51 protein-coding genes, 1 riboswitch and 1 other annotated feature are annotated in these 57,671 nt (G+C 36.7%); of the genes, 10 read left to right on the forward strand and 41 right to left on the reverse strand.

What is annotated here, in order from left to right:
- Positions 1-977: 977 nt before the first annotated feature.
- The 25 genes from WQ54_RS05310 to WQ54_RS05425 all read right to left on the reverse strand — a co-directional run bounded on the left by WQ54_RS05310 (position 978) and on the right by WQ54_RS05425 (position 27,169).
- Positions 978-2,042, reverse strand: a complete 1,065-nt coding sequence (locus WQ54_RS05310; protein WP_046513090.1) for a glycosyltransferase family protein — start codon at positions 2,040-2,042, stop codon at positions 978-980.
- Between the two features lie 411 nt (positions 2,043-2,453).
- Positions 2,454-4,241, reverse strand: coding sequence for a DUF4962 domain-containing protein (locus tag WQ54_RS05315; RefSeq protein ID WP_046513092.1), 1,788 nt, complete (start codon positions 4,239-4,241; stop codon positions 2,454-2,456).
- Positions 4,210-4,449 carry a hypothetical protein gene (locus tag WQ54_RS05320; RefSeq protein ID WP_046513095.1) on the reverse strand — a complete coding sequence of 80 codons (240 nt, stop codon included), beginning with the start codon at positions 4,447-4,449 and terminating at the stop codon, positions 4,210-4,212. The genes WQ54_RS05315 and WQ54_RS05320 overlap by 32 nt, the downstream gene beginning before the upstream one ends.
- A 904-nt stretch (positions 4,450-5,353) precedes the next feature.
- Positions 5,354-6,739, reverse strand: coding sequence for a sugar phosphate nucleotidyltransferase (locus WQ54_RS05325; protein WP_046513098.1), 1,386 nt, complete (start codon positions 6,737-6,739; stop codon positions 5,354-5,356).
- Positions 6,740-7,072: 333 nt separating this feature from the next.
- Positions 7,073-8,050: a hypothetical protein gene (locus tag WQ54_RS05330; RefSeq protein ID WP_156177736.1), complete on the reverse strand. Its 978-nt coding sequence runs from the start codon at positions 8,048-8,050 to the stop codon at positions 7,073-7,075.
- A gap of 235 nt (positions 8,051-8,285) precedes the next feature.
- The gene (locus WQ54_RS05335) at positions 8,286-9,728 is read right to left on the reverse strand and encodes a lipopolysaccharide biosynthesis protein (protein ID WP_046513102.1); all 1,443 of its coding nucleotides are present in this window, start codon (positions 9,726-9,728) and stop codon (positions 8,286-8,288) included.
- 26 nt (positions 9,729-9,754) lie between these two features.
- Complete coding sequence (locus tag WQ54_RS05340; RefSeq protein ID WP_046513104.1) at positions 9,755-10,891, reverse strand: glycosyltransferase; 1,137 nt, start codon at positions 10,889-10,891, stop codon at positions 9,755-9,757.
- A 491-nt stretch (positions 10,892-11,382) separates the two neighbouring features.
- On the reverse strand, positions 11,383-11,955 hold the full coding sequence (locus WQ54_RS34575; protein WP_046513266.1) for an acyltransferase: 573 nt from the start codon (positions 11,953-11,955) through the stop codon (positions 11,383-11,385).
- 68 nt (positions 11,956-12,023) lie between these two features.
- Positions 12,024-12,677, reverse strand: a complete 654-nt coding sequence (locus WQ54_RS05350; RefSeq protein WP_052737676.1) for an acyltransferase — start codon at positions 12,675-12,677, stop codon at positions 12,024-12,026.
- Positions 12,678-12,697: 20 nt separating this feature from the next.
- Positions 12,698-13,564, reverse strand: coding sequence for a glycosyltransferase family 2 protein (locus WQ54_RS05355; protein ID WP_231597457.1), 867 nt, complete (start codon positions 13,562-13,564; stop codon positions 12,698-12,700).
- 2 nt (positions 13,565-13,566) lie between these two features.
- Positions 13,567-14,151, reverse strand: a complete 585-nt coding sequence (locus WQ54_RS35190; RefSeq protein WP_046513109.1) for a serine O-acetyltransferase — start codon at positions 14,149-14,151, stop codon at positions 13,567-13,569.
- Between the two features lie 40 nt (positions 14,152-14,191).
- Positions 14,192-15,091 carry a glycosyltransferase family 2 protein gene (locus tag WQ54_RS05365; protein ID WP_052737677.1) on the reverse strand — a complete coding sequence of 300 codons (900 nt, stop codon included), beginning with the start codon at positions 15,089-15,091 and terminating at the stop codon, positions 14,192-14,194.
- Between the two features lie 47 nt (positions 15,092-15,138).
- A complete protein-coding gene (locus WQ54_RS05370; RefSeq protein ID WP_197089547.1) occupies positions 15,139-16,218 on the reverse strand; it encodes a glycosyltransferase family 4 protein in 1,080 nt (359 codons plus the stop codon).
- A gap of 597 nt (positions 16,219-16,815) precedes the next feature.
- Positions 16,816-17,619, reverse strand: coding sequence for a WecB/TagA/CpsF family glycosyltransferase (locus tag WQ54_RS05375; RefSeq protein WP_084821840.1), 804 nt, complete (start codon positions 17,617-17,619; stop codon positions 16,816-16,818).
- Positions 17,620-17,750: 131 nt separating this feature from the next.
- A complete protein-coding gene (locus tag WQ54_RS31775; RefSeq protein WP_156177739.1) occupies positions 17,751-18,155 on the reverse strand; it encodes a hypothetical protein in 405 nt (134 codons plus the stop codon).
- Between the two features lies 1 nt (position 18,156).
- Complete coding sequence (locus WQ54_RS35195; RefSeq protein WP_269431547.1) at positions 18,157-18,279, reverse strand: hypothetical protein; 123 nt, start codon at positions 18,277-18,279, stop codon at positions 18,157-18,159.
- Positions 18,280-18,553: 274 nt separating this feature from the next.
- Positions 18,554-19,633: a GDP-mannose 4,6-dehydratase gene (gmd, locus tag WQ54_RS05385; protein WP_046513113.1), complete on the reverse strand. Its 1,080-nt coding sequence runs from the start codon at positions 19,631-19,633 to the stop codon at positions 18,554-18,556.
- A 36-nt stretch (positions 19,634-19,669) separates the two neighbouring features.
- A complete protein-coding gene (locus tag WQ54_RS05390) occupies positions 19,670-20,611 on the reverse strand; it encodes a GDP-L-fucose synthase (RefSeq protein WP_046513116.1) in 942 nt (313 codons plus the stop codon).
- Positions 20,612-20,627: 16 nt separating this feature from the next.
- Complete coding sequence (locus WQ54_RS05395; RefSeq protein WP_046513117.1) at positions 20,628-21,311, reverse strand: sugar transferase; 684 nt, start codon at positions 21,309-21,311, stop codon at positions 20,628-20,630.
- 18 nt (positions 21,312-21,329) lie between these two features.
- Entirely contained in the window at positions 21,330-22,211 is an 882-nt protein-coding gene (galU, locus tag WQ54_RS05400; RefSeq protein WP_046513120.1) for a UTP--glucose-1-phosphate uridylyltransferase GalU, read from the reverse strand.
- 18 nt (positions 22,212-22,229) lie between these two features.
- Positions 22,230-23,558, reverse strand: a complete 1,329-nt coding sequence (locus WQ54_RS05405; RefSeq protein ID WP_046513123.1) for a UDP-glucose/GDP-mannose dehydrogenase family protein — start codon at positions 23,556-23,558, stop codon at positions 22,230-22,232.
- Positions 23,559-23,796: 238 nt separating this feature from the next.
- Positions 23,797-24,561 (reverse strand): tyrosine-protein phosphatase, encoded by a 765-nt coding sequence (locus WQ54_RS05410; RefSeq protein WP_046513125.1) that lies wholly within the window; start codon positions 24,559-24,561, stop codon positions 23,797-23,799.
- Between the two features lie 123 nt (positions 24,562-24,684).
- Complete coding sequence (locus WQ54_RS05415) at positions 24,685-25,386, reverse strand: CpsD/CapB family tyrosine-protein kinase (protein WP_046513127.1); 702 nt, start codon at positions 25,384-25,386, stop codon at positions 24,685-24,687.
- Positions 25,376-26,122, reverse strand: a complete 747-nt coding sequence (locus WQ54_RS05420) for a YveK family protein (RefSeq protein ID WP_046513129.1) — start codon at positions 26,120-26,122, stop codon at positions 25,376-25,378. Before WQ54_RS05420 ends, WQ54_RS05415 begins: the two co-directional genes overlap by 11 nt.
- Before the next feature lie 537 nt (positions 26,123-26,659).
- Positions 26,660-27,169, reverse strand: coding sequence for a DUF3221 domain-containing protein (locus WQ54_RS05425; protein ID WP_046513132.1), 510 nt, complete (start codon positions 27,167-27,169; stop codon positions 26,660-26,662).
- A 481-nt stretch (positions 27,170-27,650) separates the two neighbouring features.
- Here WQ54_RS05425 and WQ54_RS35200 point away from each other — a divergent pair, with 481 nt between their 5' ends.
- On the forward strand, positions 27,651-27,782 hold the full coding sequence (locus WQ54_RS35200) for a hypothetical protein (RefSeq protein WP_269431548.1): 132 nt from the start codon (positions 27,651-27,653) through the stop codon (positions 27,780-27,782).
- A 184-nt stretch (positions 27,783-27,966) separates the two neighbouring features.
- Here the strand turns inward: WQ54_RS35200 and WQ54_RS35205 are convergent, their stop codons facing one another.
- The 6 genes from WQ54_RS35205 to WQ54_RS05450 all read right to left on the reverse strand — a co-directional run bounded on the left by WQ54_RS35205 (position 27,967) and on the right by WQ54_RS05450 (position 31,735).
- On the reverse strand, positions 27,967-28,101 hold the full coding sequence (locus WQ54_RS35205; protein WP_269431549.1) for a hypothetical protein: 135 nt from the start codon (positions 28,099-28,101) through the stop codon (positions 27,967-27,969).
- Positions 28,102-28,178: 77 nt separating this feature from the next.
- The gene (locus WQ54_RS05430; RefSeq protein ID WP_046513135.1) at positions 28,179-28,394 is read right to left on the reverse strand and encodes an IDEAL domain-containing protein; all 216 of its coding nucleotides are present in this window, start codon (positions 28,392-28,394) and stop codon (positions 28,179-28,181) included.
- A gap of 463 nt (positions 28,395-28,857) precedes the next feature.
- Positions 28,858-29,058 carry a hypothetical protein gene (locus WQ54_RS05435; protein ID WP_046513138.1) on the reverse strand — a complete coding sequence of 67 codons (201 nt, stop codon included), beginning with the start codon at positions 29,056-29,058 and terminating at the stop codon, positions 28,858-28,860.
- Between the two features lie 232 nt (positions 29,059-29,290).
- Positions 29,291-30,118 (reverse strand): STAS domain-containing protein, encoded by an 828-nt coding sequence (locus tag WQ54_RS05440; protein ID WP_084821841.1) that lies wholly within the window; start codon positions 30,116-30,118, stop codon positions 29,291-29,293.
- Positions 30,119-30,368: 250 nt separating this feature from the next.
- Positions 30,369-30,578: a hypothetical protein gene (locus WQ54_RS05445; RefSeq protein ID WP_046513140.1), complete on the reverse strand. Its 210-nt coding sequence runs from the start codon at positions 30,576-30,578 to the stop codon at positions 30,369-30,371.
- 434 nt (positions 30,579-31,012) lie between these two features.
- Positions 31,013-31,735, reverse strand: coding sequence for a PIG-L deacetylase family protein (locus WQ54_RS05450; protein ID WP_046513143.1), 723 nt, complete (start codon positions 31,733-31,735; stop codon positions 31,013-31,015).
- Between the two features lie 126 nt (positions 31,736-31,861).
- Between WQ54_RS05450 and WQ54_RS05455 the strand changes: the two genes are divergently transcribed.
- The 4 genes from WQ54_RS05455 to WQ54_RS31780 all read left to right on the forward strand — a co-directional run bounded on the left by WQ54_RS05455 (position 31,862) and on the right by WQ54_RS31780 (position 37,971).
- On the forward strand, positions 31,862-32,986 hold the full coding sequence (locus WQ54_RS05455; RefSeq protein ID WP_046513146.1) for a heparan-alpha-glucosaminide N-acetyltransferase domain-containing protein: 1,125 nt from the start codon (positions 31,862-31,864) through the stop codon (positions 32,984-32,986).
- A 336-nt stretch (positions 32,987-33,322) separates the two neighbouring features.
- The gene (locus WQ54_RS05460) at positions 33,323-34,219 is read left to right on the forward strand and encodes a macrolide 2'-phosphotransferase (RefSeq protein ID WP_046513148.1); all 897 of its coding nucleotides are present in this window, start codon (positions 33,323-33,325) and stop codon (positions 34,217-34,219) included.
- A 145-nt stretch (positions 34,220-34,364) separates the two neighbouring features.
- Positions 34,365-35,273 carry a hypothetical protein gene (locus WQ54_RS05465; RefSeq protein WP_046513152.1) on the forward strand — a complete coding sequence of 303 codons (909 nt, stop codon included), beginning with the start codon at positions 34,365-34,367 and terminating at the stop codon, positions 35,271-35,273.
- A 424-nt stretch (positions 35,274-35,697) separates the two neighbouring features.
- Complete coding sequence (locus WQ54_RS31780) at positions 35,698-37,971, forward strand: SpoIID/LytB domain-containing protein (protein ID WP_052737679.1); 2,274 nt, start codon at positions 35,698-35,700, stop codon at positions 37,969-37,971.
- Positions 37,972-38,048: 77 nt separating this feature from the next.
- Here the strand turns inward: WQ54_RS31780 and WQ54_RS05475 are convergent, their stop codons facing one another.
- The 3 genes from WQ54_RS05475 to WQ54_RS05485 all read right to left on the reverse strand — a co-directional run bounded on the left by WQ54_RS05475 (position 38,049) and on the right by WQ54_RS05485 (position 42,671).
- A complete protein-coding gene (locus tag WQ54_RS05475) occupies positions 38,049-39,017 on the reverse strand; it encodes a cell wall-binding repeat-containing protein (RefSeq protein WP_052737680.1) in 969 nt (322 codons plus the stop codon).
- A gap of 178 nt (positions 39,018-39,195) precedes the next feature.
- Positions 39,196-40,521: a short-chain fatty acid transporter gene (locus WQ54_RS05480; protein WP_046513154.1), complete on the reverse strand. Its 1,326-nt coding sequence runs from the start codon at positions 40,519-40,521 to the stop codon at positions 39,196-39,198.
- Between the two features lie 854 nt (positions 40,522-41,375).
- Positions 41,376-42,671: a Gfo/Idh/MocA family protein gene (locus WQ54_RS05485; RefSeq protein WP_046513286.1), complete on the reverse strand. Its 1,296-nt coding sequence runs from the start codon at positions 42,669-42,671 to the stop codon at positions 41,376-41,378.
- Positions 42,672-43,393: 722 nt separating this feature from the next.
- Here WQ54_RS05485 and WQ54_RS05490 point away from each other — a divergent pair.
- Positions 43,394-45,442, forward strand: coding sequence for an alkaline phosphatase family protein (locus tag WQ54_RS05490; protein WP_046513156.1), 2,049 nt, complete (start codon positions 43,394-43,396; stop codon positions 45,440-45,442).
- Between the two features lie 221 nt (positions 45,443-45,663).
- Here WQ54_RS05490 and WQ54_RS05495 read toward each other — a convergent pair whose 3' ends face one another.
- Positions 45,664-46,560 carry an ROK family protein gene (locus WQ54_RS05495; protein WP_046513161.1) on the reverse strand — a complete coding sequence of 299 codons (897 nt, stop codon included), beginning with the start codon at positions 46,558-46,560 and terminating at the stop codon, positions 45,664-45,666.
- Positions 46,561-46,850: 290 nt separating this feature from the next.
- Here WQ54_RS05495 and WQ54_RS05500 point away from each other — a divergent pair, with 290 nt between their 5' ends.
- On the forward strand, positions 46,851-47,345 hold the full coding sequence (locus WQ54_RS05500) for a hypothetical protein (protein WP_046513164.1): 495 nt from the start codon (positions 46,851-46,853) through the stop codon (positions 47,343-47,345).
- Between the two features lie 143 nt (positions 47,346-47,488).
- Here WQ54_RS05500 and WQ54_RS05505 read toward each other — a convergent pair whose 3' ends face one another.
- The gene (locus WQ54_RS05505; protein ID WP_046513166.1) at positions 47,489-49,036 is read right to left on the reverse strand and encodes an MFS transporter; all 1,548 of its coding nucleotides are present in this window, start codon (positions 49,034-49,036) and stop codon (positions 47,489-47,491) included.
- An 838-nt stretch (positions 49,037-49,874) separates the two neighbouring features.
- Here WQ54_RS05505 and WQ54_RS33420 point away from each other — a divergent pair.
- Entirely contained in the window at positions 49,875-50,222 is a 348-nt protein-coding gene (locus tag WQ54_RS33420) for a hypothetical protein (RefSeq protein ID WP_046513169.1), read from the forward strand.
- Between the two features lie 103 nt (positions 50,223-50,325).
- Here the strand turns inward: WQ54_RS33420 and tyrS are convergent, their stop codons facing one another.
- Positions 50,326-51,570, reverse strand: a complete 1,245-nt coding sequence (tyrS, locus tag WQ54_RS05515; protein ID WP_046513171.1) for a tyrosine--tRNA ligase — start codon at positions 51,568-51,570, stop codon at positions 50,326-50,328.
- A gap of 43 nt (positions 51,571-51,613) precedes the next feature.
- Positions 51,614-51,830 (reverse strand) — a binding site (T-box leader).
- A 10-nt stretch (positions 51,831-51,840) separates the two neighbouring features.
- The gene (locus WQ54_RS05520) at positions 51,841-52,377 is read right to left on the reverse strand and encodes a MarR family transcriptional regulator (protein ID WP_269431550.1); all 537 of its coding nucleotides are present in this window, start codon (positions 52,375-52,377) and stop codon (positions 51,841-51,843) included.
- Positions 52,378-52,540: 163 nt separating this feature from the next.
- Here WQ54_RS05520 and WQ54_RS05525 point away from each other — a divergent pair, with 163 nt between their 5' ends.
- Positions 52,541-53,446: a nuclease-related domain-containing protein gene (locus WQ54_RS05525; protein ID WP_046513177.1), complete on the forward strand. Its 906-nt coding sequence runs from the start codon at positions 52,541-52,543 to the stop codon at positions 53,444-53,446.
- Positions 53,447-53,887: 441 nt separating this feature from the next.
- On the opposite strand, the gene WQ54_RS05530 is transcribed toward WQ54_RS05525, so the two are convergent.
- Entirely contained in the window at positions 53,888-54,922 is a 1,035-nt protein-coding gene (locus tag WQ54_RS05530) for a DUF3231 family protein (RefSeq protein ID WP_046513179.1), read from the reverse strand.
- 160 nt (positions 54,923-55,082) lie between these two features.
- Positions 55,083-55,166, forward strand: a riboswitch (cyclic di-GMP riboswitch).
- A gap of 23 nt (positions 55,167-55,189) precedes the next feature.
- Here WQ54_RS05530 and WQ54_RS35210 point away from each other — a divergent pair.
- Positions 55,190-55,321: a hypothetical protein gene (locus tag WQ54_RS35210; protein ID WP_269431551.1), complete on the forward strand. Its 132-nt coding sequence runs from the start codon at positions 55,190-55,192 to the stop codon at positions 55,319-55,321.
- 70 nt (positions 55,322-55,391) lie between these two features.
- Here WQ54_RS35210 and WQ54_RS05535 read toward each other — a convergent pair whose 3' ends face one another.
- Both WQ54_RS05535 and WQ54_RS05540 read right to left on the reverse strand, forming a co-directional pair.
- On the reverse strand, positions 55,392-56,492 hold the full coding sequence (locus WQ54_RS05535) for a GNAT family N-acetyltransferase (RefSeq protein ID WP_046513182.1): 1,101 nt from the start codon (positions 56,490-56,492) through the stop codon (positions 55,392-55,394).
- A gap of 2 nt (positions 56,493-56,494) precedes the next feature.
- On the reverse strand, positions 56,495-57,652 hold the full coding sequence (locus tag WQ54_RS05540; protein ID WP_046513186.1) for an MFS transporter: 1,158 nt from the start codon (positions 57,650-57,652) through the stop codon (positions 56,495-56,497).
- Positions 57,653-57,671 lie beyond the last annotated feature (19 nt).

Below are 57,671 nucleotides of genomic sequence, written 5' to 3' on the forward strand. Positions count from 1 at the left end.
CTAAAAATATTATATTTTCAATATGTATAGTTACTATCCTTCATAGAGATTGGATTTTTCTCTTACATTTCTTAAATGATACTACTCTTTGTATGTATTAAAACAGCTTAGAAATACCGTATATAATTATAATCCATAAGATTAATGATACACCTACTCCCCATAATACACCCTTTATGAAATTACCTCTCACGCTAATGATACCTCCTAAAAGGTTTGTTTTAAATTTAAGAACAAAGCAAAAATACAGATCAATAGACAGACTTTTGAACTAATTTACCATCCTTACCATATTCCGTTGCTACTCTATTTTACCATGCTCTTAATCAGATAAAAAACCTAATAATTATATCTTCCTAATAAACTTTATATCCAAATGCCTGTTATCTTTTAAAATTAAATGATTTAATAGGTGCATTGTACTTTCAAACTGCTAAGCTTATTATAAAAATAGATTGATTTTCTCATCCTACTATGGAATCTGCAAGAATACATTTTTAAATAGAATACTTCCATCTAAAAAGATGCAAAATCCTATAACTATTTATTAATTTGAACAATGATTTAGAATAATAAAAGGAAGTTAGGTATTTTAAAATATGCGTTATAACAATTCAGGAGTATTGTATACGGGATGTTTCATTAAGATATTTAATAAAGATAAGGTGGATAACATATCTTAAATATATTCTTGTATATACTTGGTACTTTTTATAGAAAGAAATAAACTAAAAAAGTCTATGAGGGAGTTTTGGACTTTGAAAAGAAAAGTAAATATAATTTTACATATCTTTATCAATTTTTCCTTTTTAAAGTATGTGGTACTCGACATTATTTTACGAAGGAGAAAAGGTGAAAAGATTTCTGCTGCCTTTTCTTCTTCGTACACTATTTGCCTGATTTCTTGATTAGATATATTTATTTTAGGATCATCATCGTCCTTAGCATTTCTTAATATAAGCTGTAATCAATAAAATTTAATGAATTAATCTTAAGATATCTTCAGCAATTTCTTTAATAACATTACTTTGATTTTTTTGATATTTTGTATTTAGGAATTTATTATTATCATTCAATACTAAATCTTTAAAGTCACTTCCACTAATTGTCTTAGCAAGATTTTTTGCCTTTAAATAATCAATTGTATTCTGATCCTCTCTCATTCCTTCTCTTTCAATAATTAACAATGGCACATCTGCTGCGACAGCTTCACCTACTGTCCCCCACCCAGCCTTGGTTATAACTAAATCACAGGCAGCTATGTAGTTTTGGGTTTCTAAATAATCGTTTGGTATTTTTGAAACATTTGGATGCTCGATGTTTAAATTGGAAGAAATGATAAAATGAGTATTTGAACTTTTCCATATTGGTAGGTTTTGTAGTTCATTAAGCTCCATTTTCATACCTAGCCCTAAAAATACTATTCTTTTTTCCCATCCAATTTTTGAACGAATATGATTTATTTCCTTAATGTTTATTTCTCTAGAGTAAAAACCATAATTTTTAGTTGTTTTGTTTGTCCATTTCATTTCATTACTTCCTGCTAGAGCAAAGAAAAAATCCATTTTGTGATAGGAGGCTTTAAGAGGAGCAAGGATTTCTAAAGGTACTAAATCTAAAAAAGCAGTATGCCAGGTGAAATTTGAAATACCTAATGAAGGTACTTCTATTTGTTCAGCCACTTCAAAAGCTAGTGGTGAGATATCAGAGATGATAAGATCTATTTTTTCTTTTTCTAACCTATTAATTTCTGAATTAATTAAATTTGGTAATGCCTCTAAATACCTTTCGACTTCTACTACTTGTTTATTTTGATCAGGTTCAATCGATCCTTCTTTTAAAAAATATCCGATATCAGTGGATAATTCAAAAAAGGTGACATTTTTATGTGAAAGAGACTTTTTTAGAAAATCCAGTGCAAACTGGTTTACAACTTCAATTTCAACATAAGGGTTTTGCCTAAGTAATTCCCTAATAACGGCTATACTCCTTGCAGCATGGCCGTACCCATATTCTGAGATATAATAAACAATCTTTTTCATATTTTCCTCACCTATGTAAAAGAGGAGAGCAATTGCTCCCCTTATAAAATTACTTTCGAATTCGTTTCTTTGAAATGGTTTAAGACTTCATCCCAAGTATAATACAAACGAGTAAAGTCTTCATCACTAATTCCTATACCGTTGTATATTTAAAAATGCTCTTATGCGGTCTGTAGCAAATTGTGTCCTCTCTATCCTTACTACTTCGAGAAGGATGGTTTTTATATTGCCCAGTTAACAAAAGGAAAAATCAATGTAACAACTCTCTCGGAAAAATATGGTCTAAACAAATATTTTAGCCCCATCAAACAAAGGAGGAGGTACGCTAAAGATGCCTCCTTACTATATAAATACTTAAATTACTCTCTTAATTCTGTTCAAAACACTAATCCTAGTTTACAAATTCGCCATCTAGTTAGAATTCATAACTCCTGATCTACTCCATTTACTTAAAGGAAGAGGTTTTGTCCAACCTTTTCCCTCCTCAATCTTTCCTTTATCTGTCGTAAATACAAGGGATAAAGTATTATCTTTTACACCATTTAGATGTATTGCTAATTTCTTAATATCATTATTATCACCTTGGCCTATTGGATTTGGGGAACCTGGCAATGGCTTAGCATTCATTATATTAAAATACCCCTGTGCCGGCGAAAAGATATGAGCATACAGCCTTTTTCCTGACTGGAGCAATGTTGCAGTTTTTTTATCCTTACTTATCTCTATTTTTGATTTTGTATGCATAAACCAGTACACTTCGGAAGGTGCCTTAAGTTTTAGTTCATCCTGTATTACTACTATCGTACGGCCCTCTGTTAAAGCCATCCCTCTCCTAACAGAAACGGCATCTCTTTCATAAGCACTACTCATATCTATTATTGTAAACCCCTGTTGGGCAGTAGAGCTAAAATCCGTAATTGTTGCGCTCGCCTTAATATTTTGATCTGGTCCATTTTTAGGATTCACAACAAGAGTGTTCTGTCCCTCTGCCCTCTTGCGGTAATAATTCCACCTACCAGAATTCATATCAAAATAACCAGGTAAATTGTAGTTATCTGCTCCAAGTTCATCTGCCCATTGTACTCCTGATGATCCAATCACAAAATCTCCAATATCAAGATCACCATGATTTGCTTGATTATTCCCTGCGTGGATCCCAACAAAGGTTGTATCACTTTTCCAATCACTACGCATCGTTACTATACCAGTTTCAGAATTCATAAAAACCCTATCCAAAGGAAGACTAGGTATATCTGATTCAGTCTTATTTTGCTTTCTATACCAAATTAAGTTCATTGGATGATTACCTTTTAAAGCAAAATAAAAAAAATCTAAATTTTTATATTTATTGGCAAACCAAAACATCTGTGGCTCTGTTGATGCAATATTTGATCCTGCATCCCCTATTTTGAAAGAGTTTTTCATCCCTCGCAAATAAATCGGGTAATAACCCGTCTCTGAAATTCCTTCCATACTAGATAGTCCATAATCAGTACCAATTGCAGAATCTAGTGAAGATAAAAAGTAAGCCATATAAATAGTTGCATAGCTCCAATATGAAATTCCTTCCGGCACCCCCCCATCTGGTGTATATACCGATAAGGATTTTCTAATAGATTCTATCGCATATTGTAAAACCTCGCCTGAAAGAGCTTCTGTTTCAGATGACTCGTCAGCAATAGCTAGTGCACCCATACCTATACCTGCATTACAAACTGTATTCCAATTATTTGATTCATACTTCCAAAACGTAGAAATTTTTAAAGGATTCGCAGTTCCTCTATATACCTCAAGTGCAGGTTGAAGTCCTTTCTTAATCATAGCTGTACGCAATATTTCCTTTTGTTTAATTGACAAAAAATCATAAAGCCAATCATAACCAATAGCCACAGCAGTCGTCATCTCTGCTGTATCTAAAAAATGTGTCGGATTCCAGTTTGGAAATTGCTTATCGTCAGTAACCGTACTTAGTTCTTTCCACGCACGTTTCGCATACCTGTAATCACCAGTTAATCTATACATCATTGCTAAACTAATCGTTCTCTTTAGAACTTTTTTGCTAATAGGTAGTAATCGTTTACCATTTGTAATTTCATACTTCACAGTAGGTTCTTGTAATATTCTATCTGTTTCAAGTTGGAGGCTAATATACCATCTTTCTAAGTTCTTATCTGTTTTTAATCCGTTTAAAGTCTGCATCAGTTGCCATTAAGCGAGGATGTTCTTTATTAGGGGAATTCTTTTTTAATCCTTTAATAATTTCTTGACCAATTGGGAATATTTTGTGTGATACTTTATGCTTGGATTGTGGTATTTTCTCTTCTGATCGCAAGCATCCACTAAGGATTAAACACAAAGAAATAATTAAATAAAGATTCTTTTTAAAAAATCTTAATTCAAAGTGCATCTTAATCCCCCTATATGTACTTGATAATTAAAAATATCATTATTACTTACACATACAGCACCAATTTGATGACAGGACTTTGCTTTATTTAGTAATTAACTCATGCATGAAATAGCAACATATTTTTAGTTTTATACTAACATTATAAATTTGCTTTTTAACATTAAGCCACTACGGCTGTGTTGCTCCTCTAAAGGCATAGATATAGCTCTTATATTTACAAATCAGCCTATAAACTCTCCTCTATATCAAACTGTAGTATACAAAATACACGGACAAAAAATGTACTTTTTAGGTTATTACTCATATTTGGAGAAACTACGAAAGGGGTTTAAAATAGTAAATTAATCTTTCACTATTTATTAAAATTCAGGACAAAAGTGAGTATGGGAACCACTCTAACTTTTCCTTGATTTGTACATTTTTTGAGTTTTCACCAAAAAATGCGTAAGAATTATTTTATAGTAAATAAATACATTCTTAGAATAGCACTTATAACATTGACAAAATCATTATATTTAACAATGTACTTTTATCTGTTGTAGCACCATCGAGTACTATCTAAACAGGTTCTTTTAATTGATAAACATGTCTTTTAACACTAATAAGGCAGGCACCTCTATGCGTGCATGAATGCCTGCCTGTTTTATTATTGTGTTGGTAATTCAAAATGTTCATGTAAATCCTTAAATAACTTTTTAATTTATTTCATTAGAACTGCTTTTCAGTTTATTAATCAATAATATACCTCATATATAACCTAATTCCTTTTCTACCCAGTCTCGTTCCTGACTACTAACAAGAGAAAAAAGTAATCCATTCTACTAGAAAAGTTAGCAAACCGAGTTGCATGACCATAGCCATAATCTGAAATATAATTTTCATAATTACGACTCTTTAACTATTAAACAATAACTTGTGCTTGAGAGTTATAGTAATGCTGTAAAATTTCATTCCAATTCGTATATAAACGTACAAAATCAGTATCTACCACTTCACGCCCTGTTTGTACTTCAATAAATTCTAGCTCTGAAATTGCACGAATTGCATGCTTTCTGCCAACTGAAATATGAATAATATCTCCTGCTTTTACTCGACGTATATTATCATCGAGGATAAGTTCTCCCTCTCCACGTACAATTGTCCACACTTCATTGCGTAGATTATGATAATGATAGGTAGAGTTTTTCGCTTCATGGATGCAAATACGTCTAGTTACCATCTCTTCATTTTCATATTTTGCATAATCAAGTACCTTTGACCAACCCCAAATCCGCTCTTCATACATAGGCGGTTGATCAAATCCTCCGATTAAATCTTTAATCTTCGGACTAGAGGCTTTGTCCGCTACAAGAATACCATCAGGACTAGCAGCTACCACTACATCAGATAAACCTACTACTGTAACAGGAATTTCTAACTCATTTACTAAGTGTGTGTTGTTAGAATTTTCACAAATGATCCCTTTTCCCATTTGGGAAGTAGCCATCTCCTCTGTAAGGGTGTTCCAAGTCCCTAAATCTTTCCAATATCCTTCGTATGGCAATGCCACAATACGTTTTGCTTTCTCTACTACTTCATAATCAAAGCTAATTTTTGGAAGAGAACTATAGTTGTAGGAAAGTGCATTATACGTAATAGGGAGATTCTTTCCCTCTAAAATATCTATTATATATCGAAGTTTAAACGCAAATACCCCACAGTTCCACAGAGCATTCTGTTCAATTAGAGTTACCGCTTTCTCTTCACTAGGTTTTTCCGTAAAGCGGTCAACAAGGAAATATTCATTAATGTTAGCTTCAGTTGTAGGTACAATATATCCATACTTAGAAGAAGGATAGGTTGGCGTTACACCCATAAGAGCTAAATCAGCGTTTGAGTAGGTGAGTACCTCGTCTAGAAGTTTCACTCTCTCAAAGAAACTATCATGTACATATGGATCAACTGGCAGCACAATTACAGTCTCATCTAGGTTCGCATTTTGTTCAGAAAATAGAAAAGAACTTGCAAGTGCAATCGCCGGAAATGTATCTCTTCTTTCAGGTTCTACAATTAACGGGACTTCACTTCCTAATTGGTTATGGATCATCTCTGTTTGTGTTTTAGATGTAGCAATTACAGAGGAATCTGCTAACCCTACAGATTCTAATTGACTCCACACTCGCTGTACCATAGATTGACGTGCTCCTTCTTCATTTTCCAAAACCTTTAGAAATTGTTTAGAGCGTGTGTCATTGGATAACGGCCAAAGGCGTTTACCGGAACCCCCAGAAAGTAATACAAGTTTCATAAAATACCTCCATAAAAAAATCAGGACACTTAGCCCTGATTTAATTTTTATATAAATGTTAGGACCTCTAGCATAATATTTACACTTACGGCCTATTATAATGATATTATTTGAGAAATCCTATATCATAAACAATATGTTTACCTATTCCCAACTACTACGACCTTTATTTTTCCACCTTTACTATATTTATAACTATTTGATTAATAATATTTTTTTATAACTATTAAACAGAACGAAACTCTTCGTTCTTCAATCTTCTACCATTTTTAAACAGGATTTCTGTTTTTATCTATGCCCCATCTTCACATCTTCACATACTATTAATTATTACTACCAGGAAATCCTTATCTTCTTTTTAGAAGGCTCATCAGTCACTTCCAACGAATCATAGGTTGCATTTCTTGTAAATACATAGACCATAGTTAGCAAGAAAATATTGTATTCTATTCTATAAAATGAAGATTCCATTAACCCAACAACAAAATATGCGCTTAAACATGATACTATTGCAAACTTTCTTTTTTTCAGCAACTGAAAACTTAATTTTATATATAGTCCTAAAAAGATAGCTGTAATAATTAATCCAAACCGAAGTAATAATCTCATATAGCCATTGTCCAACACTTGTGGAGGAACCCCTAATTGTTGAGCTGCTGTAGTGGATATCATTTCAATAGGTTTGCCAAATAAACTTATTCCATATTGATTATAAAAACTATTCATACTCGAGACTCGGCCTGTAGTCAATTCATTGAGTGCCACCAAAGTAGGATTTAATGTCGAATAATTAATTGCAAGAAATAATGAGAGTGAAAAAACAGTAGGTATTATCAAAGTCAAAAATACACTTAACGGTATATACCCAATATTCAATCTTTTTACCAAGCGAGCCAACAAATTAAAAGTTAACAGAAAAGATATTCCAATAATACTTGTAAGCGAATTAGTGGTAAAGTACAATCCATAAACAACCAAACATAATATTATATATTCAAACCACTTTAATTTATAAAACCTTAAGTACATCCAATTAATACATAAACTCAAAATAATCAAACTTAATATATTTGCATGCGTAAATCCTAATGACGTTCTTAAAATCCCCCTGCTACTATACGATATCTGACTATCAATGACTCCCATTAGAGCTAGCATAACAACTAAAGCACATGCTACACCTTTAACTAATATATCCGCTTTTACGATTTTATCAAATGATACTCTTTTCATTGAAAACGCAAAAACAAAAACTGTTATTAAATCCAAAACACCGTTATTTGACTTGAACACTAATAACAATACTACCACTATTATGTTAACCCAAAATAACATTCTCTTATTGAAAACATTTCTAACCATCAAAACAATCAATATCAAAAGACACGCACGTTGTATTAACATATGCATATTAATTAATACATTTATATGTGTCAATTGACTACAGAAGATGGTTACAAAAGAAAAAATGTATAAGGAATATATCATTATTAAAATTTTGCTTACACTTATCTTCATGACTTTCTCCTCAAAATCTTAAGATCTACTAACGTTTTTTAAATTCTAATAACTGATCCTTTATCTGCTTACGTTTCCGAAAAACAATCACCATTATAAGTAAAGCGAACCCATATCGTATGACAGTTTCTTCATAAAAGAAATTAATAACTATTGAAAATGGAACTAAGATTAATGATAAAATAATCGGGAACTTTTTTTCTATAAGTTTAGGAAAAATCTGGTTATCCTTCTGTATTCTATCAGCAAATATATAATGCAGAAAAGTCATAAAAATATAGCTTCCCAAAGTTGTGTAACCTGCTGCAAAATATCCAAAACGTGGTATAAAGTAAATATTTAGAACAATATTAATTACCGCTCCGAAAAGCGAAGCTATCATTACTAATTTTGTCTTTTCAAAATAAAATTCGATAAGACATACCACATTGTAAAGTAATATAAAATAGACACTTGCAGCAACTGGTGGAATTACATAAATTGCCTCATAATAATCTTTCGATGCTAATATTTTAATTGCTTCCGGTGCAAATAATATTAAGGCAACAATAATCAAAAACATCATAAAGAGAATAGCATTAATTTTTTTTGCTACTCCCTCATATCTTTTCAATTTAATCAGTTCATAAATCCATGGTGTGATAGAACCGATTAATGCACTGTTGAATAAGGTCAATAACATACCGGCAGAATATGCTACACTGTATATTCCAGCTTCAGCGCTCCCAATAAATGTATCAATCATAATTCTATCTGATTGATTCAAAGCTGATTGTGATAAATAATGTGGAATTAATGGAATGTTAAATACTAACGCAAACTTCCATATTTCCTTATTATAAAAATGTTTCCCTTTAAAAAAGCTTCTTGCGTATATAAACCCACATATTATAAATATAACAAGAGCGTATGCAGATAATCGAGCCTCTGCCTTATAAACATCAGTACTAAGCACAGCAATGACACCTATAAGTGCATTTAACACAGTCATTAAAGCTGTAACGATAACCAATTTTATATATTTATACTCAAACCTTTGCCGTGCTGACCAAAACCCTAATGCTGGATATAATAACATTTCGACAAACATTATAAACATTAAAAAGGTTGACAGTCCAGTATAGGCATTTACAACTTTTTGAAAAATAAAATAAGCCCCAATTAATATTAGGGACACTGTGGTTGAAAGACCTTGAATTGAAGATGTAAAGCGATCTCTGCTATCTTCATATTTTATTAAGCCCTTATTAAATACACCGTAAGAAAGATTTAAAGTAAAAAATATCGTTAACAAACTACTCCAAGAATGAAATACATTGACAACCCCATATTGTTCGGTTGTTAAGATTCTTGTAAAAATGGGTATTGTAATAATTGTGATTCCCTTTTGGAAAACATTACAAAAAACAAACCACAAAGATGCTTTTGCCTGTATTGAAAGGTTTTTATATGTTGATAGTAAGTGATTCACAAATCTTCTCCCAATTTCATCATAATTTATATGCTATCATAAAAATCCATAATTTGTTTGGCATTAATAATTGAATTGAAATTTTCTAAAGCATATTGCTCTGCCTTTGCACCCATTTCTTCCCTGAGTTTACGGTTTTCTCCAAAAGATTTTATTGCCCACTCCAACTCTTCGGTATTATTGTATAGAATTCCTGTTTCATTATTACGTATTAGTTCATTAACGCCACCAATATTAGATCCTATCGCCGGTTTTCTCATGGCTGCTCCTTCTACAATAGCACGTGCAAAATGAGGTTCCGTAAATGGACAAATCAAAACATCCGATGAAGCAATTACGTCAGGTATATCACTTCTAAATGGTAATAGGTAACAATTGTCAATCTCTCGAACTAAATTTCGTACATTACGAGTATATTTAGAATTATCGTCGTTCTTGTCTCCTACAAAAACAAACTTATAATTTGGATTTGATTTTATATAATTTTTACAGACATTTATTAGCTCAAATGCACCATTGGATTTTATTATTCTCGCTAGAAATAAAAAGATAATATCATTTTCAAACAACCCCAATTCTTGTCTCAAGCACTGGGATTTTATTTGAGAATTATAAATATCAATGTTTACAAAATTATAAACAACCTTGCTCTTAGCTTTCTTAACACACATATTATCTAAATCAAATTGATCAATCGAAATAAAGCCGTCTACATACTTGTTACTAAAATAACGAAGAATATTCCCAAAGTAGTTATCCAATAATGGTTCACGAATATGACAAATCACTTTACAATCCGGATTTATTATCTTTGATGCATACGCATATACAAACAAGCAAGAAGAATTCAAGTGCACCATATCTGGTTTAATTTCCATAAAATATTTCTTTGCCTTTTTAAATGAAGGTAAAGCATATAGTAGATTATTAAAAAGTAATCTTGAATTCATTCCTGATACTACACTTCCATGAAATGGATACAATGATTCATCAAAAATTACATCCGCTCCAACTGACTTAAAAAAATCGATGTTTTTTCTGTCTTTCATACATAAAACGATCGGAGAATATTTAGTTTTATCAAGTTTTTCAATCAGAAACGCAAGACTTCTAGGTGCCCCTCCTTTGCTTGTACCATGATGTATATACAGTATTTTCTTCATTTTCTCACCTTTACTTTCGATTTACAATGGATTTAAACCACTTAAACATTATCTTAATTCTTTTTGAATAGTTTTTATGTCTGTCCATCACTGTACAATTCCCTCAAACAAAACACCATTTCCAATTTTCGCCTGTTATCCATCTATATAAAAAATTTGTTATTTTTTATAGAATTGTTGTTCAAAACACATATTTAAGAACTTACATTTAAAACTATTTCTATTGTAATGTTTGTTTTTCCTGTAAATTGCACCGTTTGCCAGATAACGATATTAATGAATCCATAACTACTTCTTCCCACTTACAAAGAGACCAATATTGATTGCGATTTTTATTGTAAAAAATTATTTGGAATCTTAATGTAAGTTTTAAAATATATTTTTATAGAATGCTAGAATGGGTAAACAAATTCCTTTATGTCAAAGCAATCTAAGATTAAAGTGCAAACTATTGCATTCACAATCTTTTTCGTTGTCATATTAATTAACTATTAAACTTCACGAATAAACCTTGCTGGATTACCACCCCATATTTGTCCCGATGGTATTGACTTGGTCACAACTGATCCAGCTCCAACTACGCTAAATTTTCCGATTGTCACTCCTTTGAGGATAATGGAATGGGCTCCAATAAAAGCACCTTCTTCAATTTTAACTTGCGCACTAGCTATATCTGTATCCGGCTTTTTCATACGTTCAGAAAAGCGCACGGAATGAAAGTCATTATCATAAATCTTCACATTACCGCCTATCATCACCTTAGATTCAATTACAATTTCTTTTTTGGCTACCAAAGTAACGTTGGACATTCCTGTATCTTCGCCAATTTTAATTACTGCATCAGTTAGGGCAATTAGATTTGTCCGATCCCCTCCGCCAATTACGTTTTCATTTTTTCCAGAGTTGATTCTTACATTGTTGGCCAAATGTATACTGCCTTTATTATCAATATATATTCTTCCGTTAATTGTTAAGTTTCCCTCAATAGCAACTTTTTGATTCCAAAGTACCAATCTATTAAAAATTTTATTATATATTTTCTTAATCTTCGAAATAGGATTCATATTCTCTAAGAGCGCACATTCCATTTTCTATGCTCTCTTTCCTCCTTACTATGCCTTTTTACAATTTTTTACTTTTCCCAATTACAATCCTCTTTCAGCACTGTAGCCGGACTGCCTCCTATTATACAGCGGTACTTGTTTTCAAAGTTCTTTGAAACAATGGTTCCGTAACCAACAACACAATCATCTCCAATTCTAGCGCCCTTTAGAATGGAAGATTCAGAGCACAACCATACATGGTTGCCAATGACCACTTTTTTTGGTTGGTTAATCTTTAGTCCATCTTTTATAATACTATGTCCATCACTGTCAATGATTGATACATTCCATCCTACTAACACGTTATCACCGGCCTCAAAGCTGTTTTCACAACTAAGCTTAAAGCCGTAATTTGTACTAAAATTAGCACCCAATACTACTGTACCTCCAATATTGATTACAGAACCTGTTCCAAAATCCGCTCTTCCTTTGACTATCATTTTTCCGTCTTTTGAGAAATTCAAATATCCTGAATCATTACGTAAAAATGAGCCTTCGTACATCCCAAATGTAACCTTTTTTATTTCTCCATCTAAACAAATACATCCCTTATGCAATGAACCGATTTTCGTTTTATAGGAAACCCATACAGGCAGCTTAATAGCCGTCGTCAAATCAAACATTTTCAAATTTACATATAAGCTTTTAGGCAGAGATAAAACATACCTAAATATTTTTTTCATAGCGACCCATTCCCTGCGTTTTAATTTTTTGTACGAAGCAACGATGTCTTAGCAATATAAAGGTATGGCCAAAGCACCCTATAAACACATCCAGCACCATAGAATTTTCTATAATAATGCCAGCTCGATTTAATAGGCATACCCGTTCTCTTATGAAGAGCCTTGATTCTTTTCATAAAAGGTAATGAATTATCTTGCCAAGTGTTTTTAATTGAGTTTCTGGAACAGTAACCAATAAAGTTATACGCCACATAGACATTATATCCTTTTCTCACTATTCTCAGAGAATAATCATAGTCCGCACGGGAATGCTCGTAGTAACTATCAATTTCTCCCACTTTTTCATAAAGGGAACGAGGAATCAAAAAACAATTCCAATTGCTTAAATTGCATTTAGCACAAGGGTATTTTGGTTCAACCATTACAGTTTTCTCTTTGAATGCTTTTCCATTCCACATTGCTCCACCATAAGTAAGTTTTACTGAGTTACTATCTTTTGTCGAACCAACTACAGCGCACATAGTATCTCCTATGCTATCATAGCTTTTTAGCATTACTTCTAGCATTTTGTCCTGAAACTCCACATCATCATTGATCATCAAATAGAAATCTGGCATGTGTTTTTCAGCTGCTCTTGTTGCACGCGCCATGCCCCGAGCCCAAAATAAATCTCCAGTTCCCTTTACAAATTCCACATCTGGATACTGCTTAAGTATTGTTTCTTGAGTTCCGTCTGTCGAACAGTCATCACAGATGACAATTTTCAAATCAATTATTTTATCCTTAGGTAAAACCTGTTCATTTAACGACTTTATACATTTAAGAGTTTTTTCCCTACGGTTAAAACAAGTCAGAACCGCTACAATCTTAACTTTATTTATTAACATGTTCAATTGCTCTCTTCCTTAATTTTAATGATTCTGGCCGGATTTCCAACCACAATAGCATTATCTGGAACATCCTTTATACAGACTGCTCCTGCGCCAATTTCGGCATTATTTCCGATAGTAATATTACCTAATACGATTGCTCCAGAATAGATACATACATTATCCCCAATTGTTGGTTTATCAACTTCCAGACCAGGCTGCGGCTTTCTTCCAATAGTCACCTGTTGCCAAATAGAACAATTGTTACCAATTTTATGAGGTTCGATTACAGAGCCGTTCCCATGATAAATTGTAAGTCCTTCTCCTATCTTCCCTCCTATTTCCAAACTTTCCATAGGGGGTAATGTGAATTTTCCGATTAAGCAAAGAATAAAACTTTGCTTATATCTGTAATAAAAAACATTCCTAAATGGAAGATTCCAGATCAAAACATATAATAAAGCAAACGTCTTGCTTTCATTCGTTACATCATAAACATACCCCATGCGCATTAAGTCTTTTTCAATCGCTTTTTTATTTCCCATATATAACAGTAAATGCGGCCATAACCGCCAGATGTTCAATATTGTAAATAGTTTTTTCATTTTATCCTCCGATACCCGCGGTATAACCAATCCTTAGTAATCAATACTTCTTTCTTACAATTCTTCCTACAGAATATTTAAAGGATTTTATAAAGCACTCAACCGGTTTCTTACATTTTTTTGAATAGTGCCAATATCTCTTAAAATTTCTTTCCCAAAAGAAAACTTTGGCCCATTCGATATAATAGTGGCTATAAACCGTGGCTGCAATTTCTTTTCCTAATCCCTCTATGATAGGCTTCATCTTTTGGATAAAATACAGACCATTCTCTTCCACTTTCCTTGCAGAATTAGGTACATTTCTATCTAGTAGTACTTTTTCAACACCCACTTCCGCTACAGCACCGCATTTGTATCTATCAAGGATTCTCACAAGTAGCTCCCAATCTTGATGTCGTCTAAAACTTTCATCAAAACCATTCACTTCTTCAAAAACAGATCGACGAATCATTATGTTAGAGGAACACAATCTAGTCTTCCAGAGGAGCATTGGAAGCAGGATGTCCCCTTCAATATGGGCCTCCAACTTATGCTTTTCATGTTTTGAATAAATTTCCAATATTGAGCAATAGACAATTCCAAAATCTTCAGAAAGGGTTTCAAATTTCTCTACCTGCTTCAAAACTTTGTCAGGCAGATATGAATCATCATCATCTAAAAAGCAGAGATACTCGCCCTTAGAATGCCTAAAACCGGTATTTCTTGCTGCAGAACCGTTTCTATTTTTATCGTGGGAAACATAAGTCACATTAGATAGAGAACTATATTTTTCCATCGCCTGTTCAGTTTTAATTTGATCTACCGTGTCCTTACCATTATCATCAACTACAATAATCTCAATTTTTTTATATAACTGTTTTAATACACTGTCTACGGACTTACAAACAATATCACTACCTTTATAGGTCGGTATTATAACAGAAACTAAACCCTGTTCCATCTTAATTTCTCCTCATCAGAATTGTTTTTTGGCTTTCGTACCTACTTCTAACATTTTGAATTAGAATACTTTTCATAAATCGATTCCAATTTCGAAATATGTGTTTCTAACGAATAGCCATCTATCACAATCTGGAAACTAGCTTTTCCCATGCTTATTCTCTTTGATTCGTCAGTCAGGATAGACCTAATTGCCTCTGCAAAGCCCTCTTTATCACCTGCTTCACAAAGATAACCATTATAATTATTCTTTACAATTTTAGGTATGCCACCAACATTTGTACTTACAATAGGCAATCCATATCCCATGGCATCCAAAATTGACATTGGCATGCCTTCGTTATAGGAAGGTAGAAAAAAAATGTCGCTTTCTCTCAGTAATCTGTCTTTCTCGTCACCACGAACCCATCCTGGAAATGCAACCTTTGCTTCAACCTTTCTAGATTTCAGTAATTCAGTAACTTGCTGGACATCGCCGGCGCCACCTAAAACGAATTTAGCATCTGGTACAGATTGTGCCAAACTTTCCACAACGGCCGGAATATCATATCCCCCTTTTCTATGACCTATCTCACCTAAAAACAATATCTGATTATTGCACTTTCGATTTAAACGATCCGCTAAAGAGTTCTCACAAATAGTGCTATAGTTTTCAATAACAACAACTTTTTCTGAAGGAACAATCATTCTTAACCGTGCCTTCCATTCTTCCGAGAGTGCTATCATAACACTACACTTGTTATAAACTTTTTCTACTAGTCTCTTTTTCTTCTCGCTTGCATCAAGATAGAAACTATCAAAATCTGCTCCATGGCAATGGTTTATAATCGGCTTTTTCGCCCAACTTGCCATATAAATAAACGGTATTTTACGATAGAAGCTGGGACCAAATGAGGAATGAATGTGTACAAGCTCTGGTTTATCAACCAATAAAACCTTAGCAAAATGGAAATATCCACTGATGGCTTTTAATAATTTCTTAAATTTCCCCCCATCTTTATATGATTCAACATATTGTATATTATAATCTGTCTCTAATTTAGATCCTCTGTATCCGTTTATTACAGCAGCAATGCCACCCTTAACCATACGGTCTTGGACAACCATGCATATTTTTGTTTTATTCAAGCACATTTACACTCCTCTAATCAATCCTGCCGTTTCGATTCGACAGAACAATTCTAAGTCTATTGCAAACAATATACTGGTTGATACATTAGGTATAACATTCTTTTATTAAAATCATTCAATTTATACAAAAGGTATATAGTAAAAATTACTAATTCATTACACAAGTCATTGGACGTTAGCAGTTTTTAAAACATATACACACAAATCCTTCTATATAAAAGCACACAAAATAAAGCAAAAATTGGCGTTCAAGTAACTTATTTATTATTTTTTGACCTGCTTTCCTAACTAACTTCTAAAAACAATAATATCCCACAATAACAATGAACAATTGCTAATGCCCTTATTGGATCAATTTACATTTCCTTTGAGAAGCTCTTTAAGAAATTCAGTTTTCACTAATTCTAAGACCTGTTTTATAATTCATGTATTGTCTCTTGTCCAAAACTCGTGAACAATTACCATTAAAATAGTAAATTTAAATATCCTCTTAGGCTACAATTAAATAAAAAGTTATCAGTGCTTTTCCTTTAAATATTCCTTTAATTTACTTTTTCAAACGATGCTACAATAAAAAACCACTTATTAAGAATATTATTTACCTCTCGTTACTAACCACAAAAACTTTGTGTTTGTTTTGAAGTACCTACTATACAATCTCTTTGGGTCCTGAAGCAGTCTGTAAACCCATTCCAGATTACTTTTCTGCATCCATTTCGGTGCTCTCTGAATATTTTCTGCATAGTAGTCAAAACCTGCCCCAACGCCAACCATGAGTCCATTTACTTTCCCCTGATGCTCGGCCATCCATTTTTCCTGTTTCGGTGCTCCCAGGCCTACCCATATAAAGTCAGGTTTTGTATCGTTAATTACTCTAATAATAGTTTCATCTTCCTCATTAGTCATTGGGCGGAAAGGAGGGCTATACATTCCTGCTATCTTTAATCCCGGAAATTTTTCTATTAATTTTCCATTAAGCTTCTGCAGAGTTTCCTCTGTAGAACCATAAAAATAATGACTATATCCTTTTTCAGGAGAGATTTTGAATATTTCTCCCATCAAGTCTGGTCCAGTAGTTCTACACATTTTTTTATATCCACGTTTTTTTCCTACTGTGGATAATGGACCTCCATCCGGAATTGCCATAATACCACCGTTCTGAACAGTACAATAATCCGATTCTTCATAGCTAATCACTGTGGTATGCACATTGGAAACACAGATGTAATCACCGGCTAAACTCTTTATATTTTTATTTATATAATCAACCAACCACTCCATGTTAATAGCAGCTATATTCACCCCTAAGATATTGCATGTAGGGATCTTTGATTTATCAATTGTTCGAACAAAACCATCAACAGGTTTATTTGTGGCCTTTCTCAATACATTTGACATATTTGTATTCCCCCAATTGGATAACAAAATACTCTATTGCAAAGTCCTTCCTAATTCTTTCGGCTTCATAATAGTCTCAATGATATTTACTGGAACAGCCTGATAGTTAGCCGACAACTACTTTGTATCTTTCAGCAAGTAATAACCTCCTTAACCAAAGGCAGATTATTGTAATGAGCGCCGATACGAGAATCCAGTTCATTACTATAAATAATGCGCTTCGTATTTAAGCCAAGAACTTCTGTAGAAGTATGTGCAGGTTCCACAAGTCTATCGTCTTCCAGAGGAACACCAACATTGATTCTGATAAGATACAAATTGTTATACAACAGTTTTCCACTTTCACAGTTATATTTTTCTCTCACAGACTCTGTACTAATAGGAACATTAGATTTCACAACCATAATTACATTGGGGTTAATCCTCATCATCTGCTCAATAACTGCTTCTACAGAATTTGTTATCCAAATAATTTTTTCCCGATCGTAATTAGTCAGTGTGGAAATAATGACAAAATCCGCAGTGCTGATCACCACTTTAGCATCTGCGGTAGTTATTAAATCCAGTACCTAATAAAGCAAGATATTGTTCAATCTCTTCATCTAAGATTGGAAATTCTTTATTTTTTATCAGTCCCAGCTTTTCTGGAATAACTATCATAGTAATGACTACATAGCCTGTTCCTGCTTAGCAATTACATAGGATCTATTTTCCAATTCCAACAACTTATCCCTAAAGCGCAAGAATACATAAAAAAAGGAGTACTCCCCGAATTCTTGTATACTGTAAGTTACGAAAAAAACAATTCAAGAATAGGAAGAAGTTAACTCCTAATGACTATTATATTAATGCTTGATTCTATAGGACAGAAACAATATTAAATGTGACTTGTAATCACCTAAATATATAAATGTACTCTAATTTATACTAAAACTTAATCAAACATTTTCTTAACTTTATCTTCCTTCTCAACCTTCTTCATATCCGCTTCAACCATGATACGCACTAACTCTTGGAATGAAGTTTTTGTTGGATTCCATCCTAATAAGGTTCTTGCTTTTGTGGGATCTCCCAATAATTGATCTACTTCTGCAGGGCGGAAGAATTTCGGATCAACTTCAACAATCACTTCACCTGTTGCCTTGTTAACACCTTTTTCTTCCACACTTTTGCCTTTCCATTCAATTTCAATACCAACATTCTTAAATGCTAGTTCTACATACTCACGAACTGTATGCATTTCACCTGTTGCAATTACGAAATCTTCAGGCTTATCATGTTGAAGAATCAACCACATACACTCAACATAATCTTTCGCATATCCCCAATCACGTAATGAATCTAAGTTACCTAGTGTTAGACTCTTTTGTTTCCCCTGTGCAATCCGTGCTGCTGCGAGTGAAATTTTTCTAGTTACGAATGTTTCTCCACGACGTTCTGATTCATGATTAAATAGAATACCATTTACTGCAAACATGTTGTAAGATTCACGATAGTTTTTCGTAATCCAGAAACCATAAATTTTTGCAACACCATATGGAGAACGAGGGTAGAAAGGTGTTGTTTCTTTTTGTGGAACTTCTTGAACTTTTCCATAAAGTTCAGATGTTGAAGCCTGATAAATACGAGTTTTTTCTGTTAAACCTAAGATACGTACCGCTTCAAGGATATTTAATGTACCTTTAGAATCAACGTCCAGTGTATATCCTGGCATATCAAAGGAAACCCGTACATGTGATTGGGCTGCTAAGTTATAGATTTCATCAGGTTGTGTATCTCCTATAATTTTCGTTATATTTAAAGCGTCTGTCACATCACCATAATGAAGGTGAAAGTTTTTGTTATTTAGTAACGCTTTCGCTTCTTCTTCACTAAGCAGATCCTCTAAACGCTCTTGGTTATAGGAAGAGGCTCTTCGAATAATACCGTGTACCTCATACCCTTTTTCTAATAAAAATTCAGCTAAGTAAGAACCATCTTGTCCTGTTATACCAGTAATTAATGCTTTTTTCATAATGTCCTCCGATACCTCATTTATCTATTATTTTAATTAGTTAACTTTTACTGTTACGTTATCTAAAAACCATTGGTAAGCTTTTTCTAAACCGTCTTCTAAAGTTGTATTTGCTTTCCATCCTAAAGAATTCAATTTTGTTACATCAACAAGCTTACGTGGAGTTCCATCAGGTTTGCTTGTATCAAATTGAATTTCCCCTTTATAGCCAACGACTGCTTTTACTTTTTGAGCTAGTTCCTTAATAGAGATGTCTTCACCAACACCAATATTTACGATTTCATTTCCCTCATAATGATTAATTAAATAAACACAAGCGTCAGCTAGATCATCTGAATATAAGAATTCACGTTTAGGAGATCCAGTACCCCAAACTTCAACAAATGGAGCATTCGATTCCTTTGCTTCATGAAACTTGCGTATAAGTGCAGGTAATACATGTGATGTATGCAAATCAAAATTGTCATTTGGACCATATAGGTTTGTTGGCATGACTGAAATATATTTAGTTCCATACTGACGATTATAGGACTCACACATTTTAATTCCTGCAATTTTAGCAATCGCATATGGTTCATTTGTAGGCTCTAATTCACCTGTAAGCAAGTATTCTTCCTTCAATGGCTGTTGTGCAAGTTTTGGGTAAATGCATGTACTTCCTAAAAATAGTAGCTTTTCAACACTATTTCGATAGGCAGCATCAATGATGTTTGTTTGAATTAATAAATTATCTCTTATAAAATCCGCTGGATATTCATTGTTCGCTACAATACCGCCAACCTTAGCAGCTGCTAAGAATACATAATCAGGTTTTTCTGTTTCAAAAAATTGATCAACTTGACCTTTATCACGTAAATCTAATTCTTTGCTAGTTTTATATACTAAGTTCGTATACCCTTCATTTTCCAATCTTCTTACAATAGCTGATCCAACCAGCCCTCTGTGGCCAGCAACATAAATCTTTGAATCTTTTTTCATCTATTTTCACCCTATCCTAAAAAGCATTTTTTGATCCGAATAACACAATCACGGTTTTAAAAATAATTTTCATATCAAACAAAAAGCTGCGATTTTCAATATAATATAAGTCCATTTCGACCATTTCTTCAAAACCAACACTGTTTCTTGCACTAGCTTGCCAAACACCCGTACATCCAGGAGTTACCAGTAATCTTTGCATATGATATGGAGTGTATTCTTCGACTTCCCTCGGTAATGGTGGTCTCGGTCCTACTAAACTCATATCACCCTTTAATACATTGAATAATTGTGGTAATTCATCAATACTCGTTTTTCTGATAAACCTGCCAACCTTTGTTACTCTAGGGTCATCCTTCATCTTAAACATGGCGCCCTCTATTTCATTAAATTTCAGCAATTCTTCAAGCTTTGCCTCCGCATCAGTCACCATTGAGCGGAATTTATACATTTTAAACTCTTTTCCGTTTTTACCGATTCTTTTTTGAGAAAAAAAGATCGGCCCTTTTGGATCTTCAAATTTTATGAGTAATGCAACGATGAATAATATGAGACTTAAAAGGACTAAACCAACTAGTGCACCAACAATATCTAAAGATCGCTTGGAAAAGGTATAGATGATACTTTGCTTTGCGAATTCTGCGGTGAGTGCTTCCTTTGAAGATGTATGAACTGAATCATGTTTTACTAGGTTAGACATCTCATTCGCTCTCCTCACCTACAGTTTTACTTTTTCGTTAGCTACTAGTTTCTCCATCAGCTCGAGAAGCTGCTCTTTTAGGTCGTCATGTTTTAATGCAAATTCAATCGTTGTTTGAATAAAGCCAAACTTCTCACCTACGTCATAACGAACTCCTTCAAAGTCGTAAGCATAGACAGATTGTTCTTCATTTAAATGTTGAATGGCATCTGTTAGCTGAATTTCCCCGCCGGCACCTGTTTCTTGATTTTCTAATAGATCGAAGATTTCAGGAGTCAATATGTATCGACCCATAATTGCCAAATTCGATGGTGCTGTCCCTTTAGCAGGTTTTTCAACAAACCGATTTACTTTATGAAGCTTTCCGTCCTTCTCTAATGGATCAATGATCCCATAACGGTGTGTTTGATCATCTGCAACATTTTGAACACCAATGACCGAAGAACTTGTTTTTTCATATTCATTAATAAGCTGTTTTAAGCAAGGTATATCTCCTTCAACAATGTCATCACCAAGTAAGACAGCAAACGGCTCATCCCCAATAAACTTTCTCGCACACCAAACTGCATGTCCAAGTCCTTTTGGTTCTTTTTGGCGAATATAATGAAGATTTATTTCTGATGAGTGCTTTACCTTTTCTAAAAGGTCGAATTTCTCTTTATCAATCAGATTCTGTTCGAGCTCAAAGTTATGATCAAAATGATCTTCGATAGCCCGCTTTCCTTTACCCGTTACTATAATGATATCTTCAATTCCAGAAGCTATGGCTTCTTCGATAATGTATTGAATTGTTGGCTTGTCTACAATGGGCAGCATTTCCTTTGGCATTGCCTTTGTTGCAGGTAAAAATCGTGTTCCCAGTCCTGCTGCTGGTATAATTGCTTTTTTAACCTTCTTCACACTATATCCCCCTTGAACTTATCTAACATTAACTAATTTCTTATTTTTTACTGATGGTCTGCCCATTGAGTGATATTCAATAGCATAGTTTTCAACTACCGTTGGATCATAGCAATTTCGACCATCAAAGATTAATGGCTGCTTCATATATTTTTCAAATGTTACTAAGTCTAAATCTTTGAATTCATTCCACTCTGTTAAAATTAACGCAACATCTGCTTCTTTTAATGCTTCAATAGTACTCGTTGTATATTGAACCTTCGAATCTAGTATTCTCTTAGCATTTCCAATCGCAACCGGGTCATACGCAACAACAGTTGCTCCTTTTTCTATTAACTGTTTCGTGATAACAATCGATGCAGCTTCTCTCATATCATCCGTATTCGGCTTGAAAGCTAAACCTAAAACGGCAACCTTCTTACCTTCTAGGCTTTCAAACCTTTCATCTAACTTACTTAACAGCATTTCTTGCTGCTTTTGATTGACATGTATTACGCCTTTTAACAGCTCAAACTCATAATCAACATTGCCGGCAATTTGTACAAGTGCCTTTGTATCCTTCGGGAAACAAGAACCGCCATAACCAATTCCAGCATTTAAGAATTGAGATCCAATTCGATTATCCTGTCCCATACCATTTGCTACATCCTCTACATTCGCTCCAACCTTTTCGCAAATGTTTGAAATTTCGTTAATAAAGCTTATCTTTGTTGCAAGAAAGGCATTTGCCGCATATTTAATCATCTCTGCACTACGAATATCTGTTTTAAACACAGGAATACCAAAAGGCTTATTAATTTCCTCTAGCGTATCCGCAGCTGCTTCATTATCTGCTCCAATGACAATACGATCCCCATTGAAAGAATCATAGATTGCAGACCCTTCACGTAAAAATTCAGGATTTGAGACAATTTCAACCTTCACATCGTTCACAAGATTCTTTTGAATAACTTCTTTAATCCAGTCATTCGTTCCAACTGGGACCGTACTTTTCGTAACGACAATGACATCTTTCTCAACATGGACGGCAATATCCTTAGCTACTTGTTCAACAAATGAAAGATTAGCAGATCCATTTTCTTTTTCTGGAGTGCCGACAGCAATATAAATAACATCAGCATCTTTAAACCCTTCATTATGATCAACTGTAAAAAACAAACGGTTTTCTTGGATGTTTTTCTTCATTAATTCATCTAATCCTGGCTCATAAATTGGTGAAATACCATCAAGCATTTTATTTACTTTATTCTGATCAATATCGATACAAGTAACAGAATGTCCAATTTCTGATAAGCAAGTACCAGTAACTAAACCTACATATCCAGTTCCAACAACAGCGATTCTCATATATGTTCTTCACCTTTTTCTAAAAAATTTAAGCATGTAAAATATCTAACGGAAAAACACTTGCGATAAGTGTCTTTTCGTTAAATATCTCTTTCATATTCATTACATTTAAATAAATGGGCATCTAACCCTCCCTCACATCCCACTTCCGACAACAAGTATCTAAGGTACCGAAGGCACCCACAGCGTGACCGAGTGCCTCCATTGATAACGGTAAGGAGGCATCACCAATGAATTCTTAAAATATCCCTAGAAACTTCTTACGTTTAATTTGACTTGGCTCTTGTTTATAAACTGTTTTTCCCTGTATGAGGAGTTCCGCATTTTCATGAAAGTAATAAACTGCCTGTCTCCCAAACTCTTTTTCAACAACAGAAATTGATTCTCTAATTCGGAATTTTCTTGTTGAGATATTATGGGCATCCGAAGAGATAAAATGAGTTTGGTTCGTTTCAATCAATTGCATCGAAAACTTTTGAATTTTCTTACCAAAGTGTCCAGATATACTCCCCGCAGTAACTTGTGTTAAAGAGCCTTTCTTAACTAAATTAAATAATATTTCAGGATTTTCTATAACTTCCGAGTTTCTCTCTGGATGAACAATTACTGGAGTTAATCCTTTCAGTTGAACATCAAACAATAGCTTTTCCGTATATCTAGGAACATGACCTGAAGGCAATTCAATAAACAGATAGTTTGAAGCATTAAGAGTAAGAATATCTCCCTTTTCAAGATCATCCAGCAGCTCTCCATATATCCTCGTTTCCTGTCCCGGCAAAACTTCTAAAGGAATTTTCTCGTTTTGAAGAATTCTGTTAAGATCAATAACTTCCTCTAAGATATGTTCCTTACTATTTATATACTTTCCGTTCTGATGATGAGGTGTAGCAATGATCTTTGTAATGCCTTCTTCCACTGCTAGCTTTGCCATACTAATTGCATCTTCAACCGTTTGTGCACCGTCGTCCACTCCAGGTAAAATATGACTATGTATATCTATCAAACTCCCCACCCCCAATTTGAATTTATTGGTTAATATACGATTCTATTTCCCTATGATTTTTCCATATTTTTAAACCTTGCATAAAAAAATGCAAAGAAAAGAGGGGTATCTCGTCGAATGAGACTATTTTCCCCCGTAGTAATAATAATATTGACTGTCTTGAACCTTCTTGTTGTTTAATACCACACCTAGTATTTTTGCTTTAGCATTATCAAGCAGCTCTTTCGCCTTTTTTGCAGCGTCGATCTCTGTTTTTCCGCTGCTTACAACGAGAACAACTCCATCAGTTAAGTTCGACAATATTTGAGCATCTGTTACGGCTAATACTGGTGGTGAATCAAAGATGATGACATCATATTCATCCTTCGCCTGCTCGATCATTGCCTGCATTCCTTTTGAACCTAATAATTCTGAAGGATTTGGCGGAATTGGGCCACTTGATAATATCCATAGCTTTTCTTGAGAAGTTATTTGGACAGCTTCTTGAAGAGAGGATTGTCTCGTTAATACATTTGATAATCCAATATGATTTTCAAGTCTGAATGTATAATGAACAGTTGGTTTGCGTAGGTCAGCATCAACTAAAAGGACACGTTTTCCTTGCTGTGCAAAGACAACAGCTAAGTTGGCAGTTGTCGTTGACTTCCCTTCAGCTGGACCAGATGAAGTCACAATCATTGTTTGCAGCTCTTCATCAACACTGGAAAATTGAATATTTGTACGAATCGTCCGAAATTGCTCTGCGATTGGCGATTTCGGGTTTGTCATCGAGATTAAGCTTCTATTTTGCAGTTGAAACAATTGCTTTCGATCCTTACGAGCCAACCGACTCACCTCGCGTTCTTAACGTTGTTGCCTGACTAGATTGTTCCATCATTTCATCATTCATAGTAATAGTTGTAATGGCGCCTAACACAGGAAGTCCAAGTTGATTTTCAATATCCTGTTCTGTTTTGATTGTGTTATCTAGGTATTCAAGCAGGAATGCTACCCCCACCCCAACCATTAATCCAACAACTAAAGCAATCGCCATATTTAGCGCAGGCTTTGGTTTAATTGGAGATGGATCCTCTCCATTTTGCGCTTGTGTTAATATTGTTACATTATCTACATTCATAATTTTAGAAACTTCCGTTTGGAAAGTATTTGCAATGGAATTTGCAATCGCTGCTGCTTGTTGTGGATCTTCATTTTGAACGGCTATGTTTACAACTTGAGAGTTTTGTTCACTAGATACTGTAACTAATTCATTAAGTTCGCCAGATGTTAAATCTAGTTTTTCTTGTTGGATCACTTTATCTAAAATGGCCGGACTTTTAATGATGACATTATACGTATTAATCAGTTGGAGGTTTGTTTGTACCTCGTTATAATTGTAAGCTTGTTCTTCATTTTTTGATTGATTGACTAGAATTTGTGTTGAAGACTGATAAATTGGTGTTAGGAGAAAATAACTAACAATTCCGCTTGTTGCCGTTGCAATGGCTGCAATGATTATAATAAATGAAAGACGCTTCTTTAATGTGAGAAACAGCTCCTTTAAGCTGATTGTTTCTTCCATGATAACCTCCAAAATTTTAATCAATTAATTTAATAGGACTAGATTATTATAATGACATTCGTACTTTTTATCTATATAAAAACTACATTTTTTTACAAATCAGGATGTTATTCTCCTATTTTATTACTAGCAGATTTCATTTTACCACTTTTATGTCAGTTTTTTTACATTTTTTTTAGGGAATTTGCCCCAAAATGTAACTGAAAACGTTTACTCCCTTGATATTACTCAAAAAAAATTTTAAAATATATTTCAAATATATTTCAAATAATTAATTCATTAGTCATAACCACCTTCTAGCTTCATGAGTAATGAACGATTAAATTTTGAGTCAAATGCTTTATATCGTTTATTTCTTATCAAATATTAAGTAAAGAAGCATTCCTGTTTTCATGCATATGAAACTTTTTTATCAATGATCGTGTGACAAGATTCAGTTTGTATGTGTTATGAGTCGAGGGATCTAGAAAGGTTTTGTACGAAGATTAAGAGGCATTCATTGTAGTGAAAGCCGATGCCTCTTATTTATGTCCTTGTTTATTTATCTTCAATCTTTATTTCTTTAGCATCTCCCATAATATCTTTAGTTTCTATTATCCAACTATCTGTATCATGATTATATTCAAACTTTGATAGAATCCGTGAATTAACGTTTGTACTACCCATGGCTTTTTCCAACGCTTCTGCTTCAGTTAGATCCGCTCCTGCTGGTTTATGACTTTCTAACACCTTAACCTCCTTAGCTTCAGCTTGACCTGGATAAGATTCCATTAGTATGTCAAAGGAAATGATCACTTTGTCTCCAATTTCAAGTGTGTCTGGTGTGTTTGAAAAATAGATGGGACCATAGTTTTTGTCATTGTCTTTTAGATTTGGATTGACCACCAGGACTGCTTTTGTGCTTTTTTCAACAACAAAGCCCTCTGTTTGCATGGCAGGTGTCGAAGGCTTTTCATTTGTTCCTGGTGTAGCTGATTTATTCGTTCCACAAGCGATTAACAGACATGAAGTTAGTGTTAGTAATATGAATACGCATTTGCTCTTCATAGGGAAGCCTCCATTTTATAAATGATCTCCCAATTAGTAGATATATTGTAGTATCATCCATTTTAAATACATAGCCTTTATTTGTTTTGGTTTGGTCTCACCAAACCAAGGCATTACTGGTTCTTCGACAAAATCCTCCTTGTCCTCTTTGGTTTGTGGTTGTTCACTTGTGGTTGAGGAAGTTTGTTTATTTCACCGCATGATAGTATTAAAAAGGTGAGACTTGAAAACATAAATAATAGCATTGTTTTTTCAAAGGAATCTCTCCTTTGTAAGAAATTTACACCATTACCAAATTAGACGTTTTGGGTACAAATAGGTTTCAGAGAAATAAACATGACTTTAAACTTAGATGAAAAAAGTCGAATTTTGTAATAATTTGCCCTTGTTTAGTAGAGGTTGCCTATACTATAATTTAAAACGCTTACTAATGCATTAAAAAGTTTCACCTAAAAATAGTAAACAGAAAGGGCAAGGTGTAATGGCAAAATCGATGTGGATGACTCCTGAGGAGATCGAGAGGACAAAGAAGAAAAATAAATTGATCTTGATGATTGCTATTCCAGCTGTGACGATTCTTTTAAGTGCCGGCTTAACGATATTGATGCATTAATTGATTACATAAATACGGACATAATTAATTGTTTGCCTAATTGATTTGATATTTCTATTTTGCTCTTATCCCTTTTATCGAAATTTAACACAAATTAATAAGCAAACAGCAAAAGCGACCATATTCATATAAGAATAAGGTCGCTTTATGTTTTTCTTATTACCATTTCATGTTTTCCCTTCAGCTACACTGTTTTCTCGTTAGACTCATCTCCGACCGTAACAGATACATGGTTGATTAAATAGTTCAGATAGGAATGCAATTCAAAGCGCTCACCTTTTATAAAATCCTTTAAATCTAGTGTCTTATCCTTCGCCATCCTTCTCACTCCTTTCTTATCTCTATGATTACCAACCTAGTAAACTTTTATACATAAGAAATATATGATTCTTGCTATTAATTTGTCTCAGCATTTGCCTGAAGCTTTTTCATTTTTTTCGTTAACTTCAGGAACTCTTCTTTGTTTCGGTTCTGCAGCGACTTGTCAATTTCCTTTTGAATCCTTTTCATTTGAAAATCGCGGATCGCTTTTTCTAATATCAATTCAGCATGTAAGGATTGCAGCGCTTCCTGTGCTTGCTGATTGATTGTATTCATTGAAAACTTCCCCATCGGATACCAACTCCTTGTTTGTTTTCGCTTAATGACTATATATCCTTTTTTTCACTCTCTAAAACATCGCCCCCCTTTTTATCATGTTACGTTTTCTTACAACAGGGAGGACTGTTGTTATTAGTTTACGTGGTGAAGGAGAGTTTTACCTTAGATCTGTTATATAACATGACAATCTTTATTTTTTAACAAAGCCATATATGTAATGATAAAAAGAATGAAAGATGTCTAGCCGATAGGAGGAAAAGGATTTCTTTCAGTGAGTGTAAGTTATTAAACAACAAACAAATGGTTGATTTGGGGTATTTAATGTCAATTGAATATTGGCGGGCAAGACTTTGGATCTTGTCGTTTAAGAAGGAGATTAAAACAATTTGTCTTACCCGTAAAATGAAATGATCTTGGATGAACATTTACGAAGGGAATAACTGTTGGGGAATTGTTAAAAAGCTGATAAATACGTTTAGCTGTTTACGTCACCATTTAATTTTTTCGATACATCTTCAAGCCATAGCCATCCTTCCATTTCAATTAACCGTCCATATTTATACCCTTCAATTAAGAGCTGTTTTTCATGATCGGTTAATTTACGGTGCCATTTTGTTTCTAGGTAGAGAATGACCTCGTTATAATACATTTGCGCATACTCAAAAGGCTGCTTCACGACTTCCCAATCCTTTCCTTTCCTTTTCGAATAGATGATGATAGTACATAGTATGATTTCATTAGGAAAGGTGCTCAGCCTGTTGATGTAAAAATACAGGAAACGCAAGAAAAAAAAACGATTATTTTGCTCATAAACCTGCTCAAGGTCCTCGATGTTTAACGAGACGAGATGGGTACCAGACCTTGAGGATGATCTAACAACGATTGTTTAAAGGGCAGGGATGATCTGTTTATGAAGGTGAAAGCTTTTTAATCGCTTGATAAAGTGTAGCAAAAGTCGTGATTCCCCTTAAGTCGATTCCAAGCTGAACCATGGTTATGGCAATTTCCGGACTAATTCCCGTTAAATTCACCTTAATCCCAACTAGCTCAAGGGCCGATATGACTTTGAAAAGCTGATCAGCAACCATTGTGTCAATGATTGTGACTCCTGATAAATCAATGAATAAATAATCAAGTCCCAACGCTGTTCCTTGAGTTAGGGCTCTTTCCATTAAATCATTTGCTCGTTTTGTATCAATATCACCAATTAAGGGAAGAACCCCGATCTTTTCCGAAATGCGAATGACTGGAATCGACAGCTCTAAGGCAAGGGCTTCTGCCGCTTGAATTCTTGACGTATATGTATAGGTGTAAGAAATGCTAAGCCAATAGACAGCGCGATCGACAACAGCATCAAACCGAGAGATGATTTCATAAAAGGTTTCGAGAGAAAAATGATAGTTGATTGCCTCATCCTTTAACACATCGCCAATGACCTCACGATAATACCTAACCTCCTCAATGGCCACATCCAAAGGAAGATCCAAATTAATCAATACATATACAGAATCGTCCCCCCACTGCTTTAGCCGATTGAAGGTCTCTTCTTGAGCATCTGAAATGGAATACGCAAAAATTTCAACAAGATCGCCTCTCCATTGACGAAGGGACTCATTCACTTTACTGGAATATTGATTTTCGTTCCCGCTAAATTTTCCCTGAACAAATTTGTCTTTTAAGCCTCGTAATCTATCTGAAATTTCAACTAGTTGATTCATAATAGCAGATGAACTCAAAAAAACCCCTCCTAAATGGCTTATTGTCTGGCGGACATCATTTTAGCTTTAAGCAAAGTCTCATAAACTAGGACACTTTTTTATTTTAACATTCCTAAAAGTTGGGAACAAACTGCTAACGTTTTATGATAGTGAAGAGCGGACAGATTTACTAGGAAGGGCTAGGAAGATATCCTTATTCCTGACCCTTCCCTTATTGAAACAGATTGATCCTTATTTATTCATGGACATTCATTGTCATCTTCTCTCTTTATTTCAGATATACTTCTAAGTTCATTCCATTCACATGGATTTTCCAAATCTTTTTATCAACCTTCTTTGGTTCCTTAAATTCATCAATGTAGATGAGGTCTGCCCCTAATAAAGCTGATAATTCGATTTGGGTATGCTCTTTTTTCTCAATATGGTCAGCATAATGGAAGATGACCGTGACTTTTCCTGAATTGCCTTTTGCTCCCATGTTATAGCCTCCTTTAGTTTGTGAAGTCTTAGTAGTTTTTGCCACTCTTTATTGTTTTATTACTTTTAACGATTTGCTTATAGTCCTAAAGACATAAAAATTAGCTCAAAAATGTTTGTTAACGATTTAGATTTTTAAAATTTTAGGTTAAATTTAACTAATTTTCATAAAAACTATATACATTGTAAGCGTTTTCAAATATAATAAAGACAAGCTTTAAGAACCTACCTTAAATGATGAAGGAGTGCTGATCATGGAACAACAAGGAAATGTATTTAACGGTATTATATGGGGGATGTTGCTTAGTATTCCATTGTGGATGGCCTTCTTTCTAGCAGTTAAAAGCTTCTTATAAAATCAAGATGATTAAAATAGATACAACCCATTCTTCCCTTTGTTTGCTTTATGGAACAAGGGGTAAGAATGGGTTTTTATTATTTATGCCATCTGCTTTCCTTCATCTTTTCAGCTGTGTTGAAGTAAGGCTTAACAGATGTAAGTCCGATCGCATAAAATCCGTTTTCCGGGTCCCAAATCGAATATGCGTTTAAGCTTTCTGCAAAATCCTCATCATATTTTCCCGGAACCTTATAGATCCCTTCGTACTTAAGGTTTTGATGCTCTTGGACAGGGAGATAGAAGGTTCCGGATATCTCCTGATCTTCCTCTATTAATTCCTTTAACGCGTAGCCTGATGCAGCATGGTCATGATGCGGATCTGTATAAGACAATGCATGATGGGTTGCTTGCGGGTATCGCTCTTCCATTTCCTCCATAATCTCTTTGACTGCATCCTTTTGGATATCTCCATCTGGCAGCTGGTACACATAGACATCTTCATCCTCAGCGCCTAGAGCTTGGACCGATTTTTTAAATTCCTTTATCCGAGCCGTTGCGAATTCGTCAAGCGAGATCGTTGGCAGCCCCTTATCAGTTAATTTCTGATTAACCTTGTCATAGGCTCCGCTTGCCTTTCCCTCTGATAATAAAACAACAACAATCTCATCGCCGCGTACTCTATGATGCAGGATGGATGGTCCTAAGCTAAGCACCTCATCGTCGGCATGAGGCGAGTAAAAAACAGCTGTTTGCTTTTCATTGCATCCCGCTGAGATGGTCAAAAAACATGTAGAAAGTAAGACAAAAAGAATTCTCATTGTTTCCTCCATTTTCAATTGATATCAATTATGATAGCATTTTTTTAGCATATCGTTTACCATTCGATCTAAAAGCTAGTGTATAATTTCCTAGGAAAGAAAAAAAGTATTTGAGAGGAAAACATAATGGAACAATCGCAACAAAAGCCTGTTAAAAAAAGAATCTATTCCCTTGATATGGCAAGGGGTCTGATTGTCGTGCTATCCGTATTTTTAAGCACCATTCCCGAAGGCGGTTATGAGTATTTCCGTCATGCAGCATGGTACGGCCTAACGATCATTGATTTCATTTTGCCTGCCTTTATTACGATTTTTGGGACAAGCATGGCCATCGCTTATCAAAAAGGGGTCGTGTGGAAAAGAATTGTTAAAAGAACGATACGCCTGATTGTTTACGGCATCTTGTTTACAATGATTGTCACCTGGAGCCTCGATTTATCCACACTTAGGCTAACCGGGGTATTACAAATGTTTGCTCTGTTAGGGATTGTCACAGTGATAATTACGAGGTTTATCAAATCGCCGATCAAATTGGTGTTGATCGCATGTTTTATTCTTTTTGTTTATGGAACCGTCATACTCTCAACAAGCCAGTCCTGTGAAGGCGGCCTACCACAGCCGACCTGCAACCTTTCTGGGATCGTTGATGCTAAAGTGTTTGGCGAAAACCATATGTATGCCCAAGGGGAAAGGGGCTTTGATCCGGAAGGGCTGATTACCAGCTTTGCCGCATTAGCGAATGTCCTGTTCGGTTATGCCATCGGACGCTTAATCTTGACGAAAAAAGAGAGCGGCGGATGGAAGGAAATCGCGTTGCTAGGCATATTGCTCGTGATTCTGGCACTGCTTGTTCATCAAGTGCTCCCTTTAAATAAACGAATGTGGATGCCATCTTTTGCTTTGATTTCTGCTGGTGCGACTGCTTTGCTGATCTCTGGTTTTTATTTGCTTGCGGACTATCGAAAACATGTCGATGCCAAAAAGACAGCACTCGGACCGCTTGTCACATTTTTGGAAGCCTTTGGCCGCAACAGCTTTCTAGTCTACTTCGGAAAATTTATTATCGCATCTGTGTTGACTCATATTACACTTGCCACAACCAAAGGACAGCAATCCCTGTCTGCCTTGTTGCTTCAATGGATTGATTCCTTTAGTCCTCTGCCGCAATTAACCTATGCCTTGTTGATGATGCTGTTTTGGACGGTCGTTGCGCTTACGCTGCATAAAAAGAGAATATACGTGAAGGTCTAATTGAGCTTGGGTGTCTCTCAAGCTCTTTTTTTGTAAAAAATTCCAACAAATTCCTGTTAAGTGTGTTATACTAAAGATAACTTTTATGAACGGAGGGATTATAGATGTTGGTTCTTATTCCGAATTGTGCCGCTAAATTAATAGTGCTCAGGTAACTCCGCGTTGGTGGGGGAAACGGGATAAGTCTGTTATTCTAATAATCCAAATTACTTTTAAAAAACAGGCGTCTTCGTCTGTTTTTTTGTTTTTTAAAATGAATCATTCCCATTCACCTCAGCCAACGTGAGCAGCCAGCGTGTTTTTATGGAAGTTTACTAAACTGAGGAGTGATAGTTAATGAGCAAAACGAGAAAGCAGATCATGGAGCTTGCCGAGAAGCACGGCTTACAGGTGGATGCTGATTCCTTTGTATATAACGAGTCTGGTCTTGATTTTCAGGTGGTCTTTGCAAAGGATCATAACGGAAATGAATGGGTTCTTAGAATTCCTCGTCGGGAGGATGTTATTCCGAGAACAAACGCCGAAAAGATGACGTTAGATCTTGTCAATGCAAACGTGACCTTTGAAGCCCCGAATTGGTCGATCTATACAGATGATCTGATTGCATACAGAAAATTAAAAGGCATTCCAGCAGGAACAATCAATCATGAAACACAGTCATATATGTGGGAAATTGATGAAAAGAATGTGCCAGAGACTTTTCATCGTTCGCTTGGAGAGGTGCTGGCCTCCTTGCATCGCATTTCCCATGAAAAAGTGAAGGAAATCGGCTTGGACGTGCAATCCCCTGCCGAAATAAGACAATCAATGAAGGAACGGATGAACGCTGTTAAAGAAAGATTCGGAGTAGGGGAATCACTATGGAACCGATGGCAAGCCTGGATCCACAATGAAAAGATGTGGCCGAAGCAAACCGGAATGATTCACGGAGATATTCATGCAGGCCATACCCTAATCGATCCTGATGGCAATGTAACCGGCTTAATTGATTGGACAGAAGGCAAGGTTGCTGACCCATCCATTGACTTTGTGTTTCACTACCGAGCGTTTGGAGAATCGGACTTAGAGGCTCTCATCCATTATTACAAAGAAGCTGGAGGATATGTTTGGCCTCTTATGAAGGAACACATTATTGAATTGAATGCAGCCTACCCAGTAGCGATTGCTGAGTTTGCTATTCTTTCTGGTCTTAAGGAATATGAAGATATGGCTAGACAGACTCTTGAAGTGTAATAGGTCCTTTCTAGGAATGGGCGCAATTTTCTTATATGATTGCGCTCTTTTTCATGCCCATTTTCTTATTTTTTATCTAACTATTGCCAATTAAGTGCTATAATGTATGTGAAAAACATCACAAATGAATAAGGGGATATATATTGTGAAATTAGACTCTTCTTCAAAATTAAAACCTGCTTTCTATTCCACCTTAACGTTTGCCGGGATTTTCTTTGTAGCAGGTGTGATTGAGTCACCGAGCAATATTTTAGGAAGCATAATGTATATACAAGTTTTTTTATTATATGGTGGGATTGGAAACTTTGTTTATGGAATACCCGTTTCATTATTGTCTGATTATCTTTCGAGTAAGCTACCAAAGTTTCGCTTTATTTTGGCAGGATTGATCCATCTCTTTTTTGGAGTGCTTACAGTTTTCATCATTCATGGATTAGCGTATTTTGCGATGGTTGCTGCTTTTCTATTTTTTCTTTTTGATGAATGGCAGAAGAGAAAAAATAATAGCATAAGCAAAAAATGGGTATCAATAAATGTTTTCATCCTATTGTGCCTTTCTGTTGGAATGGGTGCACTCATACCTTTAATCGTTTCATCAACTGAGGAAAAAACAAATAATATTTATTTAATTCCGGAGGGTTATGAAGGTACAATCATTACATTGTATAATGTCGCCAATCATCCACAGCTAAAGAAAGAAGGAGAATATACAATTATTCCAGTTGAAGCAACAAACTTGGAAGCGCTAAAAGACACGGAAATCTATCAATATGGGATTGCCATTACATCGACTCCTGAACAGAATGACGGAGTGATAAATGATCAGTATTATTACGTTGATTCAGAGGGCAAAAGAACTCCTATAGAAGAAACATGTATCTCCATAGGTAGTTATGGGGCTTTTACTGGAGAAAGTGAAAAGGAAGTGGGGTATCAAAGCCTTCAAGTTACAAATAGTGAATGTGGTGAAGATTTTATGTTGGATGGTAAAGAGATCTATTCCATTCAAAAGGATGAAGTCCTTAAATATTTGTCGACTGCTTCATTGGAGTAAGTTGATTTTTGTCGCTCTCTAAGTCTTCCTTATTTCAATTAACAATAAGCTGATGAATAAAAGTGAATCTAACATTCATGCCAATATAGATGAGGTATGGCGCATGACGCAAAGCCTTTGAACTTCATGAGCATTTTTACTTACAGAGACAAGTGAAGGATTCCTCACTGCCTAAGCACAAGATGCGCATCTTTGGCATTCCTTTTTTACAAATTGATTATACGACTCATCGAAAAAAGGATCTTTCATGCAGGTTGACTTTCTTATGTAGATCCTTTTTTAGGATTCCCCCGAAGTGGCCATCTATAAACTTTCCTACTAAGGAATTATTTCTATTTTGTAAAGATGGCCTAATTCTATTTAAATCCTTTTGGGTATTTGGTATAAATATATAGTACTAAATTAATAGACTCGGGGGGATGAGATGCGCAAGTTCAGTAAGATCGTATTAGGAATTGTCGTTCTATTTACACTCTTATTTCAATTTAACTTCCATGCAAGTGCAGCAAGTGAACCTAATGTAACAGTTGAATTACGGAATTATATCGGTAATAAAAATGCTATAAAAATAAACCTTTCCGGAATATACACCACAGGTAATAGTGCGAATGACCTTTTAATTAAAGGTCTTACCAGCATGACATTAAAATTAGAAAATGGAAAAGTAGCGGTCTATGACCAAACGACGAAACGAGGAGATGTCACAGGAAACCTCCGACTTATACCTTCGAATGCAGCCAATACGGTTCAAATTGTCAGTACAACCGCTGAAACTACAAGAAGATATCATGGCTCATTTGAATTCAAAATTGCATCAAGCCAATATATTCGTCCGTATAACACAGTGTTATTGGAGGAATACATAAAAGGAGTTGTCCCGCGTGAGTCGTTTGCTAGCTGGCATGCAGAAGCGTTAAAAGCTCAATCCATTGCTGCAAGAACGTATGTTGCTAAATTAGGCTACCAAGTAAACGATACACAAGGGAACCAGGTTTACGGTGGAATTGAGGAAAGCAGCTACCAGCAAAAAATCTCCGATGTTGTTGAAGCAACGAGAGGACAAGTATTAAAGAATGGCAGCACCCTTATCGATGCCGTCTTTACTTCAAGCAACGGTGGATATACAGAGACGAACCAAGGGGCATGGGGATCTCAGCCCGTTTCATACCTGCCTGCCAAACTAGATGGATATGATCCTAAACACCGCTGGGATATTCAAATCCAGGAAGAGCAAATCTCGTTACAAGGCTATGATTTGAAAAAGCCTGAAACTTGGTGGAGCAGTGTTCAAGAAAAGGATGCGATCGTCAGAAGCAATGTAAAGACTTGGGTGAAACAACAGCTAGGTCTTGGTTCTGCATCAGACATTAAGATTTTATCAATGAAAGAATTCACGATCGACCCGGAAAGAACAGCCGGCAAACGAATTATAAGCGGTGCCGCTCAGATCACTTATATTCAGAAAAACAGCTCGGGATTTGTAAAGGATTCCTCAGGAAATATCAAACAAATGACGTATCAAAATGCTGATCTAACGGCAAATCAAATCCGTTCTATTTTTGGAACCATGAACATGAAGAGCTTGCTTGTTGATACCATTGCGTCACCTACTTCTACAGATATCCAGCGTATAAGCGGTGCTGAGAGGATTGCAACGTCAGTAAAAGTATCCCAACAGCTTTACCCAAGCGGCTTCCCTTCAACCCATGCTTACAAAACGGTTTTCATTACAACAAGCAGGCAGTATGCGGATGCTTTATCTGCCGGACCGCTGGCAAGTCAATTGGGCAATGCTCCGATCCTTCTAACAGATGCAACGACTTTAAGCAGCTCGGTTACTTCAGAGATTCAAAGATTAAAAGCAACAAAGGTTTATATTATTGGCGGCAAAACCGCCGTCTCTGATCAAGTCATGGCTCAGATTAATAATATAAGCACCGTAAATCAAGTATCACGTATTAGCGGGCCAACCCGATATGAAACAAATGCTGCTATTAATAAGATGTTAACAAATGTCCAAGGGCTATTTGTGGCATCAGGAGAAAACTTTGCCGATGCATTGGCTGGTTCTTCTGTTGCAGCCATTAATAAATATGCAATTGTGCTAACGAAAAAGGATGTTTTACCTGGAGTAAGTAAATCCTTTGTATCTGCTCACTCTAGTAAACCTAGCTATATCTTAGGTGGAGCAGTTGCCGTTTCTGACACTGTTTATAACCAAATCAGAGGCATAAATTCTGCTGCTTCAAGACTAGCTGGAGTCAACCGCTACGAAACATTAGCGAAGATCCTGGACCGATTCAAACAATCCTTTACCGGATCTGAAGTCCTCTATTCAACAGGACTGGACTTCCCAGATGCATTAACAAGCTCATCATTAGCCTTAGCTAAAAAAGCGCCGCTTATCCTTGTAGGCGCAGATTTAAGCGACTCGCTTCTGCCTTTCTTAACAGGGTATAAGGATCAGGTAGAGCAAATTTCCGTACTTGGCGGAACTGTTGCGGTTTCACAAGGAAAAATCGAGGAATTAAAGGATGCATTAGATGTCATTACCACTCTTCATCTAAGCGGAACTGGTTTCGGCCACGGTGTTGGCATGAGCCAATACGGCGCCCAAGCACGGGCACAGGCTGGGCAAACCTATCCGACCATTCTAGGATTCTATTATCCTAACACGGATTTGGTTAAATTATATTAATCGGTTTTAATAAAAAGGGCTGCCACATCACTTGAGATGCGGCAGCCCTTTTTGTTAATTTAATTCAAGACAAGTGATTATTCAAACAATGCTTTGACAGCACTGTCAGGAAGTGCCTGTTGCCCACCAACGATTTGATATTCTGAAGCCAAATCAGCATATTCTTGGATAACAGCTTTTGTGGAAGTCTTTGGACCGTTAGGATCTGTTAAGATAACGCCATTAACCCACCCTGCTGCCAGCACAGATGCTGAAAGGGCATCAGGATAGTTTTGTCCAGTTGCGATAAATGGAAAATCCATATCAAGCAGTCCCTCTTCAGCAAAATAGGAAATAACCGCAGCGTTGGTATTATATCGGTTTGCACCGCTCAGTCTCATAGGATCTGGCAGCTCATTCATGACATTCTCAGAGATAACGCCACTTCCGCCGACGACGATAGAACCAATAAATGAATCCTGAGAATCAATATAGGTTGCAACCGATCCTGGAAGCGCCTCTTTCCTTGTTAGCAGGATTGGCGTCTCCATTAGTGCAGCCATTGGCGCAATGGAAAGAGCATCAGGAAAGCTTTGACCTGCTGCAACCACAACATCAGTAGCTTGACCTATCTTCTTTGCGATGTTTACGGATGTTTCATAGCGGTCCTTTCCGCTAATTCTAGTAACAGTAATCCCTAAACCGTTAAGCTGTTTTACTACATTTTCCGAAATAACAGAAGCTCCGCCAATAAGGAATACTTTGCTTACTTCTAAGCGTTCTAATTCTTCCGCTACACTGCCTGGAAGAGAGTTTGTTCCTGTTAACAGCAATGGAGCATCATATTTATATGCTAAAGGAGTTGCACTAAGAGCATCTGGGAAATCAACGCCTGTTGCAATAACAGCTACATCTGATGAATACCAGCCCTCTTCTGATAGTTTAACTGATGTTTCATAACGATTTTCCCCGGAAATTCGGTTTGTAGCCGGCTCCTCTGCTGCAAATGCTTGTCCAAACGGCAGGCCAAGCGCTAACAATAATGATAAAGCAATTGATTTTTTCATATTATCCCCCTAAAATGTTTATCAAAATCTATTAAATTATACATCCGAACATCGTAAATTGTTAGTCTTTTTTACCCATTTAATGGTATTTTAGGACGACAAATTTTTCGACATACAATCGACAAAAGTTGGATTCATCGTTTTTAGTTCATTACTTCATCAAAATTTAACCACTGGATTATAAAAAGTAAAAGACGGCTGAAATAAAGATCCCCGTAATTAACATAATAATCAAACCATAGCCCATGATATCTTTTGCTTTTAAACCCGCAATAGCTAAAGCCGGCAAAGCATAAAACGGTTGAATCATATTCGTCCACGCATCTCCCCAGGCAACAGCCATTGCTGTTTTTGGTAAAGAAACGCCCAGTGTTTGAGCTGCCTCTAGCATAACAGGTGCTTGAACAGCCCATTGCCCTCCGCCTGAAGGCACGAAAAAGTTGACAAGTCCTGCACTCCATAACGTAAACATGTGAAAGGTATTTTCATTTGAAATGGAGATAAACGCATTCGATAATATCCCAGCCAATCCTGAAGCAGTTACAATTCCCATTAAACCGGCGTAAAATGGAAACTGAATAATAATTCCGCTCGCACTTTTAACTGAACTCGCGATTGCTTCAAGAAACAGCTTTGGTGTTTTATGCAAGATGATGCCAATAAAGAGAAATAGAAAATTAACGATATTAAGATTAATAGCAAATCCATTAGTCACGATGTAATATCCTAAAAAAGAAAGACCTAATAAACCAATAAGCAAGGATAGAAGCTTACTATTTTCCAAGCGGTCAGCAGGTGTCATGTCAATCGCCTCAACTGTTCCTGCTTGCAGATCATCCGCTGCTTCTAATAGTTTAGGATCGATGATAAAAGCTTGTTCTTTTGGCGGAATCATAAATCGATTAATAATGGGCACTAAAATCACTAACCCGATGACAACAATGAGGTTGAATGGTGAAAAAAGCGTTTCACTTGTTGGAACAACCCCTATAAGGTTTTCTGTAAAATGACCTGGCGTGGCAATGGTTAATGCCACGGATGAAGAAAGGCCCCCGCTCCAGATAATAAACCCGCTGTATGCGCTCGCAATTAACAATCGATAGTCTACACCCTCCACCTTTTTCGCAATCTCTTTTGCAAACAGCGCTCCAATAATGAGACCAAATCCCCAGTTGATCCAGCATGCAATAAGAGCGACAAGAGTAACAAGGATAATCGCTTGGCCTGGTGACTGTGGAACATTGGCTAAGTTACCTAATAACCTCTTAAAAAATGGACTACTTGCCATAACATGACCTGTTACAACAATTAAAACCATTTGCATGGAGAACTCTAATAGGTTCCAGAAACCGTCTCCCCAATATCCCAAAATCTGAACAGGCGTGTTATCCGTCAAAAAAATAGCAAGACCAATCACAAAAAAAGTAAGCACAATGACAAGTAAAAACGGGTCAGGCATATACCTCTGCATCAATTTGTTCGAAAATGAAATCATTGCCTTCAAAACATTCTCCCCCTATTGTTATGGCAAATATTTTATGAAGAACTCCTTACATAATTACCTGATATGATCGCTATCTATCTTTACCACCAGTCATAGCCTGCGCTAAAAAAGAGATTCTTGGTATTCGCAAAGATCAAAGCTACGAATGCCTTTGATTGTTTATGTAAATGATGAGCATACACTGCTCATAAATTCCTCCTTTTTTAAGTAGATTCAACATAAGATAGCGCTTACAAAATAAAGAGATATAAACTAGGGCCTTTAAAGCTATAAAGTGAGGACATGTCGGATCTTTACGGGCAGTCATCCCCCACTTAGCATATTAGCATAAACTAAAATCTTGAAATGGAGGTCACTGCCCGTAAAGCTTAGGATAAAACGGTAAATCGAGCTACTAATTAAAAGTTTAATGCCTTCTATTCCATAAGTAAAATAAATAAAAAGAATAATATTTATGAAAAATTGGAATAAGACAGGGGATTTGTTAACTGGAGTGGGTAGCTAATTGAAGACATTGTATAGAATTTTACACGATCCTCTGGGCCTTGCGGGCTAGTTCCTTAGTTTTGTTCTTGAGAAGCATTCTATGAGACTTTTCTTCATTTCTCTTACCTGGTTTTGTCCCTGAGAGATCTTCTACGAGACTTTTCCTCATCTATCTTACTAAGTTTTGTCTTTGAGAGACCTTCTATCAGACTTTTCCCCATCTCTCTTACCAAGTTTTGTCCCTGAGAAGCCTTCTATAAGACATTGCCCCCTCTGAATTCACCGGTTGTGTCTTTAACCCCAAGCAAAAGCCCTCACCTGTCATTTAGTGAGGGCTTTTGTTCAATTGAGGACTGTCCCCAAATCGATTATGAAGTTGTTACTTGTTGTCCCATTAGCAAAGCCTCGATTGAGATTGGCCTTTTTTCTTTGACAGACCGCCAAACAGCTTCACCTGTTGTTACCGCATAAGCACCATCCGCACTTCCAGAAAGAATGCGATATGGTCTTGCCGGGTCTTCTCCAAGGAAGATGTCCTCTTGAATAACTGGGTCGCCGCCGCCGTGGCCGCCATCTCGTTTTACCACGTGGATCGTTTCCTTAGAGCCGAATAGCGGGTAGTAGTCGATGGTCTGCTCAGGAACCGGGAACGGTACACGGGATGGGGCATGGTATTCTGTTGTTTCGATACGGCCTTTTGTTCCATTGATCGCCAGGCGATATCCTTCATATGGCAGTGAAAAGTTAATCGAATAGCTTAATAAAGCGCCTTTGTCATATTTCACTGTTGCCGTGTACGTATCCTCGATTTCAATTTCCGAATCAAAGATACATTGGTCTGGACGGTAATTTGTATAGCTATTCTTGCGACGTGCATCGGAATCGATATGATCATCCTGGACGTTGGCTGTATTGCTTCTTGTATTCCATCTTGTATAGTAGGAGCATTCCTGCTTTACTGTGCATGTCACACAATGTCTGCCATCCTCTTCTCTTGGATTATGTTCACTTTCATTTCCATAGTAATTAAGCGCTCCAAAAGAAAAAACTTCTACAGGCTTTTGATCAAGCCACCAGTTAATTAAATCAAAATGATGGGAGCTTTTGTGTATCGAGAGGCCGCCTGAAAACGCCCTGTTTCTGTTCCAGCGTTGAAAATAGCTGGAGCCGTGATACGTATCGATATACCAATTCAGATCAACCGATGTGACACGGCCGATTTTCCCTTCAAGGATGAGCTCCTTTATTTTTGTGTGGAAAGGACTGTAACGGTAATTAAAGGTAACCGTAACTCGCCCTTTGCTTTTTGCTTCGGCATCCATGATTCGTTTGGAATCGGCTGCTGTTGTTGTCATTGGTTTTTCTGTGATGACGTCAAGGTCATGCTCTAATGCTTTGATAATATAGTCAGCATGTGTATCGTCTCTACCTGTAACAATGATCACATCCGGCTGTGTTTCTGCAACCAGTTTTTCAAATTCATCCTCTGCATATTCTGGTACATGGTCGACTTGCGGAAACTCTGTCTTGCATACCTCAAATCGCTTTGGATCCTTGTCTAGTAACGCCACTAATCGGCTTGTGTTAGCAAATTTTTTAAGCATCGGGTTAATAAACATGTCATTTGCCCGTTTACTTACCCCGCATACTGCATATTTTTTCATAGCTTCCACCCCATTTATTAAAAATTTTGGCAGCAGTCCTCGCATAAGGTCAAGACCAAACGCCCCTCCGCCATGCAAATCATGATCACGTATTTGGAGCTTTCGGTATTGCTCATATCGCCCATCTTTATTCCGAAAAATTGTCTAGCATCACGAACAAACCAACATCATTTAAAGGTCATCTTCTCTAATAGCCATCAATAACTTAGATTACACATCCCCTGTATCGCCAGGCAATATGAGCATTATTTATTGCCCGGGCAATGGGCAAGTAACTGAAAAATTTGCAAAAGGTATTGCTGCTATCCAATGTTTACCTTAAAAGTTAATCGTGATCATTCTGATAAATTGAATGATTTATCCTTTCCCCCAGAGACTTCTCCCCCTTTGAATGAAAAGCAATAAATAATGAAAGCGTTTTATACATATTAAAATATCTTTCTAGATACGACAATGAAAAATTCAGTCATTGATGTATACAAAACAGTGGTTTTTAAAACATTGGATGGTGGAACATCATTTGGAGGGATAAATGGGGATGTTTAAATCACTTACCCTAAAACAACATAAAACAATATATTTTTAAATTAAAAATGACTATTCGTATTGTTTATTGTGTTTTTTTACCAACATTTAATGATAATTTACATTAATCCACTTCAATTTTTACATTTCCTCCCTACAATTGACATGTCAAAACATTAAATTTGGAGGGAAAATGAATGAAATCTAACCTGTTAAAAAAAGTAGTCGTAGGTACAACTCTTACAATGGCCATGTCGTTTGCAGCAACTGGTACAGATATCCCGTACAATGTTTTATCCCACCCTATGTCAACGGTTGCATATGCTAGTGAAGAAACCGTTCTCAACTTACCATTCGACAACAATGCGAATGATAGCTCTGCCAGCGCTGTAACCACCTCGGTTTTCGGCAATCCGGAATTTGTTCAGGGACGTATCGAACAAGCCATCCGTTTTAAATCCCCGGGACAATATGTGGACCTTGGCAATCGTGACGAGTTCCGATTTGGTGAAAGTACTGATTTTTCTGTTGCCTTTTGGATCAAATCAGAAGGAATCAGTGGTGACCCATCGATCATTTCAAATAAGAACTGGAACTCTGGTAGCAACACCGGCTGGATTTTAGCGTTAAACGGTTCAGGTAATCTTATATGGAATTACAAAACATCTCAAAGCAGCAGGCTGGATTACCACATGCCGAATGTAGCAGATAATTACTGGCATCATATCGTTGTTACACATGATCGAAATAATGGAAGCGCCCGCTTTTATAAAGATGGAAGCCTGGTGAAAACAGTCGATATCTCTGGAATGAAAGGAACGCTCGATTCCTCCTATACAACGAAAATTGGTCAGGATGGTACAGGAAAATATGGTTCAACTCTGACTGCACAGATTGATGACATGCAGATTTATCGTAATGTCTTGAGCGAAACCGAAGTCCGAGCGATGTACGATAGTGCTCCTCCGCTTCCACCGACTCCAGTTGAATCCGTCTCATTGGATCAGACAGAACTCAACTTGAAATCAGGTGCACCTATGCCGCTAACGGTCACTGTTTCCCCAATAGATGCGACGGATAAAAAGGTGGAATGGATCTCCAGTGATGAAGAGGTCGCAAAGGTGGAAATGATCAACGAACGGCCAACGGTTATTGCTGGAAAGCCTGGCGACGCAACAATCACCGTTAAATCCATTGATGGTGGTAAAACAGCGACAGTCAAGGTACATGTTTCGAATTCTATCGATGTATCAGGAGATGGGTTGCTAACGAAAGAGGATCTGAACCTCGTCTTGAAAAATCAGAATAGCCACGAAGGTGACAACCGTTGGAAGCGAGCTCAAAAAGCGGATATTAATGATGACAAAAAAGTCGATCACACTGATGCACAGCTTATGAAAGAGAAGCTGGCTCCTTATAAAAATGATTTTCTATACAAGCGCGTTGTATTTATTGGAATTGATGGAGCTGGGAATGGGGTAAAAGACCCGCAAGCAAACGCAACAAATATACAAAAGCTAATGAGTGAAGGCGCTGGAACATATGAAGCAAAAGCAATGATGCCGACGATTAGCGGACAAAACTGGGGATCCATGCTGCATGGGGTTGTCCCTTCAACACATGGTCTAAACAACGGAAATGTAGATAAACCTTATCCTGAAAAGAATCCTTATCCATCTTATATGAAATTGCTGAAACAAGAGCGCCCTATGCTTAATCAAGCTTCCTTTACTACATGGTCTCCGATCAACAAAGGAATTATTGAAGATTCTGCAGGTGCTTATAAAGTAAATGGCGGTAACGATACTAATACGACACAAAAAACGGTTGACTATATCAAAGCAGAAGGTAAGAACAGCCGTCATATTTTTGTCCATTTGGATGAAGTGGATGGTGCAGGTCACAACTATGGCTATGGCAGCCAGAAATGGTATGAGGCTTTACAAAAAGCTGATCAGCATGTTGGGCAAATAGTCCAAGCTTTAGAAGAAGAAGAACTGATGGAGGATACTCTGCTTATCGTTACAACAGATCATGGCGGAAAAGGTACTGGTCATGGTGGTTCCTCCCCAGAAGAACAGACCATTTTCTGGACGGCCAAAGGAAAGTCGATTACTCCTGGCACCGTGTTGTCTGATGTAGAAAACATGGATACTGCTGCCGTTGCAGCCCATGCTCTGCGTCTGGATCTTCCAGAAAATTGGGATGCTAAAATCCCGGCAGGACTGTTCCAAGACAAAAAATAACAGATGAAAAACAGGAACCATTTTTCTTTTCAAAGAAAATGGTTCCTGTTTTTGTTTTTCCTACACTGAATCTTGCAGCTTCGAAAGGGTGAAACTGAATACCTGAGGTTATTCTAGCAACCTTCGATCTGATTAGAAGTTTTTGAGATTGATGTTGCTCATGTATTCCTTACTATCAATATGAGAGAGAGGCAGATCTCTCCCTCCCACTTTCATAGTTGTCATCCTCTTGGCAAAAGCCCTGCACCGATAAGCCCGGCCTTTTGATCAAGTAAGGCTGGTCTTAAAATGAAAGAATCTCTTAAGCTCGGATACAAATACTGCTTTGTTTTCTCAATTAACGGTTCTAGGATGAGATTCTTGGATTTCATCACACCGCCGCCGATCACAAGCACTTCTGGATTTACCGTATGAACGATATTCGCCAAGCCGATCGCAAGGTAGTTAATCGTTTCGTCTAGAATTTCCTGGGCCGACTTGTCACCTTGCTCAGCCAGCTGGAAGACACCCTGGGCACCGCTTGTTATGCCTAAGCGCTCTTGTCCGATTCGGCCGATCGCTGTACCGCTTGCCAGCCCTTCTAATGCCCCCCTGTTTAAGCCCGGGCCTTGGTAGGCATTCGGATCAGGGTTAACAATCATATTGCCGATCTCACCGCAATTGCCCTGGGCACCTGACACAACCTGGCCGCCTATGACATAACCGCCGCCAACACCGGTGCTAACTGTAATGAAAAAGACACTGCCCGCTCCCTTTCCTGCGCCAAGAGTCGCTTCTGCAAGAGCTGCTGCATTTGCGTCATTTTCCAATTTAACAGGCAGCCCCGTTTTTTCTTCAAGGATTTTTACTAGCGGGACATTCACCCAGCCTGGAAGATTTGGCGGTTCAATGATGATTCCTTCATGGGGATTGAGCGGTCCCGGAGAGCCGATGCCCACTGCTTTTATCTCATAGTTCGCTTTTAACTGGCCGATGACTTCCGCCATATTGTTTATCGCAAATTCCGGCCCCTTTTCCGCCTCCGTTGGACGGCTATACTCCTCAATGATTTCTCCCTGCTCATTAAAAAGGCCAATGCGCAGGTTCGTGCCGCCTAGATCGATTCCGATTGTATACATAGTCTGTTTCCTCCCTTTGTGGGGACTGCCCCCCACTTCCTTTTCTATCATTTAGTTTAGCAGGATCATAGAATATTGAAAGCGTTTTTTTGTTTGACTGGTGGATTTTTAATCGTGCAGTTATTCAAGGGAGAATAAAAAAATAAGTAAATGAAGAGTTAGTAACATAAATTATGGTCAATACTATTTCATATCCGGGAGACAACTCAAATGCTTATATAGACTCCGTTTCCTTTGAAGTAGCTAAACTTCTTTTTTAAACAACACAAACTATAAAGAGGGATTTAGTAATGAAACCTAATTTTGACATCATGAGCAAGGGGCTCTGGTACCCGATCACTCTTAGTCTGATTCTATTCGTTATCATATTGGTCATGCCAAAGAGATTAAGCAAACAAGAAATCTATACTACGTTTGGTATTATTGGATACATCGTTTGGACAGTGGATATGACATTAGGTGATCCGCTTGACTTTTTTAATGTAGGAAGCGGAAAAGTGACCGCAGTGCCAGAACTGTTTCTGTATGGCATCATTCCAGGATTAATCGCCATTATATTTATCAATTATTATAATGAAGATAAAAAATGGACCTATATCATTGCTTTTACGCTCATCTCGTATTTATTAAATTGGCTGGCCGTAAAGGTTGGCATCATGAAATTGAATAACTGGCAAACATGGTATGCGATTCCGATCTTTTTTGTTGTGTATGCATTTGTATTGCCCTGGCATTTAAAATTTATAAAAAAGAAAACATATTGGAATACAAAGAACTCACATTAATGTTCTTGTGTGAAAACATCTTCTTTGCGTTAGAAAAGAAAAGAGGATCTCCTGTCAAAGATCCTCTTTCCCTTCTTATTTCGGTTTACTGCCAACCGCGCAGGTAAACCCTTTCAATCAATTCTTCGGAAAACCCTTAAAATTTAACTTGTCTTTATCTTTCTTTCATCTCCAAGGTTTTTAAAGTTCACTTTATTTTTATATCCAACAGGATTGTTACCCCATAATTGCATCGATTTCCAGCCTGTTAACTGCTCGACCACTGAACGAGTCTTGCTGTCCATATTATTCAACGCTCCGCCAGCTTTTAGACGATCAATTTCATTTAACAAAATCGTATGTGATTCCTTTGTTAATTTGTATCGATACGAGATGAATAAGCCAACAAGAAGGAAGAGCAATGTTCCAATTGTAAGAATCGCCATAATGGCATTCAGCGCCGATTGTGATTGAGCTGTTTCACCTGACACAAATCCTGCTTGTTCCAAAATAACACCCACAAGGAAGATCGCAAGTGCCTGTGATGCTTTGCGGATAAAGGTCATCATGCCGGCAAACACGCCTTCTCTTCTTTGACCGGTTAGGACTTCATCAATATCTGGAATAAAGGAATAGTTATTCCATGGGATGTAATTTAAACCTCCCCGGCCAAGTCCTGCAACACCGATTAAGATAAATAGCATCACCATTAAATTGGAAGGATTCGCGTAATATACGGTTAAATAACCAATAACTCCTGCCATAAAGAGCAAAATGGCCACCCGGTAAGCCGGAGCAGGATTTAATTTGATGGTGATCGACATGGCTAACCAGACACCAAGAATTTGCAATAAATACATGACCGTCATCAAGTTGGATGCAACAATGGCATCTTGAGCGAGTGAAAAAATAATAAAATACGTAAATACAGCGTTAAAGACATCCTGACTTAAATAGGCACCTAAATACATCCCTAAGTGCTGTCTGAAGGTTCTGACTCTTAATGTCGATAATAAATCGACATAGACCTTTTTCACGTTTTCAAGGAATGGAAGCTTTTCCTCATCTCCCTCTTCACGCAAAATATCTTCCAAAGGTCTCTCCCAAGTAAATTTATAAACAAATGCTAATACACAAATAAAGATAACGGTAAAGATTCCGCCAGTGTAAAGGAACGTTGCTGGATCATCTTTGCCAAGCGCCTCAACTAATCTGCCAGGAATAAATGCAGCAAAAACCGCAGATAACTGAGCGGTAAACATACGAGCACCAGTAAATCTTGAGCGTTTCTTATAGTCTGATGTCATCTCTGCAGCTAATGTTTCATATGGGATTAACACCATTGTATAAACGATCTCAAATACAATATAGGTGAGTAAATAATACCAATAGCTCATCCCGCTGACCCAAATAAAGGTATAACTAATCACTAAAGGAATTGAAATTAATAAGAAAAACCTTCTTCTGCCAAATTTTCTGCCTAATTTGGTTTTATGAAAATTATCGGTTATGTACCCCATAACAGGTGCTGCAATAGCATCGACAAAACGCGCAATCGCAAAAATCGAACCAGCCTGAACAGGTGTCAACCCGCAGAAAGTCGTATAAAAATAGAGCAACCAAGCTGCTGTTAACGCAAAAGCACCTGCACCCAGGAAATCAGTAGACCCGTATGCAACATAGTTTACTAACTTAATTTTTCTATCCTTCATTTCCAAAACCTCCTCATACCCCTTTATTAAAAACGTTTTCAAAAAGAGGTAACCTTATCTGTTTTTTGTTCGTTTTCCTTTTTGTTACGTCATATTTAATGATTGTCTGTAAAAATGAAATGCGAATCACACTGTATTTTACTTTAAGAGAACGATTCCATAAGGTATCGATTCCACAAACAAATGGACAAGCTAAACCGCTTTCAAGTCGGTGTATGATTAGATGGATAGGAAATACCTAAAGTGCTGCTTCACATCTACAATTTTTACCCTCGTCTATCTATGAAGCTGCAACTCTGTTTTACTTTATGTCTTACATGTTGTAACACATACTCTACCATTTGAAAAGCCTTTCATTTTTCACTAGAGTTGTTTCATTATCGTTACATAAAAGTAGACATTCTCTTACCTAAGGCTGCGCTCGTTTAGACTTAACACAAAACGTTTATATTTTTCTGTTTAAATCCATTTATGTTTGTTTATTTCCCTTTTTGTTTTTGATTATACTGATGATAGCGATTTAGGTCAATGGTTTCTATTGAATTTTTTATAAATATTTAGACATTCGCAATTCAGACTTCCAACCAAGGATAAAAGTGAACAAAACCGAACACAAATGTCCGTAATACTGATTCCTAAATAATAGAGTTGCCCTAACAACCCTCATACTCTATCAAATTTATTTACGTTTTTAGCGGAAAAAATCCCCATTAGTTAAATACCTAAATTCAGGCTTATCTCCTAGGCGAAAACCCATAATTATTCATACTTTTAGCATATAGTGTAATTGTTTAGAACAGATTCCTAAAATCTTTTTACTTAAAAAGGAGTGTTTTTATTGTATTACTACGATCATCCTGAAATGAATCTCGACGATCTAAATCAAATTGAAGACCTTGATAGACAACAGCCGTTAGGACAGCAGTTTGGGCAGCCAATGGGAGGACAGGGTTACGGACAAGGATACGGACAGGGTTACTATCCTCCTCGACCTCGTTGTCGTTGGGTTCGTGAATGCAGATGGGTTTACCGTTGCGGCCCTGGCGGCGGTTACGGCGGTGGTCCTGGTGGCGGCTTTGGCGGCGGTTATGGCGGCGGCCCTGGCGGCGGCTACGGCGGCGGTTATGGCGGCGGCCCTGGTGGCGGTTACGGCGGCGGTTATGGCGGCTTTGGCGGCAACGATTAATATTGTTTTAACGGAGAAGTTAAATAAACAGAAATGCTCCACAGTACGGAAATGTCCAACACGAAAAAGGATCTTCATGAAGATCCTTTTTCGTGTTTATTCTCTACATCTTTATTTTCACAAATTTCCGCTTCCCTACCTGTACGATTAAATCATTTGCAACGGTAACCATTAGTTTTGTATCCTCTACCTTGTTACCATTTAATTGAACCCCCCTATTTTCAATCATTCTCCGCGCTTCGCTTTTTGATGTGAACATGTTTAAGGAAATAAGCAAGTCAATGATTGATGTTTCATTCGTTCCTTTCCATTCAGCCACCGGCATCTCATCGGGTAATGTCCTTTGTTGAAAGACGGATACAAAATGCTGTTCTGCTTTTTCTGCAGCTTCTTGACCATGGTACATACGGACGATTGTTTTGCTTAGAACCATTTTCGCATCTCTAGGATGCAGTTTTCCTGTATTTAATTCTTCTTCAATGGTTTGAATTTGCTTGGGTGTACAATCTGTTACCAATTCAAAGTATTTCATCATTAATTCGTCTGGAATGGACATTGCTTTACCGTACATCTCTTGCGGGCTTTCGTCGATGCCAATGTAATTTTTCTTTGATTTTGACATTTTCTCTACACCGTCGAGTCCCTCTAGTAAGGGCATTAAAAGTGCAACTTGCTTTTCTTTTCCGAATTTCTCTTGAAAATGCCGTCCCATCAAGATGTTAAAATGCTGATCTGTCCCGCCAAGCTCAATATCACATTCCAATTCAACCGAATCATACCCTTGCATTAACGGGTAGAAAAATTCATGCAGCGAAATCGGTTTTCCGAATGCAATACGTTCTTCAAAGTCATCCCTTTCTAAAAGTCTGGCAACGGTTATTTTTCCCGCTAATTGAATAACATCCTCAAAATTCAACTTAGACAGCCACTTAGAATTGTAATGCAGCTCAACTTTTGACATATCGATAATCTTTGAAAATTGTTCAAAGTAGGTCTTAGCATTGTGCTGAACCTCTTCATCCGTTAATTGCTTTCTCGCAACGGACTTTCCTGTCGGATCACCAATTTTCCCTGTAAAGTCACCGATTATCAGTTGAATAATATGGCCATTTTCTTGAAATTGCCTTAACTTATTTAACACAACCGTATGACCGAGATGTACATCTGGAGCTGATGGGTCTAAGCCAAGCTTTATTTTTAATGGCCGGTTTTCAAGCAAGGATGCTGCTACTTTCTTTTCTAATTCTTCACTTGGAATGATTTCCTGTACACCTTGGCTGTAAATCGCCATTTGCCTTTGGACTTCACTTCGCTGTTCATCGGTTAATCGTTCTAGTAAACTGCTCATTATATTCCCTCCTAAAAATAAATACAAAAAAACCACATCCCGAAAAAGGGACGTGGTTAAACTTTTACACGCGGTACCACCCTTATTGAAGAATATGATTCTTCCGCTCTACGATTAACGGTCAACCCGTTCCTTGCGGCAATTCGCAAAGAAAGCTCAAGGCGTGTATTTCGTGTTATCTTTGTGTCGATTCACACCATCCATCGACTCTCTGATTACAGGGAGATAACAACTACTTGTTTTCCTCTCTACGCTTTTATCCTTATGAAATTAAAACTGATTTTCTCTAATGACTCTTCTTAGCAATGCTGCCATGCCTTTTTGCTCTTCAAGCGTCAAACCGGAGACAATCTCCGCTTCACCTTGATGAAACCTCGGATACAGCTCTTCCATTACCTGCTTGCCTTTGTCCGTTATCGTCACAAATGTGATTCTTCGGTCCCTGTTATCCACCTTTCGATAACACAATTCCTTTCGCTCCAGTGTATTCGTAATGTTACTCACTGTTGCTTTTGTTACACCGGCTGACTCGGCTAATTTTTTTGTTTCAACCGAATTCCAGATCCACAAATCATAAAGGATGGAAAAGGATGTCCAGGATAACCCGTATTCAACTAGCACTTCACGTTCCATCTTATTTCTTAAGCCTTGTGCGATCCGGTACATATTTGTCACAACGGCAATGGCATCTAGGTTTAGCGAGCTAATAGGCGTTTTCGTTAGAAGATTGATTGTATCGATCTCTTCGGGAAGCAACTCTCCCGCTTCGTTAAACGAATGGATGTTCATCACCTCGCGAATTTTCATAATCGTTAGCTATGAAACGATTTTAGCAGATGGACGTTTGAAATGCAATCATTTGCTTTTGGTGAAAATTACTTTTTAATATGAAATATTCACTTCAAATAGACACACCTTTATAATAAATGTGATAAAGTGGAAAATTTCACAAGATGAAAGGAAGTGGACTATGCCTTTTAAGGCTCGTACAGAATCTGTTGATTTACAAACTCTAAAGTCCTTACATACACGAATGAAATTGGCTGAAAATGAGAAACAGCATTATTTCAACCTTAAAAAGGGCTACGAGGGGGAGATTCTATTTGATTCATTGACGGATAATCTGCAGTGTGAATGCTTGATCTTAAATGATTTGCTGTTAAAACAAAATAACACCATCTTTCAAATTGACGCACTACTTATCATTTCAGAAACTGTCTATTTTTTTGAAGTAAAAAATTATGAAGGAGATTATTATTACGAATCTGATAAATTATACAAGAAATCTAAATCTGAACTTAATAATCCGCTAAACCAATTAAGTAGAAGCGAGACCATGCTGCGCCAGCTACTCCAAAGCCTTGGATTTCATTCTTCTGTTATTGCTTCGGTCGTTTTTATCAACCCCGAATTCACCTTATACCAAGCACCTCTCGACAAGCCATTTATTTTTCCATCTCAGATCAATCGCTATTTTAAAAATTTTAATAAGATAGATAAAAAGTTAAATAGAAAGGACAAAATGCTTGCAGAAAATTTACTCTCACTGCATATTAATGAGTCTCCTTTTAAGCTGTTACCGCATTATGATTATGATCAGCTGCGAAAAGGAATCACTTGTGCAGCATGCACTTCATTTTCAATTTCTATCGAGGGAAGAAAATGTGTTTGCAAGGAATGCGGTCATGAAGAAGTGGTTGCAACTGCCGTCATGCGGAGTGTGAAGGAATTTAAGCTTCTTTTTCCTGAACGAAAAATGACAACTAATGTCATTCAGGATTGGTGTAAGGTGGTGGAGTCTAAAAAGAGGATAAAAGAAATTCTAGAAAAGAACTATAAAAAGTCAGGGGCTCATAGATGTTCTTACTACGAATAAAAAAATTGAATTCCTTTTTACTCTTTATTCTTTAAAACTTTATATAGATCTTTTCCTGTTACTTACTCAGTTTGTCCTTCATATATTAAATGAAGGACTTTTCTCTTTAGCAATTGCTTTCCTTTAGCTCTCAGCGGCCTTATGAGAGACTTTTCCCTTGCTCTTTCACCTGCTTTTGGACTTCATAGGCCCTATCAAAGACTTTTCGCTTACTCTTTTACCTGCTTTTGGCCCTCATCGACCTTATGAAAGACTTTTCGCTCACTCTTTCACCTGCTTTTGGCCTCATCCACCTTATGAAGGCTCTTCTCACCTCAATTACTATCTTTTTACCCTTTTGAAAGTTCCAATAGCCACACCACTAAAAAAAGGGAGAATACTCTCCCTTACAATCAAAGGTTTATTCTCCTTGGTGCTCGTTCAATGGCCTTCTAATTAAACCTATTCCGATCTTAATTCCTCTCTATCTGCTGCATGCGGCGGTTTTTCAAACCAGCCTTTTTCAATCATTATTTTTGCTCCTTCATCTACATATAAGGAGGTATTGATTAATGACTTTGTATAAATCATGCCTATATCGTGTCTTCCGTTTACAGCTACTGAATTTCCGAATGCTCGGATTTTCATGGAGAACATATCGACTTTATGGAAGATCATCAGTTTGTCTGAGAAAGGAGCATTGGTCGATGTTGTGACTAAATGGTCAAGAAAGGACGGCGCAGGCAAGTTTTCATCCTGCAATTCCTCCATATAATTTTGAATAGTTTTCGTGGTAATCTCCATTCCTCTGATTAACCAATCCCTAATTTTGTTGGACTTTGCCACTTGGCTAAATGCCATGATTAATGCTCTGCTTGTGACGTTATTCTCGATATTGTCATAAAAATGGGCAATTTCTAATGCATGCAAAGGTCGCACATGGCCAAAGAAACCATTTAAAAAATCCTTATGAACAAATTCTGCTTTATCAGGAACTGGAATAAGTGGCGGTTTTATAATCAATCCTTTATTCATCAATAAATCCTTGATTTGTTCCATTAATTCCATCGTCTTATTCATACAAAAGAGATATAAGTCTCTTACATCCCTTCTGTAAACCAATGGAACCGCTACATTATAGAGGCTCATTCCCGCTTTAGCGGCATATTTCAAATAATGAACATAAAACGGATCTTCAAATAGCCGTGGTGCTCCAAGATTTACATCATTATCTGTAAAACCAATAGGGAGCGGAAAGTCCTCTTTCTCAAAAATGTCTGTGATGGCCTGGAAGATCTCCTCACTTAAGGCCAATGCGTGCTCTACTAGTGCTTTTATTTCCTCATCCTCTACATGCTGCAGGAAATACTTTAATACACATTTTGACATGCTGTTCCCCATATAAGTTGCCCAAAGCTTTCCCATTTCTGCTGATGTCAGCTTTTGGTTTAGATCTGCTCTACTTGAACTTAATTTCTTTGGTTTAATGGTTTTCATTGCCGTAACTCCATCTCATTTTTTTATAGTATTTTACTGGAGAGCAAATCTATTCTTTAAAAAGTAATGCTTTTTAACCAAAGGTCGTTTCCTATTAACGATAACGAACGATAAAATAGTTCAAAAGACCTATTAAAATCGACATAATTCAACCCGATCCTATAAATAACGGCAAAATCATTGAAAGGTGATGACGTAAAACTACAAGGTCCTCTGTCTTACGCAAAGCCAGCCAGCTACCATCAAGGATAAAAGGGGAAAATATTGATGTCAAAAGATCATTGGGCAACACCCGAGGAAATAGAAAGAATGAAAAAAAGAAACCGAACGATTTTATATGTTTCATTACCTGTGGCAACAGCCTTTTTAACTGCGATGTTGACGCTGTTGTTAAACTAAACATAACGAAAAGTGCCTGGTTAAAGTCAGGCACTTTTTTATTTTCGCGAAAGATCTCTGTTTGTGATAACTATACATAATTCAGTCCCGCTGTATATGGAAATGGAAGAGGAAAGACTCCTTGTGATTCTTTCTGCAACTCTTTATTTTTTTCGTTATTTGGTTCTGGATCAAATAAAACCGATATAAAATCGGCCTTAGTTAAAATGGCCTTATGAGTGCCTATGCCTACTTCAATCATCCCATCTTGGATACTTTTACATTGAATTGGTTCCTCCAGCTTCGTTTTTAAGAAAGGAGCAAGCTGTTTTACTAGACGTTCCGGGTCAATTATATAAATGGTTCCCTGGTTTTTTTCACTCTTAAATGGAGCATCATGCAATTCCTTTTGAAGTTCCTGATCATGCCATGGTATTGGAACTTCGATTTCCTCTAGTTCATATTTTTTTGCTGCATATGCTAATAATTGAGTGATTTCATTGGGATTGCCGGCCCACTCAATGGCAATGGATTTCCCGGTTTGATTTGGGATACCGAGGACTAAAAAGCTCGTGAGCTCTCCGTTTTCCTCCATAATTAATGTCTTGTGGGTTAACTTCAAGCAGCTTGCGAAGGCTTCAGCTTGTAACAGCGTTTGAAAATCACTGACACTTTGGTCATACCGAATTGGTCTTTGTTGTGCAAGATGAACCAAACTTAACAGGTCTCCTTCTCTCATTTCCCTAATGTTGTGATTATATTTCGCATTTTTTCCATTGACCAGATACCGTTTACTATTGCCGAAATAACAGCAATCTGCACGGGTATATAATGACCTGTCTCCTGATACAAGGAGCAATGCCGCATCAGTTGTTTTCAAGTACTGAAACACTTTGTCCAGAATTTGGCTGGCATATCCTTTATTCCGGTGCTCTTCCGCTGTGCAAACTGATCCTAACGAATAAATAGCTACCTTTGCTGTTCCTATCCTTATAAAGGCTGGCACAATTCCCATAAACGATACTAATTCACCCTCTGCGAATGCCCCAATGGATTGTTCGATGTTGCCCGGCGAAAACATCAATGGAAATGCATCTACCATTGATGTTTGTTCATCATCGCGAAACGTTTGGTTTGAGAGTGCAATTGCTGCCTCTCGATCCTGTTTTTGAAGCTGTCGAATTTCAACCATTTCTATACCTCCATTGAACTTTCTGCTGCCGTTTTTACTCTCTGATCCTTAGCCTTGATCCATAAAAATACAATGCTAAGCATAGCTAATAGGGCAGCTATTTTATACATAGATTCAATCGAATAACTTTTTAAGAGCCATCCTGCTAAAATATTGCCCACAAGCCCTCCAAATCCAAATGTCACGGCCCAATAAATGGTTTGACCTGTTGCACGGTAATCAGGGGGTGTAATAAAGTCCACATAGGCAACAGAAGCAAGACAGTGAATACTGAATGAAAGGCTCAATAGGATCTGTGACCATATTAATACATCTAACTGATCACTGTATCCTAAGATCAACCATCTGGCGGCATAGAATACCGTAGCGATTGATAAAAGCAGCGCATAGGAAAACTTCCGAATCAAATAACTTGAAATAGCAAAGAACGGGATTTCCAAAATTGACTTAATTAATAACGCAAGGCCTACAAGAGTAATAGTGGCGCCAAAACTTTCAAGGTGGATGGCATAAAAGGAATTGTTAGCAAAAACCGTCAGCTGCAATAAAAAATTGAATAGTAAAAAGGTAATAAATGATGGGTTCTTGAATAATCCGAGTGCTTCTTTCAAACGAAAATGCTTTTTGCTTCCTGTTTTCGCAGGAATGTTCATTGCTAGTAATAAAGTGATGATGAGAGAAAAAGTATAAAAATAAAACATCCAATCCAGCCCAACATAATCAAGAAGACGACCGATGGTTATCGCTCCAATTGCATAACCTAATGAACCGTAGAGTCTTATTTTCCCAAAATCATTTCGGTCCTCTAATATTCCTAAAGCAATACTATCAGCAATTGGTCCTGTGGCACTAACAAAGAAAGAATAGACAATGTTTAGAATGAGTAAATCTTGAAATGTCTCCATTTGCGGAAAAAACATTGCAGTTATGGCAGAGCCTACAATCGTAATCAATAATATCCATTTTGGTTTATTCCAAAAGTCAGTAAGCATCCCCCATACAGGCTGGGTCAAGACCATCACGAGGGGACCTACCGCAAATAGAGCTCCTATTTCCCCCGTAGTTAACCCAATCTGAGAATAATACAAATTTAAAAATTGCAATGAGGCAACACTTAAAGAAATACAAAAATAAATCGTCTTTAGTAGCCAGTATCTCATTCTTTTCATCCCTAACTTA

It is taken from the genome of Bacillus sp. SA1-12, assembly GCF_000981385.1.
GTDB lineage: Bacteria > Bacillota > Bacilli > Bacillales > Bacillaceae > Metabacillus.

Bases quoted from the DNA above. Each gene is read 5' to 3' on its own strand.
- WQ54_RS05310 (WP_046513090.1), bottom strand. From the start codon at position 2,042: ATGAAAAAGATTGTTTATTATATCTCAGAATATGGGTACGGCCATGCT.
- WQ54_RS05315 (WP_046513092.1), bottom strand. From the start codon at position 4,241: ATGCAGACTTTAAACGGATTAAAAACAGATAAGAACTTAGAAAGATGG.
- WQ54_RS05320 (WP_046513095.1), bottom strand. From the start codon at position 4,449: ATGCACTTTGAATTAAGATTTTTTAAAAAGAATCTTTATTTAATTATT.
- WQ54_RS05325 (WP_046513098.1), bottom strand. From the start codon at position 6,739: ATGAAACTTGTATTACTTTCTGGGGGTTCCGGTAAACGCCTTTGGCCG.
- WQ54_RS05340 (WP_046513104.1), bottom strand. From the start codon at position 10,891: ATGAAGAAAATACTGTATATACATCATGGTACAAGCAAAGGAGGGGCA.
- WQ54_RS34575 (WP_046513266.1), bottom strand. From the start codon at position 11,955: ATGAATCCTATTTCGAAGATTAAGAAAATATATAATAAAATTTTTAAT.
- WQ54_RS05350 (WP_052737676.1), bottom strand. From the start codon at position 12,677: ATGAAAAAAATATTTAGGTATGTTTTATCTCTGCCTAAAAGCTTATAT.
- WQ54_RS05355 (WP_231597457.1), bottom strand. From the start codon at position 13,564: ATGTTAATAAATAAAGTTAAGATTGTAGCGGTTCTGACTTGTTTTAAC.
- WQ54_RS35190 (WP_046513109.1), bottom strand. From the start codon at position 14,151: ATGAAAAAACTATTTACAATATTGAACATCTGGCGGTTATGGCCGCAT.
- WQ54_RS05365 (WP_052737677.1), bottom strand. From the start codon at position 15,091: ATGGAACAGGGTTTAGTTTCTGTTATAATACCGACCTATAAAGGTAGT.
- WQ54_RS05375 (WP_084821840.1), bottom strand. From the start codon at position 17,619: ATGTCAAATGTATTGAGAAAGGCCACAAATAAACCTGTTGATGGTTTT.
- WQ54_RS35195 (WP_269431547.1), bottom strand. From the start codon at position 18,279: ATGATAGTTATTCCAGAAAAGCTGGGACTGATAAAAAATAAAGAATTT.
- gmd (WP_046513113.1), bottom strand. From the start codon at position 19,633: ATGAAAAAAGCATTAATTACTGGTATAACAGGACAAGATGGTTCTTAC.
- WQ54_RS05390 (WP_046513116.1), bottom strand. From the start codon at position 20,611: ATGAAAAAAGATTCAAAGATTTATGTTGCTGGCCACAGAGGGCTGGTT.
- WQ54_RS05395 (WP_046513117.1), bottom strand. From the start codon at position 21,311: ATGTCTAACCTAGTAAAACATGATTCAGTTCATACATCTTCAAAGGAA.
- WQ54_RS05405 (WP_046513123.1), bottom strand. From the start codon at position 23,558: ATGAGAATCGCTGTTGTTGGAACTGGATATGTAGGTTTAGTTACTGGT.
- WQ54_RS05420 (WP_046513129.1), bottom strand. From the start codon at position 26,122: ATGGAAGAAACAATCAGCTTAAAGGAGCTGTTTCTCACATTAAAGAAG.
- WQ54_RS05425 (WP_046513132.1), bottom strand. From the start codon at position 27,169: ATGAAGAGCAAATGCGTATTCATATTACTAACACTAACTTCATGTCTG.
- WQ54_RS35200 (WP_269431548.1), top strand. From the start codon at position 27,651: ATGGCAAAATCGATGTGGATGACTCCTGAGGAGATCGAGAGGACAAAG.
- WQ54_RS35205 (WP_269431549.1), bottom strand. From the start codon at position 28,101: ATGGCGAAGGATAAGACACTAGATTTAAAGGATTTTATAAAAGGTGAG.
- WQ54_RS05430 (WP_046513135.1), bottom strand. From the start codon at position 28,394: ATGGGGAAGTTTTCAATGAATACAATCAATCAGCAAGCACAGGAAGCG.
- WQ54_RS05445 (WP_046513140.1), bottom strand. From the start codon at position 30,578: ATGGGAGCAAAAGGCAATTCAGGAAAAGTCACGGTCATCTTCCATTAT.
- WQ54_RS05450 (WP_046513143.1), bottom strand. From the start codon at position 31,735: ATGAGAATTCTTTTTGTCTTACTTTCTACATGTTTTTTGACCATCTCA.
- WQ54_RS05455 (WP_046513146.1), top strand. From the start codon at position 31,862: ATGGAACAATCGCAACAAAAGCCTGTTAAAAAAAGAATCTATTCCCTT.
- WQ54_RS05460 (WP_046513148.1), top strand. From the start codon at position 33,323: ATGAGCAAAACGAGAAAGCAGATCATGGAGCTTGCCGAGAAGCACGGC.
- WQ54_RS31780 (WP_052737679.1), top strand. From the start codon at position 35,698: ATGCGCAAGTTCAGTAAGATCGTATTAGGAATTGTCGTTCTATTTACA.
- WQ54_RS05475 (WP_052737680.1), bottom strand. From the start codon at position 39,017: ATGAAAAAATCAATTGCTTTATCATTATTGTTAGCGCTTGGCCTGCCG.
- WQ54_RS05485 (WP_046513286.1), bottom strand. From the start codon at position 42,671: ATGAAAAAATATGCAGTATGCGGGGTAAGTAAACGGGCAAATGACATG.
- WQ54_RS05490 (WP_046513156.1), top strand. From the start codon at position 43,394: ATGAAATCTAACCTGTTAAAAAAAGTAGTCGTAGGTACAACTCTTACA.
- WQ54_RS05495 (WP_046513161.1), bottom strand. From the start codon at position 46,560: ATGTATACAATCGGAATCGATCTAGGCGGCACGAACCTGCGCATTGGC.
- WQ54_RS05500 (WP_046513164.1), top strand. From the start codon at position 46,851: ATGAAACCTAATTTTGACATCATGAGCAAGGGGCTCTGGTACCCGATC.
- WQ54_RS05505 (WP_046513166.1), bottom strand. From the start codon at position 49,036: ATGAAGGATAGAAAAATTAAGTTAGTAAACTATGTTGCATACGGGTCT.
- tyrS (WP_046513171.1), bottom strand. From the start codon at position 51,570: ATGAGCAGTTTACTAGAACGATTAACCGATGAACAGCGAAGTGAAGTC.
- WQ54_RS05520 (WP_269431550.1), bottom strand. From the start codon at position 52,377: ATGAAAATTCGCGAGGTGATGAACATCCATTCGTTTAACGAAGCGGGA.
- WQ54_RS05525 (WP_046513177.1), top strand. From the start codon at position 52,541: ATGCCTTTTAAGGCTCGTACAGAATCTGTTGATTTACAAACTCTAAAG.
- WQ54_RS05530 (WP_046513179.1), bottom strand. From the start codon at position 54,922: ATGAAAACCATTAAACCAAAGAAATTAAGTTCAAGTAGAGCAGATCTA.
- WQ54_RS35210 (WP_269431551.1), top strand. From the start codon at position 55,190: ATGTCAAAAGATCATTGGGCAACACCCGAGGAAATAGAAAGAATGAAA.
- WQ54_RS05535 (WP_046513182.1), bottom strand. From the start codon at position 56,492: ATGGTTGAAATTCGACAGCTTCAAAAACAGGATCGAGAGGCAGCAATT.
- WQ54_RS05540 (WP_046513186.1), bottom strand. From the start codon at position 57,652: ATGAGATACTGGCTACTAAAGACGATTTATTTTTGTATTTCTTTAAGT.